Here is a 54,606-nt window from a genome sequence, read left to right as displayed (position 1 = left end):
TGGCACTCACACTTATCGGTAATCTGTTCTGTTAAAGAGCGTTGCTTTCGACTGCGTTCTACTTTAAACTGTGCGTTTGTTTCGTGTCGCGTCATCAGCGAAGAAGGCGAACTATACGCCTCCACTAATCCCCTGTCAACTCCTGCTTGCATTTATTTTTGACTTCCTCCTCATTCAACTGTTTTTACTAAGTTTATTTTTGGCGCCTTTGACTCAGTCTTTGCGGTTTTATTTGACTCCACTATCTGCCGATTGGGATGTTGACTTGTTTATACCCTCTATTCCTTCTACTTGTGACTAGATGACTATCCTTGTATTTGTATTTAGTTTCTTCATATATTCACTTCAAACTATTGTGGACTACTTCGACTCTGGCTTTATTGATTAAACCAAATCTAATTTAGATATATTTAAGGCTATCGTTTCTATATAAAACTCCAGTAAGCTTTTTTGTTGTTAGAATATATCCATCAAATAATTAATTTAACTTTTATCTTGTACTCCATGATCTCTATATTATATAGATGCGTTCTTCTATATTTATTTTTCCAGCTTTAGTCTGCCGCTAATTTTTATGTTGTGATTTTGTCAGGATAGTATTAACCAAACTAGAGATACAGATATATCTATAGTAGTTAAAGCAATTTTTCTATTACCTTTAACTAATAATTATAATTCTGATTAATTCCGATAATCAGATAACTTTCAGCCTTAATTAATCTTATATTTTATTTTGTACTAAATATGAAGTATGGAACAAAGTCATAATCATATTATTTTGATGGTTGTATATACGTATATTAATTAAGCTTTAAATTCGATCTGTTTACGCTTTACCGAGCTTATAAATTGCTCAATCTCACTGATTAACGCAGTCTTATGTTTTAGTGTTAAGTTATATTGCAAATAATAATGGTTTCTATTATCATGAAATGATATGGAAAACCAACGTAAAGTCAATTTTTTTATTGTTATTCTTGTGCTCGGTATGCATGCTGCTCTATTCGGGGCAATAGCACTTCATGCGCAGCAAGTTGAAATTGATAATAATATACAATCACTTAAATTTGTTGATTTAGGTATAAGCTCAGATCAGGCCGGTCCGGTTGCTGATAATGCTTCTCAACAACCTGAATCTCAACAACCTGTTGTGCATAAACAGACGGTAAAAGCGCCGGTTAAAAAAGTGCAACCGGAAAAAGTACAAATAAAACCTGTAGCAACCAACAAAGTACAAAGTAAATTCAAAGTTGCTTCACCCAAAGAGGATGAGCCAAAGCTTATACCTGCAGTAGCAAAATCATCGCCAATAGCGCCTGCACCTAGCAACAATGTTCCAGATGCTATTTCTGCAAATACTGGCGGAAAATCAGATTCCAAATCTGCAAATGGTAAAAACAACAGTGATCAGTCTGGTGGTAGCTTAGTTGTGCCAAAAGAATATCAAGGAGGTTATCTGGCTGCATTAAGACCAACTTATCCCCCAGATTCGTTGAATAACGGGGAAGAAGGTGTAGTGGGTGTAAGTGTTTCAGTAGCTGCAGACGGAAAACCACTTGATGTCACTATAAGTAAAAGTAGTGGTCATAGACGTCTTGACCGGGCTGCTAAACAGGCAATACTGAGGTATCGTTTTAAACCAGCTACGCGTGGTGGTATTCCAATCCCTTATAAATATCATTTTAATATAAATTTCAAACTACCAAATTGATATAAATTAACGATAAAGTAATGTGATTATTGTATTTTAAATGATTTTATTAAATTATTATTAACTTTGAAGGTAATTATTCTTATGGATGGTAATATTGCTTCAATTTATGCTCAAAGTGGTTGGATTTTGCTAACGGTTCTGGCCATTCTTGTTTTGATGAGCATTGTAACCTGGATCATAGCTTTAGTTCGTTGCTGGAGTTTATGGTGTGCTAGGCGGGACAATCGCACAGCTTTAAACTGCTTTGCGACTGCTGAGAATTTGGCTCAGTTGCAACATGAGCTGGCTGACAATCAATCGCCGGTAGCTTTACTGACACGTGATGCATTGCATGCAAGTAAGCTTTATCATGATAAAGCTAATCATTCTTTGGCGGCAGCCATGCCTTTCAACCGCTATCTTACCAGCCAGATTCGTAATAGTATGGAGCAAATTATGCGCCACTATGAGAGTGGGCTGACTGTATTGGCTTCAATTAGCTCAAGTGCTCCATTTATCGGATTATTTGGTACTGTATGGGGTATTTATCATGCTTTGATTAATATTGGGCATAGCGGACAGATGAGTATTGCTGCTGTAGCCGGCCCCATTGGTGAGGCTCTGATTTCTACTGCCATTGGTTTATTTGCAGCTATTCCGGCTTTATTGTTTTACAACGGTCTGGTACGCAGCAAGAAAAATTTAGGTCGTGATCTTGATGGCTTTGCTCATGACTTACATGCACAATTATTAAATAATGGGGATTAAGTAATGGCATTCGGTCATTTCAGTGATGATGAGGTACAGGAATCAGCTGATATTAATGTAACGCCGCTGGTTGATGTAATGTTGGTACTCTTGATTGTATTTATGATTACGATGCCAGTATTAACTCATTCTATTCCATTAACTTTACCTACTACTGCTAATCCTACAGAGCAGACTGAGCCAAAATCTCCGTTACGTTTATCAATAGGTGCTGACGGACAGTATAAATTAGGCGAACAAACACTTTCGCTAACTCAATTGCAAAATGATTTACATCTCAAGGCTCAGGCAGATCCGGATCTGGTGCTGGCTATAGCCGCTGATAAACATGTCGCTTATGATCATGTTGCCCATGCACTGGCTGCTGCGCGAGATGCAGGTCTGGTAAAAGTTGGCTTTGTTACAGAAGATAAATCGTGAATTAATATCACAATATAACTTTGTTAAATGGGCTTTCTTTCTGTCAAGGAAAGCCCTTTTTTAATAGGTTATTGTTATTTTAATACTATTAATTAAAACAAATTTAGTAGATTTTTCTCAGGAATTTATTAAAAATGACCAATAAAATTCAGATAGTATTGAGTTTTAAATTGCATGTAAAATTTTTTTAGAATATTAAATAATCAATCTATTAAATATCTGTATGCGGATTTCTACCTTGCAAAGTAAAACAGGTAGACTAATTGTTGATTATCTACCTGTTGTATTTCGTCTGATTTACCGAATAATACCACGTGTTGATTGTGCAAAAAACTCTTTGAACACTTGTAACTCAGGTGCGGAATCTGCTTCGGCAATAATTCTGGCTTTGGCATCAGCATACCCCAATCCCTGACGATAAAGAATTTTATACAGACGTTTGATATTGGCAATTTGTTCTGATGTAAATTGGTGACGGCGCAAACCTTCTGTGTTTAGCCCGGCTGGCTCAGCGCGATAACCGGCAGCCATAACATACGGCGGTACATCTTTATGCACACCAGCGGCAAAAGCTGTCATGGCATAATCGCCAATTTGACAAAATTGATGCACAAGAGAGAAACCGCCCAGTATCACATAGTCTCCAATAACTACATGTCCGGCAAGCGAAGCATTGTTAGCAAAAACAGTGTGATTACCAACAACACAGTCATGAGCCAGATGAACATAAGCCATTATCCAGTTATCATCACCTATACGAGTTTCACCAATACCGGTAACGGTACCTGTATTGAAGGTGGTAAATTCACGGATGGTGTTATGGTTACCAATAATCAGTCTTGTTGGTTCGCCACGGTATTTTTTATCCTGCGGAATTGCCCCTAATGAAGCAAACTGAAAAATCCGATTACTTTCACCAATGGTAGTATGCCCATCAATAACAACATGCGGTCCGATATCGGTATTGGCTCCAATCTGCACATTTGCACCAATAATGCTATAAGCACCCACAGATACGCTACTATCGAGTTCGGCTTTGGGATCAATAATGGCTGTGGGATGAATCTGCGTCATGTATATTTCCTGCTGTCGTGGTTAGCGACTAGTTTAATCAGCTTTGATTAATGTTTCAGTTCTGTGAATTTCTTTATTTTTCTACCTTGCGTTTGGCACACATGATTTCGGCCTCAGCGGCAATCTGATTGTCAACCAATGCGACGGCCTTAAATTTACCGATATCACGTTTGTTTGCCAATAATTCAACTTCGAATTTCAACTGATCGCCGGGAACAACCTGACGCTTGAAACGGGCATTATCAATGCCAACAAAAAAATAAATCTCATCATTATCACGACCACCATGACTTAAAATGGATAATGTCCCGCATGCCTGTGCCATAGCTTCAATAATCAGCACACCAGGCATAACTGGAAAATCCGGGAAATGCCCCAGAAAGAAAGGTTCATTAGCGGTAACATTTTTAATTGCACTCAGGGTCATGGCTTCACTGTCATAAGCGATAACGCGATCAATCAATAAAAACGGATAACGATGAGGTAATAATTTCTGCAGGGTACGAATATCTAAAGGTAAAGACCAATCCATTGCTTTAATCCTGTTGGTTTGATGAATTGCCGTTCAACTCGGCTAATTGATGTTCCAAAGCTTTTATTTTTTGATTCATTTCATGTAAATGACGGATATGGGCGGCATTTTTTACCCAGTCACTATGTTTTTGTAATGGAAAGATAGAAGCATAGTATCCGCTTTCCTTAATGCTGTGGCTGACAGCTGTAGCGGCACCAATCGTTGTTTTCGGCGGAATGTTTAAATGACCGCCAATCATTGCTGCACCGCCGATAACGGAATAAGCACCAACTTCTGTACTACCGGCAATGCCGGTACAGGCTACAATAGCAACATGAGCACCAATTTTGCCGTTATGACCAATCATCACCTGATTATCAATTTTGGCATCATTTTCTATAATGGTATTTTCAATAGCTCCACGATCGATTGTAGTATTGGCGCCGATTTCAACATCATCGCCAAGAATCACACAGCCGGTCTGAACAATTTTAAACCATTCATTTTTTTGTTTATCCCATGCAAAACCAAACCCATCAGCACCAATCACACAGCCGGAATGCAGTTCTACCCGGTTACCCAGTTTGCAACCGGAATAAATAGTTACATTAGCATGAATAATGCAATCACTACCCACTGTGCAGTCATCTTCTATAACAGCACCAGCGAGGATACGTGTATTTTCATTAATGATGCAGCGTTCACCAATAACAACATGAGCGCCAATTTCACAACTGGCCGCAATTTGTGCGGACGACGCAATTACTGCAGTGGGATGAATAGCTGCTTTGGCCTGAATACGAGGATGAAATAAACGGGCAACACGGGCAAAGTAAAGATAAGGATCATCAGTAATTATCAGTGTACGATCTGTTAAAACTTCAGCAGATTTTTCGGTAACTATCAGTACTCCAGCCTTGCTGGCCAATGCCTCTGCACGCAAGCGGGGATTACTGAGAAAGCTGATATCGTTTGCCTGTGCCTGTTGTAATGAAGTGATTCTGGTAACAATGACATCACTGCCACGCAATTGTCCGCCCAGTTGTTCAACTAGAGCGGCTGCGGTTATTGGGTTTACAGCCATATAATTCTGCCTACTGTTTTTGTGCGTTTAATGCTTTGATAACGGCATCAGTAATGTCAAATTTACTGTTGACAAATATGGCATCCTGAATGATAAGGTCATAACCCTCTTTTCGTGCCATTTCAATGATGACTTTATTCGCATTCTGCTGGAGTGAGGCAAATTCTTCATTACGACGCAGATTGTAATCTTCAGCCAGTTTTACAGCAGCTTCTTTATATTGCTCATCCATTTGCAACATTTGTTTTACTTTTGCTTCACGTTCTGCTGCCGGCACTTTTCCTGACTCAATTGCTTCTTTTAATTTCAGACCTTCTGCCTGCATGGCTTGCAGCTTTCTCTGCATGGGCGCAAATTCTTTATCAAGATCTTTCTGAATAGACTGAGCCTGAACTGATTGCTGATAGACCCGGCCAGTATCAATAAAGCCAAGTTTTTGTATGCTTTCAGCCCAGGAAACAGAACAGGCAAGCACAGTAGCTGCAAATGTTAAAACAATTTTTTTAAGCATAATTTGTCCTTATCTGATAGAGATTAGAACGTAGTACCTAACTGGAACTGGAAGCGTTGTAACTGATCTTCCGGTTTTTTATGAATCGGATAAGCATAACTGAATTTCAGTGGTCCCATGGGCGATAACCAGGTAACGGCTAAACCTACGGAGTAACGTGCTTCATTACCAATACTTGATTTATGTTTTTTGGTGTCTCCATAAGGGTTTTTTTCATTAGTATAATCATAGGTTTTGTTATCCCATACACTACCGGCATCTGCAAACATGCTAAGGCGGACAGTATGCTGATCTTTAACACCCGGAAACGGAAACAACAGCTCTGCGGTGGCGGTAGCAATATAATTACCGCCGTAACTACTGGCATCACTGCTGTAGTCACCGCCACTATACTGGTTAAAGTATTTCGGACCTAATGTGCCGGACTCATAACCACGTACTGATCCCAAACCACCGCCATTAAAAGCATACATAAATGGCAGATCTTTGGTTTTACCATAACCATCTGCATAACCGAGCTGGCCGTACAGCATTAAAGTAATATTTTTACTTAATGGAAAATACCAGCGCTGATCATGACTTAAACTGTAATATTGTAAATCTCCGCCAGGTAACCCACTGTCAATATTAGCATTCATTACGTAACCGCGAGTAGGCCATAATGAACTGTCTGTGGTGTTACGTCCCCAGCCCACGGTACCTTTCAATATCCAGTTATTTTTACCATATTTCTTGACAAATTCGACATAACGCTGTGGCGCATAATCGCCATACAAATTGACACCCAGATGTTCCGCACCCAGGCTGAAGTTAACCCGGTCATATTCAGTAATGGGTACCCCCATGGTCATGGCTGCACCGATGGTCGTGGTTTTATAATCCATTGCATTACTGTCAGATTTACTGGGATTGTAACCACGATAATACATGTTATAGCCCAGACTGATACCATCAGGAGTAAAATACGGATCAGTAAAGGAAAGAGCAGCAACCTGATTAACTTTTGAGCGGGATAATTGCAGACTGGCTGATTTACCGGTACCAAACAAATTATCCTGAGCAATGCCTGCAGACAGCAGCAAACCATCATCCTGTGCCCAGCCGGCACCAACATTTATAGAACCGGTTGATCGCTCTCTGACACTCATATCCAGATCGACCTGATCGGGTGTACCTGCTACCGGTTTCACATCTACCTGAGCATTATCAAAATAGCCTAACTGCTGAATGCGCTCTTTAGAACGATTAATTTTCGATACATCATACGGTGCGCGCTCCATTTGCCGTAACTCACGCCGCAATACTTCATCACGGGTTTTATTGTTACCTGTAATATTAATCTGGTTAACATAAACTTTACGATCCGGAACAACATTCAATACAAAATCGACAACATGAGTATTTTCATTAGGTACGGGGCGGACATCCACCTGACAGAAAGCATAACCAGAGCTACCCATTTTATCCTGTATTGCTCTGATAATATTAATTATCTGCGAGCGGTTATACCATCTTCCCTGTTTGATTTTAACCAGTTGCTGCAACTCTTCTACAGGTATCTCCCGGGTATCACCGCCAACAGTTACTTTACCCCAGCGATAGCGTGCGCCTTCGTCTACCGTGATATTAATCATCTGGGCAGTTTTAGCTTCATTGCTATCTACTTTAACACCGGAAATGCGAAAATTCAGATATCCGTGATCCTGATAAAAATTGTTGATTTTATCCAGATCCTGTTGTAACTGAGTATCTGAATACCGATCATCTCTGGTTAACCAGCTTTTCCAGTTCTTCTGGCTTAATGCCATCTGATTACGCAGAGTACGTGTTGAAAACTGTTTATTACCACTGAAATCAATTGATTTGATGGTTGTAGTCGGACCTTCATCTATTTTCAGTTCAACTGCAACACGGTTACGTTCTAACCGGGTAACTTTGGGTGTGATTTTTACCGCATTTTTACCACGCTGACGATAAGCATCCTGCAAGCCTTGTATTGCCTGCTCTAATGTAGCGGGATTAAATACACGTGACTGCCCTAAACCAAAACCACTCAGGTTTTTCTTAATGTCATTATTATTAATTGATTTACCACCAGTAACATCAAAACTACTGATAATTGGCCGTTCAACTACAGTTAACAATACCTGGTTACCCATGGTTTCAACCCGAATATCATCAAAAAAACCCGTTGCATACAGTTTTTTGATAATCTCTTCACCCTCCGCATCCGTAAAAATATCACCAATTTTCACCGGAATATAACTAAAAACCGTGGTGGGGGCTGTACGCTGTAAACCCTCTACCCGAATGTCTTTTATGGTAAACGGTTCGACAGCAAAAACCAGTGAAGATAAGCCCAGAGCCATTAAACTGACAGTAATCTGCTTTAATTTCATCATTCATCCAAACAAGCGGGTAATATCATTGAAGAAAGCCACCAGCATTAACATTAACATGGCAGCAATACCAAAACGTAACCCCATTTCCTGTATACGTAAACTTAGGGGTCTGCCACGAATCCATTCAATGGCATAATACAGTAAATGCCCACCGTCTAGCACGGGAACAGGTAATAAATTGAGTACGCCAAGACTAACGCTGACCAGTGCCAGAAACTCTGTGTAACTTTGCCAGCCCATAGCGGCAGTTTTGCCAGCCACATCAGCAATAGTCAGCGGACCGGAAAGATAATGCAAAGATGCCTGACCAGTGAGTAATTTTGCAAACATAGAAAGTGTAAGTGTAATGTAATCCCACGTACGTTGCATAGCCAGTCGTACAGATTCAAAAAAACCGGGCTGATAATGCTGACGAATCCGGGCATCCCATGTTTGATCACGCATGGCACCTACTCCAACCTGACCAATTATTGTCCCGTTTTCGAGTACTGAATCCGGTCGCAGACTGGTTTGCTGAATCTGTCCGTTTCGCTGATAACTAATGTCAAGTTTTGCACCGGCACTGGCCCGGATACTGTCTACCCAGTCCTGCCAGCCAGTAAGTTTGCGTCCGTTAATAGCTAATAAGATATCCCCGGTATGCAGACCGGCTTTAGCTGCGACACTATCCGGTATAACCATACCTATCTGATTAACAACTTTGAAAGGTGCAATACCCAGATAACCGGTTTTGGCAACGTTAGAAGCGGCATCAGTACCGGCAACATTCAGTTGCCGCTGCTGCGGTTGTCCGGCTGAATTGATAACATCAACCTGGACTTTGCCGCCATCCAGATTAAGCATGATTTTAGCCTGGGCATCTGTCCAGTCAGTAACAGCCTGTCCGTTAACACTAACGATACGGTCTCCGGGCTGAAAACCAGCATCAGCTGCGACGGTGGCAGGCTCAACCATACCTACCCAGGGACGAATTTGAGTAATTCCACCCAGACTGAAGCTTGCTGCATACAGCAGTACAGCTAATATCAGATTGGTCAGCGGACCGGCAACAACGATTGCAATACGCTTAAGAGGATGCTGCTGATCAAATGCATAAGGTAAATCAGCTTCACTGACATCACCCTCACGGGTATCTACCATTTTGACATAACCACCGAGAGGAATGGGTGCCAGACACCATTCAATATTGCCGCGTTTCACGCAAAAAAATGGTTTACCAAAACCAATACTAAAACGCAGTACTTTAACCCCGCACCAGCGGGCCACAATCAGATGGCCTAATTCATGCAAACTTACCAGCAGTAAAATGGCTACAATAAAAGCAAATATGGTTAATAACATGGTCTATCCTGTTCTCAACCGGCAGCGCGGTCAGCTATCCATGAATTTGCAACACTACGCACCTGCATATCCATCTGCAACAGTTCCTCTATAGAAGAGGCTGATTGTCCGCTAAAATATTGCAGACAGCTATCTACTACTGCTGCCAGATCAATAAAGCGAATACGTTTGTCCAGAAAAGCAGCTACAGCAACTTCATTGGCTGCATTCAGCACACATGAACTGGCGGGATGATTGCTGTGTAATACATCATAAGCCAGTTTCAGGCATGGAAAACGTACAAAATCCGGTGCTAAAAAGTGCAAACCGCTTAAAGCAGTAAAATCCAGCTGTTCAACTCCTGAGTCAATTCTGTCAGGTAATCCCAGACAATGTGCAATCGGAATACGCATATCCGGTTTACCCATTTGAGCCAGTACAGAACCATCCCGGTAACGAACCATGCTGTGTATTACGCTTTGCGGATGAATAATCACTTCCAGCTGTTCAGCAGCAGCATTAAATAACCAGTGCGCCTCAATTAACTCCAGCCCTTTATTCATCATACTGGCTGAATCAACCGAAATTTTGCGGCCCATATGCCAGTTTGGATGACGTATTGCGGCCTCCGGAGTAATAGCAGCAAAATCTGCCAGTGCGGTATGCAGAAAAGGGCCGCCTGATGCAGTTAAAACTAGCGAAGCTACGCCAGCATGTTCCAAATCTCCCTGATAATCATCAGGTAATGCCTGAAAAATGGCATTATGCTCACTATCTACAGGTAACAGCCGTGCACCGTACTGCCGGACAGTCTGCATAAAGAGTGCACCGGCGACTACCAACGTTTCTTTATTTGCCAGATAAATAGTCTTACCAGCTTTCGCTGCTGCTAACGTCGGTCTTAAACCGGCGGCACCGACAATAGCAGCCATGACAGCCTCAGTTCCACTATCCCGCGCAACATCGCACAGAGCCTGCTCTCCAAATAAAACTTCTGTAGTAACAGCAGCAGTCTGTAATTGTGCTCGCAGAACATCCGCCTGCGCAGCGGTAGCAACCACAGCGTAAACTGGACGAAAACGGATACACAGCTCTGCCAGACGATCAATTTTCTGGTGGGCAGTTAACGCAAAAACAGAAAACCGTTCAGGATGGCGGCCAATAACATCCAGAGTACTCTGACCAATACTGCCAGTTGCTCCCAGAATAGTTACAGATACAGGATTATAACCACTCATCACAAAATCACTTTACACCAAAACACGCCATTAAGGCGGCATAAACACTCAGTACTGCAATTAAGGAATCTACCCGATCGAATACCCCGCCATGACCGGGTAAAAGCTGACTACTGTCTTTGACACCACCGGCACGCTTTAACCAGCTCTCCAGCAAATCACCACAGATACTCACTGCAGTCAGAATAAAAGCCAGACAAAGGGTTTGCCACCGAGGCAGAATAACCGGTAACCAGCCTTGTTGTTGCAGAACTGTTGTATAGATAGCAACACAAATAACCGCACCAATAGCTCCTTCCCAGCTTTTATTAGGACTGATGATCGGAGCCAGTTTGTGTTTACCCACAGCTCTTCCGACAAAATAGGCAGCAATATCGGCAATCCACACTAATACCATAATAGATAACAGGGTATCGGTTGCCTGAGAATCCGGACGCAGGTAAATTAATGCCTGCCAGAAAGGCACCATTAATAACCAGCCAATCATGGCACCAAGCAGATTAGCCTTGATTTTCCATTTAAATTTTAACCAGACTGGTACGATAATCAGCCAGAACAGCAAAATTATTATCTGTGCCCAAAGTGGTAATGCTGTTTGCTGATTATAAAAATAAAGACACCCTCCGCCTGCCGCACTGACTAGCAGATAGAGTGCATTCTGTATGGTAGTGAAATGAGCAATACGGGCATATTCCCATAAAGCCAGTAAGGAAATCAGACCGCTAAATGCAGCCCATAAATTGTTGCCAGCCCCAAACAACATACCTATCATTAGGGACAGTAAAACCAGAGCTGTAAGAATACGTTGTTTGAGCATAAATGAAATCAGGGTCGCTGTTGGGTAAGTGGCAACTGCTCTGAGGTTCTGCCAAACCGTCTCTCCCGCTCCTGATAGGAGCGTACAGCATTAGCCAGCTGAGATTCATCAAAATCCGGCCATAGAACCGGTGTAAAATAGAGCTCGGTATAAGCCAGTTGCCATAAAAGAAAATTACTGATACGGGTTTCGCCGCCTGTACGGATAAATAAATCGGGTTCAGGAGCATAACCAAGTGACAGATATGGCAGAATGCTGGTTTCAGTCAGCTTAGTGGCTCCAGCCTGAATAGCCTGATTAACCGCCTGCAAAATATCCCAGCGACCACCATAATCAGCAGCTATAGTCAGGGTCAGCCCTGTATTTTCCGCTGTTAATGCTTCCGCTTCTTCAATCCCGCGTACTATTTCTGCCGCAAAACGGCTGCGATCACCAATGACACGCAGACGCAGATTATTTTTGTGCAATTTTTGTACCCGTTTTTGCAATGACTGCAAAAACAGCCCCATCAGAAAATTAACCTCGTCCATCGGACGACGCCAGTTTTCTGTAGAAAAAGCGAAGACTGTCAGATATTCTACGCCCATACGTGCGCAATTTGCTGTCATTTCTTCCAGCATTTCCAGCCCTTTTTTATGCCCCATAATACGAGGCATCAGGCGTTTTTTAGCCCAGCGTCCATTACCGTCCATAATGACGGCAATATGCCGGGGAATTTCGGTATGTTCAGGTACACTCTGAGTACTACTGGTAGTCAAAATACATCCTTTACTGCAATTATATAGTTCAGATTGCCATTAGATCGGCTTCTTTGGTTGCCAGCATCTTATCAATTTCAGCAATGTATTTATCAGTAAGCTTCTGAACACCTTCTTCACCACGACGTACTTCGTCTTCACTGATTTCTTTGTCTTTATGTAGACGTTTGAGGTCATTATTGGCATCACGACGTATATTACGCACGACTACCCGACCATCTTCTGCTTCGCCGCGGACTACTTTAATTAGATCTTTGCGCCGCTCTTCGGTAAGCATTGGCATGGGTACCCGAATCAGATCGCCCATTGCAGCCGGATTCAGGCCAAGATTTGAGTTACGAATAGCCTTTTCAATAACGGCAGCCATTTTACTTTCATAGGGCTTTACCCCGATAGTACGTGCATCCAGCAAGGTTACACTGGCAACCTGACTTACAGATACCATGCTTCCGTAATATTCCACCTCAACCTGATCAAGTAAACCGGTATGAGCGCGTCCTGTACGAACTTTAGACAGATTATCGCGCAATACATCCAGTGATTTCTGCATTTTGGTTTCAGCAGTACGTTGAATTTCGTTAATCATGAATATTCCTGTCTGACCTGACAGCATTTATTTCAATTTTCTCAAATTTTTGCTGTCAGAAAATGGCAAACGCGCATACTAACGCAGTTATACGCGTCACCACAAGTTTAGTTAAGCAGTCTAATGTTATACATGGACTAATGTACCTTCGTCCTCACCACAGATAACCCGTTTTAGTGCTCCCTGTTTGAAGATACCGAATACTACAATATTCAGTTTCTGTTCACGACATAAAGCAAATGCTGTAGCATCCATCACTTTCAGGTTCTGACTAATCGCATTGTCAAATGTAATTTGCTGATAGCGTTTAGCTTCAGGGTTGGTTTTAGGATCTGCAGTATAAACTCCGTCCACATTGGTTGCTTTTAACATAATATCACAATTCATTTCTACACCACGCAGACTTGCTGCTGTGTCTGTAGTAAAAAATGGGTTGCCGGTTCCTGCTGCAAAAATCACCACTTTTCCTTCTTCCAGATACTGAATGGCTTTTGGGCGGGCATAAGTTTCTGCTACCTGCTGCATACTCAGTGCTGACTGAACCCTGGCTTTAACCTGCTGACTTTCAAATGCTTCTTTCAAAGCCAGTGCATTCATCACTGTAGCCATCATGCCCATATAATCAGCAGTAGCACGCTCCATACCTTTAGCTGATTGAGCCATTCCGCGAAAGATGTTACCGCCTCCAATGACAATAGCCACCTCTACACCCATATCGACCACTTCTTTAACCTGCGCAGTAATTTGCATAATGGTATCGCGGTTGATACCAAAAGCATCTGGCCCCATTAAGGACTCACCGGATAATTTTAATAATACACGTTTGTATTTTGCTGGTTTAGTCATGATCATTCTTTCTATCAGTTTGCCATTAGATGTTTAACAGCGATCAATAAATTTTTCAAAATAAAAAAAGGGAACTTTTATTTCAGCTATCTCAACCTAATTAAACAGATAACTCAAAAAAAAGCACCCTGATTCAGGAGCCTGAATCCAGAGTGCCCGTGGCATAAACAGCCTTATACTTTAGAAGCAGCAGCTACTTCAGCCGCATAATCCACTTCTTTTTTCTCAATACCTTCACCAACATGGAAAGCAACAAAACGGTTTACTTCAGCATTTTGTTCTTTCAGGAATTTTTCCACGGTCTGGTCAGGATTAATAACAAACTGCTGGCCCAGCAGAGTTACTTCAGCCAGGAATTTCTGTATCCGGCCTTCAACCATTTTTTCAACGATATTTGCCGGTTTACCGGAAGCTGCAGCCTGCTCTTCATAAATGTGGCGTTCTTTTGCCACAATTTCCGGATTCACTTCAGCAGCTGAAACGCATTGAGGTCTGGATGCAGCAATATGCATGGCTACCTGACGGATAGCCTGTGTATCGCCACCTTTGTGCTCAACCAGTACCCCGATTTTGGTACCGTGCATATAGGTTACCAGACTATTATCAGTTTCAATCCGTTCAAACCGCCGAACAGTGATGTTTTCACCTAATTTAGCAATAACAGCTTTACGAGCTTCTTCAATAGTTACGCCATCATCGGTTTTGGCTTCTGCCAGGGCTTCAAGACTAGCCGGATTATGTACGGCAACTGCTTTAGCCACTGCCTGAGCAAATGCCATAAAGCTGGCATCTTTGGCAACGAAGTCTGTTTCACAGTTAATTTCGGCAACGGCACCTATTTTACCATCCACATATTCAGCAACCACACCTTCTGCGGCAGTACGGCCGGCCAGCTTACCTGCTTTAGCTCCGGATTTAATGCGCAAAATTTCTTCGGCTTTTTCCATATTACCTTCGGCTTCTACCAAAGCTTTTTTGCATTCCATCATGCCCAAACCGGTAGCAGCACGCAAATCACCTACCATTTTTGCAGTAATTGCAGCCATGTTTTACTCCTTAAACTTGATTATGCTCAACCTGGCGAATATCAGGCTGAAAAATTATTTTAAAAAAAGGGGCACTAATGTCCCCTTCTTTTGCAAAGATGTGAGATAACTGATTATTCAGCAGCTGCAGCCTGTTTCTCTTCGGCAGCCTGAGCAGCCTGAACTACTTCCTGTAAAGACTGAGCTTTACCTTCCAGAATAGCATCAGCAATACCACGGCAATACAGACGAATTGCCTTAGCTGAGTCATCATTACCCGGAATCACATATTTAACATCATCAGGGCTGTTATTGGTATCAACCACAGCAATAACCGGAATACCCAGTTTAGCAGCTTCTACCAGAGTACCTTTCTGATAGCCGGTATCGATAACGAAAATTGCATCCGGCAAGCCTTTCATATCTTTGATACCACCCAGAGAACGTTCCAGCTTAGCGACTTCGCGCTGCATTTCCAGCACTTCTTTTTTACTGTAACCGGCTTCAGTAGCATTTTCCAAAGCAGCAGTTTTTTCTTCCAGACGTTTAATAGACTGTTTTACAGTTTTGTAATTGGTCAGCATACCGCCCAGCCAGCGATGATCAACGTAAGGAGCACCGGCGCGGGTAGCTTCTTCCTTAACGATATCACGTGCCTGCCGTTTAGTACCTACGAACAGTACAGTTCCTTTATTGGCAGCCAGACGGCGTACTACATCCTGCGCTTCTACAAACAACGGCAGGGTTTTTTCCAGATTGATGATATGAATTTTGTTACGTGCACCAAAAATGTACTCAGCCATTTTCGGGTTCCAGTAACGTGTCTGATGACCAAAGTGTACGCCTGCTTCCAGCATCTGGCGCATAGTAATTTGTGACATAATACCTATCCTTAAAAGGGTTAAAGCCTGACACTGCCACGCATAGAACTCTGTAACAGAGCACCCTTTCGCGTACAGTGCGAGCGTTAGTGATTTTTACCGAGGTAAAACATTCAGATGATACAGAAAAAAAGCAGTTACGGCAAGTATGCGCCGTTGCAATATTCTGACCGGATAGCAGTAAGCTAAACTATGCAGATACATACAGACAAAAGACAACTGCGTGGTTATTTGCGCAACCAGCGTAAGCAGTTAAAGCCTGAACAGCGTCAGCCGGCCACTAATCGGATTAACCGTCTGCTCTATCCGCTGATCCGGCGTCAAAAACGGATTGCCGTATACTGGGCAGTAGGCAGTGAATTATCACTGTGGTCGTTAATTACTACTGCTCAAAAACGCGGGGCTACGGTTTATTTGCCTTATATTACAGCCAGACAACGAGAATTATGGTTCACCCCCTGTCCGCACCTGCCCCGGAAACAAACCACAACCCGCTATCTGACTCAGTACGGATTGAAGTATAAACGTGGTTCAATTCCTCAATTTACCGGTCAGCGCATTCGGGCTCGGTATTTACATACTCTGATTGTACCGTTGCTGGGAATTGATCAAAGGGGTAATCGTCTTGGACAGGGCGGGGGTTATTATGATGCAACGCTTTCGGCTTTACATCACTGGCAACCGAAATTAATAGGAGTTGGCTTTGCCTGTCAGCAGTTAGATGAAATTCAAACCGAAAAACATGATATAAGCATATCTTTTTTTGTCTGTGAACAAGGTATTAAACATTTTAAATAAAATGTTTAATAAATAATTTATTTGCATTAGTATTTAAATGAAATTGATTTAGCATTTAAAAGTACCGGTATGAATAAAATAATAAATTTAATTACAAAAACCTTAAGTTCAGATTGTAGTACAGCCAATTTAATACACAATTGTTATACCTAAATAAAAATTTTTGAAGAAAAAGTTATTTTTAAAGATTCATGATATTGGTCAGATTTAATTTTTCAAGATAAGTAATTTTGCTTATTTTAATGGTAATTTTTATCCTTAAGCAGCCGCATATGATAACTGTATTTAAGTATTAGCAGTATTATCACAATTCAAAGAAGATAAATATTAAGGGCAGTAAACCTTTCAAAACTACATTAATAAAAAATGATGCATAGCCATCTGCGAGCATCGGCTGTGCCAATGCATTGAATAATTATATATTCAGCTATTCCTTATACTGATATTTAAAATGAAGAGAAAATATTACATAAACGGTACTAAAATAACAAAGCAGTCAATTTTCCAGAATTAGAAGATAATGGAATAGTTTCAAAATTTATGAATCTATACTTTTATGGGTAAAAAATTTATCAGATGTAATGAAAAAGTTGTAACTAACTATTGTATAAAACACATTAAGAAAGAAAATATTCTAAACTTTGTTAAATAATTTATTTTTATTGATTTTTTAATAAGATAAGCACAAAAATATTTTATCCGAATACAGTAACAGCCAGAATAAGGATTGCTGTATCCTTATTCATTTAACCCTCGGCAACTTTACAGATCTATTTATTCCTATTCTGCTATCTTCATAAAGTTTTCTACTTATTCTTTGGTTTCGTAAATACGGTTTAATTTGAAACTCCATTGACTGAATTAATTTAAGCTCATCTTTCAGGCAGCTTATTGAACTTTGATATCAAACGAGGGTTATCTGTACAGCAGGAAAGTTGCGTTTAAAATAGGGAAATGGCGATAAATAGTCACTTATCTAGAGGTATTTAGGTCTGAATATAAGCCCAAATGCCTCAAAAAAGTGTGGTTAGGAATTTAGTTTGAATGAAGCTTTACCGTACAAAGGCCGCAATAAAAATCAAAGTGTTTTATACATATGGTAATTTATCAGTACCTGATTTTTTCTGTATATTTTGTTAGCCCGCTTTATTATAAAACCCCATTTTTGGAAAATTGGCATGGCCACTTTTGAAGCATCTACACTTAATTGTGAAAAATTTTTCTGGTGTGCCAAGTCAAGCACATGGTCATAAAGTTTTCTAGCTATGCCACGTTTTTGAAAGTCAGGATGCACGTAAAAACAGTCTATGTAACCATCATCTTTAAGTTCAATAAACCCTGCAAGACGTGAGCCAAAGATAGCCATCCAAGGCTGAGTGTTATCTAAACGTTTTAACCACATCTGATAATCTGGTGGTGTTGGGCACCATGCTTCTTGCTCTGCTTTGCTATAAATATCGGTATCAATAGCATGAATAGTCGAATGAAACAAATCGCATATTTCAATAGCATAGAGTGGAGAGTATGGTTTTACTTCGATTTCAGATGCAGCATTACCCAACTTGTTTTCTATTTTCATTATGATTTGTTCCAGCAAGACTTTGCACTTCATTATCACCAACATTGACAAGGCTGACTTTCATTGAGTAAATGCAATTTAATTATAAGGTTAAATAATCAACTTCCATGCAACCTTTATAATAAGCAGACAGATACTTATTTAAATACATAAGCATAGTTAGTCATAAGACAAAACAATAAATACAAATTGCAATTATATTTAATGTTTTGCCATACAAGAATAATAAACCAGTAAAAATGATTACAAACGGGTAAATATCTGCTCTTCAGGTAAACGTGATTTTGGCCGGGTGGCATTACTGTCATTAGCGGCACGATAGCCAAGACTGACTACCAGTACACTCTTCAGTCCCTCTTGTTGCAGACCAAGAATTTCATCCATTTTCTGATCATCAAAGCCTTCAATTGCTGTTGAATCGATACCAATAGCAGCGGCGGCAAATAATAACTGCCCCAGTACAATATATAATTGTCTGCACTCCCACTCAAGCTGGCTATGAGGTGTTACACTATTTTTATTAACAAAAAAACGGCGGCCTTTATCCGTCATTTCCTTAAATTCATTCTCTTCAAAACGGCCATCCTTTTCCTCCTGAGCCAGTACATTTTGTAAATGCTGCTCATTTAAGGGGGTTTTAGCACAGAATATTAAGGTATGTGATGAGTCAGCTACCCGCGGATGATTCATTTCTACAATTGCCGGCATTATTCTGGCACGAGCCTCATCATTATCCACTACAAAAAAATGCCATGGCTGTGAATTTACTGATGAAGGGCTGTTTCTGATAACTTCAAACAGTTGCGCTAACTGCTCTGCCGGAATTTTTTTGGTTTTATCGTAATGTTTAGCGGTATAGCGCTGTCTGGAAATGTCAGTAATATTCATGTGTGGATTCCTATTTATTTTCAATGATTTTTAATAATTCAATTAGCAAAGTTTATTTGGCGATAATACGATAATTGCATAAACCATGAATAAATACTTATGGAATAGTACTTTTACATATTATTTAAAAATTAATTAACTTACTAAAATGTATATTTATAATATAGTGGTTATAAAAAAATTTTCTAGTAGTATTCTGAGTAAAATAATGTTTGGTTAAACCAGAATATTAATGTCTTATAATATATTTGGAGCAATATTCGATGATATACAAAGCTCAGAATGAAAATATGAAAATCATAACCATTTATTGTTGTTTAACTTTTTGCTGACATTGATAGCAATATGTTTTACCTCCGAATATGTTTTTATGATTATGACAATAATAAACCACACTACCAGTAATATTTTTATGACAGCCTGAGCAAAAATAATGAGTTTTTGTACTTAGATTTTCAGTTTGTACTTGTGTCTGCGTGACAATAACAGAATCAGTGAGGTGACTGACTGGTTTATTCAAACCAAAATAACTGGGCCAATCATATCGTGCACGCCGGTGCAACTGTACCAGCTGCCGCGCAAATGTTTGTATACTGATACTTGATACCTTGCGAATAATGCCGAATATGCGTGAATGTTTGCTTAACTGCTGAATTTTTGTTTGCAGTTGCTCATTTTTTATCACGCTGCTTAAACCAGAAACAGGATTTTTTGGTCGCCTGATATAAGTATCATTAGAAATCAGTATCAGGCTATATAGAGACGGCTGTAGTTTCCAACCAAAACGGGCTGGTAACTGAATCAGCTCTGAATGCAACAAACTATTCAACAAACTGATATGACGACGGTTTTGTTCTACTGGAGATGGCATTCCCTGCTCATTGCCTTCATACCTGCGTGAAAATTCACCCTGCTCATTGATAATCAGACTACCAGTTACTCTTTTACTTTCACATACAAATATTTGCAAATAGCGGTTAATCAGTAAATGGTCGATTTGTGCTACTTTTCCCTGATATTTTAATCTTAAATCATGAATAATTACCCAATCAGGATGATTTCCAAAATGAAACTGCAGCTGATATGCAGACTCAGCCTCACCTTTAATACCCGAACGGATTGACCGAAGATGCTGTTCAATATTTTGTCGCTTCTGCGGTAATAAATCAGGCCATTGTAATAGCCGGCATAGTATTTCTAAATCTTTTACTTTACTGTCAGCCTGCTTAATAATCATTTTAGAAATCAATTTCAATAATTAGTACCGGATATTGATCCGGATCTTATACAGAATGTCATACAACTACCGGTAAAAGATAAATACCAACTAAAACAAAGGGGGTATATGTTAAACAATGCCGGATAAGTTATTAAATTTTCGCAAATTTTTGCCTATGCCTCTATACAATATATGTATTGGGAAATGTTTAAGGAGTTGGCATAAACAGAATAAAAAAAACCGCTGTTATCAGCGGTTTTCAAAATCTGGTGCCCAGGGACGGACTCGAACCGTCACACCTTGCGGCGGGGGATTTTGAGTCCCCTGCGTCTACCAATTTCGCCACCTGGGCTAGCGAAGAAGACGCATTATAACGGATTTTCCATGGCTGTAAAGAATTTTTTTATGGTAAAAATATTTTTTATTTTTTGGATTAGAATATTGATTGTAATTTTGGATTTTATATATATTGCCTATTCATTTAAATCTAAAAAAATTCAGATTTATAAATATTTATCTAAAGTCCGATTTTGTATTATTATTAAGTCTATGCGTAAAATACAAATACTTTTAGCTGTAACAACATATGCGACCGTATTAGGCGCTTGCCAGCCTCAGTCAGCTGCAACCAGTACGCAGCCTGCAAATGCTGATTCAGTCCGGTCGCAGCGCCAATACAATTTCGAGGGTAGCGATGTCCGCGATGCCGGTCTCGGCGGCAAAGATTTTTCTTTACTCAGTGCAAATGGTAAAACCGTACATTTGCGTGATTATCAGGGCAAGGTAGTTGCACTGGTATTCGGTTATACTCATTGCCCTGATGTTTGTCCAACCAATCTGCTTGCTTATGCGGATGCAATAAATCAGCTGGGTCAGCAGGGAAAGCAAGTACAGATATTATTCATTACAGTTGATCCTCAACGGGATACACCACAGGTTATGGAGACTTATGCACCAGCATTTAACCCTGATTTCATTGGTCTGACTGCAGACAACCAGCACCAAAAGGAGCTTAATGACGTTCTCAATCAGTATAAAATTGCTGTACATAAAGTAGCAGGTAATAATCCTGATGAATATTTACTGGATCATAGTACAGGTACATATTTAATTGACAAACAGGGATTTACTGTGGTTTACGAGCCACATAGCCAGACAGCGACACAATTGGCTCATGACATAAAACAATTACTGGATTAAAATTATTTAATTATTATTTTTATAATTTCTGCAAACTTATTTTTCTGCAAAAATAATTTATAGCTTAATAAGTTTGCTTTTATGTATACTATACTGACAAAAATGACTTCACAATTAACTATAGCGTTATCCAAAGGTCGTATTTATGAAGAAACACTGCCTTTACTTGCAGCAGCAGGAATTAATGCTATCGAAGATCCGGAACAGTCACGCAAACTGATTATTAATACTAATCACGACAATATCCGATTGATCATTGTTCGCGCAACAGATGTACCCACATATGTGCAATATGGAGCTGCTGATTTTGGAATTGCCGGAAAAGATGTTTTAATTGAACATAATGGCGATGGGTTATATCAGCCACTGGACTTGAATATTGCACGATGCAGAATGATGGTAGCCGTGCGCAACGGGTTTGATTATGCAGCAGCTTCGCAGCCCGGCTGCCGCTTACGTGTAGCCAGTAAATATCCTAATATTGCTGCTGAACACTTTGCCGGTAAGGGAGTACACATTGATTTAATTAAATTGTACGGTTCAATGGAGCTGGCACCATTGGTAGGTCTGGCCGATGCGATCGTTGATCTGGTTTCAACCGGAAATACATTAAAGGCAAACAACCTGCAGGCAGTAGAACATGTTGTGGATATTTCCAGCCGGCTGGTCGTAAATAAGGCGGCCTTAAAGCTGAAATATGCTGCTATACAACCAATTATTGATGTTTTTACCAATGCTAAAAATCATGAAATTTAATTTTTTTTTAATTAACAGGAATTCTATAGATGACTACGGAAAATTCGGCCAAACTGGCAGTACTTATTGATGCTGATAATGCTTCGGCCAGTATTGTTGAATCCTTACTGGAAGAAATTGCTAAATACGGTATTGCCAGTGTTAAACGCATTTACGGGGACTGGAGCAGCGGTCTGTCGAAATGGAAAGATGCACTACTACCGCATGCAATTACTCCCGTACAGCAATTTGCCTATACCAAAGGGAAAAATGCTACTGATATGGCCATGGTAATTGATGCCATGGACTTATTATACAGTAATACTTTTGATGGCTTCTGTATTGTATCCAGTGATAGTGATTTCACCCGTCTGGCTTCGCGTATCCGTGAGAATGGTCTGACTGTTTATGGTTTCGGACAGAAAAAAACGCCTGAATCTTTCCGTAAAGCATGTGACAAATTTATTTATACTGAAAATTTACTTAGCCATACCACTGTAGAAATCGGAGAAGATAAAACCCAGACACCGATTTTCCGCAATAAACGTAAAACACCGGCAGAACTGAAGCAGGATACAGCATTAATAAACCTGTTCCGCAATGCAGTGAAAGAACATGCAGATGATGATGGCTGGACATCATTAGGTGTTGTCGGTCAGTATATTAATAAAGTTAATTCTGATTTTGATGCACGTAATTATGGCTACACCAAGCTTTCTTATCTGATTAGTGCTATTGATATTTTTGAAACTCAGATGCATGGTAATCATTTATGGCTGCGTCTGAAAAAACGCAATAATAATCTTACGCCCAAAACAGAAAGCAAGCCTTATATATCAAATAATGAGCAGACAGCTTTCCAGCAAAATAATGATGCGCCACTGGTTATTACTATTCCCGCCGCGGGCACAGCTATGCCGGCGGAAAAGGTAAGTGTAACCATTGAACCGGAAGAAAAACAGGCAGAACCAGTACTGGTACAAATTGAAACACAAGTTCCGGAATTCACCAGTTATGATAAAAACCGGGAAAATCAGACTAAGCGTGGTCGTGGTCGTCCGCGTAAAGCAGTATTTGAAGCTGCAGTAACACCTGTTGAAAATAACCGTGGCCGTGGCCGCCCAGCCAAATCTGGGTTTAATAACCGCCCAACCAAATCTGGTCGTTCTTCCAATGAAATATCCGGCCAGCACCACTGGAACCGTCTGGTACCGATGGTACAGAAGGCTATTGAAAGAACCTGTGATATTGAAGGCTGGGCTACTGTCAGCTCAGTTGCCCGCGAACTGGTAACCAGTGATGGTGGCTTTAACGCCAAGGACTATGGTTTTGATAATGCCAATAATGCTATTTCAGCCATTAGCAGTGAATGGGTTGACAGCCGTAAAGCCGGTCGTGGCTTACGGGTACGGGTAGTGAAACCTTATGATGTTGAGGTGGATGGCAATACCATTCCGGCTCATGAGCTGGCAGCAAAATCAAAAACACCGGTTATCGATGAGGATGATGATAATTTCGGCAATAACTTTTAATTAATCATATCAGGATCAGGCAGCTCAGGCTGCCTGTAATACATAGGCATGAAATATATTTCTACCCAGGATGCTGACTTTAAAGCCAGGCTAACTGCTCTACAGGCATTTGAAACTGCGCAGGATCCGCAAGTGGATGCTGCAGTAGCTGCTATCTGTGCTGATGTACAGCAACGGGGTGATGCAGCTGTAATCGAATATACCAATCGTTTTGATCACACACAAGTTCAGTCTATGGCTAATCTGACATTAAGTCAGACAGATTTGGCCGCAGCATTTGCCCGTCTGCCGGCAGATGTGCAAAAAGCTTTACAAACAGCTGCCAAACGGATTGAAAGTTATCATCAGCATCAAAAGCAGCAGTCATGGCAATATGAAGATGAAAATGGCACCTTACTAGGACAACAAATCACCGCTCTGGATCGCGTTGGTATTTATGTACCTGGTGGTAAAGCTGCTTATCCAAGCTCAGTGATGATGAATGCTATACCGGCTCATGTAGCCGGTGTCGCTGAAATTGTCATGGTTGTACCAATGCCTTTCGGAGAGAGAAATGATATTGTTCTGGCAGCAGCTTATGTAGCCGGAGTAACTCAAGTCTTTACTATTGGTGGTGCACAGGCTATAGCAGCTTTAGCTTATGGAACACAAAGTATTGCTCAGGTTGATAAAATTACTGGGCCCGGCAATGCTTATGTTGCAGCAGCCAAAAGGCGGGTATTTGGTGTAGTCGGTATTGATATGGTTGCCGGTCCCAGTGAAATTCTGGTGATTGCAGACGGCACTACTCCGGCCAAATGGGTTGCTATGGATTTATTCAGTCAGGCTGAGCATGATGAAATTGCACAGGCTATACTGATCACAACCAATGCAGACTATGCTCATGAAGTGGAAGCCTGGATGGAGGAGTTACTGGCACAGATGCCGCGTAAAGATATCATTGAAGCTTCTCTGACTAATCGCGGAGCTATTATTCAGGCACAGAATCTGGATGAGGCCTGTGATATTGCCAATTATCTGGCACCTGAGCATCTGGAGCTTTCGGTAGCAGATCCGCAAAAATGGGCACCAAAAATCCGGCATGCCGGAGCTATTTTTATGGGGCAATATACTAGTGAAAGTCTGGGAGATTATTGTGCCGGCCCCAATCATGTATTACCTACCAGCCGTACTGCACGCTTTGCCTCTCCGCTGGGTGTATACGATTTCCAAAAACGCAGTAGTCTGATTCAGGTTTCTGCTGAGGGTGCTCGACAATTAGGACAAATTGCCAGTATTCTGGCTCATGGTGAAGGCCTGACTGCACACGCAAGGTCTGCAGAAATGCGTATGGAATAAAATTTTTATTCACAGGTGCCAATGTATCAATAGGATTGGCACTTTTATTTATGTTTGTGGCTGACTATTTCATACAGATTTTAATCTATTTCTGGAATCTGTATTTAATCTGAACACAGACGAAATGAAAATACAAATTTTATTAATAATACAATAATAATTTCTATCAACTGTTACAACAGTAAACAATCTTCTAATAAAAACACCAGCATATTTTGTATTTTTATATGCTAAATGTCTTCAGATTTCAAAATCATAATACTAAAAATTCAAACAATTCTTTGTAAGTGTTATTTTTTTTCTCTATTGACAAACTCAGGTGAACTGGATTTATACTGAATTATCAATTCACTGCTATTCCAGTTTTATTTTATAGTAAGGAGTTAATAATGCAGATTAAAAGACTGGATCATCTGGTATTAACTGTTAAAGATATTCAAGCCTCCTGCACTTTTTATGCTGATGTACTTGAAATGCAGGTAAGTACATTTGCAGATAATCGTACTGCTTTGCATTTTGGTCAGATGAAGATTAATTTACATCAGCAAGGCCATGAATTTGAACCTAAAGCACAACACCCTACTCCCGGTTCAGCCGACTTGTGCTTTATTGTAGAACAGACACTGGATGAAGTAATGGCTATTTTACATCAGCATAATATTCCATTAGAACTAGAACCAACTTCCCGTACCGGAGCTTGTGGAAAAATTACTTCGATTTATATTCGTGATCCGGATAATAACTTGATTGAGTTATCAAATTATCCAAATCAATAATCCTATTCTGATAATCTGAGACAGATTAAAAATAATATATCAGTTAAATGATGGATTTATTTTATTACAGTTAAAATAAATCTGCCGAAAATAACAAAAAGCTTTAAACAGATTTCTGGCAGCTATATATCATTAATATTTTTATATTACTATTATTTAATATAATCAATCATATAAAACCAAATTTTATAAACTGCTTAGTAATATTGATTATTTGTCAAAATAAAATAAATTTTCAATCTGAATAAAAAATAAGTCATTTTTGTTATGTTAATCTATTACTGGTAGTTATACAGTTTAATTTAGTCAGTAACTAACCATTTACATAGATAAATGAAAAAGCCAACAATTAATCAGGTTGTTATAAAATAAACAACCTGATTAATTTGATAAAGCAGGCTTAATTTGTCTGAATATCAAGAGAGATATTACCCGCTGAATCATTTGAGCAACGACCAGAGCTATCAGGATAAGACCCGTCTGTACATTTTACACGATACCTAACTGACTCATTATAATGATCGTGATCATCAAACAGACAACCGGTTAAAGCAAACGTGCTGAATAAAAATGTTACTGTTAATAATTTTTTCATGATGTTTCCTTTTATAAAATATATCTTTTTATTTAATTAATTGCCATGCAAGCCAATTATAATTCAACTGATTAAATTTTATTTATATTATTTTATATATTTTATCACAAATATACAAAATTATTTTTTTTGATCTATCCATAGTCTATCTGCACATGAACAGCACTATCTAAAATATCTGCTGGCTACATTAGTTATTTTGCATATAATTTTTGAATTCATTTAATCAATTAATTACGAATATAACCTGATATTTAATTATGTTCAAACAAAGAGAAAGAAAATAGCTATTTTCTCTTTGTTGATAATTGTATTCAGATTCGTTCTGCAAGCTCCTGAGCCTTGCCTACATATAATGCAGGAGTAAGCGCCAGTAACTGTGCTTTTGCTGTGTCAGGAATAGCCAGCTGATTAATAAATGCTTGCAGACTTTCTGGGGTAATTCCATGCTTACCACGGGTAAGTTCTTTAAGTTGCTCATACGGGTTAGCTATCCCATAGCGGCGCATTACTGTCTGAATCGGCTCAGCCAGCAGCTCCCATGTTACATCCAGATCTGCGGCAAATGCAGCAGAATTGATTTCCAGTTTATTCAGACCACGCAAATGCGCTGTCAGTCCCAATATAGTGTAACCGAAGCCTGTCCCCATATTACGCAATACAGTACTATCAGTTAAATCGCGCTGCCAGCGGGATACTGGCAGTTTTTCAGCAAGGAAACCCAGCACAGCATTGGCCATACCCAGATTACCTTCTGAATTTTCAAAATCAATCGGATTGACTTTGTGTGGCATAGTAGAAGAACCAACTTCTCCGGCTTTAACTTTCTGCCGAAAATAACCAATAGAGATATAACCCCAGATATCACGGTTAAAGTCAATCAGAATGGTGTTTATACGACTAATCGTCTGGAAAAATTCCGCCATATAATCATGTGGTTCAATCTGAATAGTATAGGGGTTAAAGGTCAGCCCCAGATTATATTCGACAAAACGACGGCAATGTCCTTCCCAGTCTATATCGGGATAGGCAACCAGATGCGCGTTGTAATTACCCACAGCTCCATTGATTTTGCCCAAAAACTGCTGTTGCCGGACTGATTCCATTTGTCTTTGCAGACGAGCCACGACATTGGCGATTTCTTTACCCAATGTACTGGGAGTCGCAGGCTGTCCGTGGGTGCGGCACATCATAGGCAAAGCAGCATGAGTATGCGCCAGATTGCGCAATACGGTTATCAGCTCAGTAAGCTTAGGCAGCAGTACTTCATCACGTGCCTGTTTCAGCATCAGAGCATGTGAAAGATTATTGATATCCTCACTGGTACAGGAAAAATGAATGAATTCACTGACTGCCATAACTTCAGGCACATTGGCAAAACGCTGTTTCAGCCAGTATTCAATAGCTTTCACATCATGATTAGTTGTGGCTTCTATGGCTTTAACTGCTTCCGCATCTGCTATTGAAAATTCAGCAATAACACGATCAATTTCTGCAATGGTGGCCGGACTGAATGGCGGAACTTCACTAATTCCAGCTTCGGCTGCCAGTGCTTTCAGCCAGCCAAGCTCAACCTGTACACGAGCATGCATCAGACCATATTCAGAAAAAATCGGGCGCAAATCAGCCACAGACGATGCATAGCGCCCATCCAACGGAGACAGGGCATATAACGGATTTATCATGTTTCTTCTACTTCCAGAGTTATCAAAAGACAATTTTCAGTTAATCCAAAGTTTCAGTATTAACCGGTTCATCAGTAAAAAACTGTAGTGCCTGCTTTCCCGGTTTCGGATAATTCAGTATCTGACGCAAATCATGCAAACGGTGCACAATAGTCTGAGTAACAGCATTGGCTTGCTGCAACGCAGACTCATCACAATCAGAATGTATCTGTCCGAACAGCATCGAATCCAGCAGTTTACATACATACTGTCATGACCATAAAAATTGACACCGATGTCGGTCATGCCGGCTTTATCAAAAAGGGTAGCGACCATGCAGCTTTCTATTGTCGCCAGACCAAGTGCACCATCTTCCCCGCCCAGCTGCCGAAACAACGAGTCAGCCGGAAAACCACCACAGGCAAGAAAATAGGCACGGTTAAAAACAGTATTGGTAGCGGTAATCATTTCAAATGTGCGCCAGGCCAGATTAAACTGTTCATGCTTACAGTATTTTTCCGGAATATTGTATCCGGTTACCGGCAGGCGCAATAAACCACTGTTCGGGAGAAAGTGAAATACAGCACATGCTGCCTGTAAGGCATAAGGCTGATAGGCATCATCGGCATCCAGAAAAGCAATGTGACTGCTGACAGACAGTAATGCCCCCCAGTTACGCGCTAGCGCAGGTCCGCGGTTAGAAGCTAGATATTCTGCACGAATTTTTTGCGGATAATGCTGTTGCCACTGTTGGATCAGGGTGGCGGTATTATCGGTGGAAGCGTCATCAACCAGCCACAGACAACCGAGCTCCGGCTGCACCAGCACACTTTCTACAGCCCGTCCCAGTGTATTTTCTGCGTTGTAGCAGGGAATAATGACATCAATACAATTCATGCTGCTACACACCTTAAAAAACCAAGGCTGTCTGAATGCATCAGACAGCCGCGTGACTTTTACTTAAACACCCTGTTTCAGACTGGCTTCAATAAAACCATCAAGGTCGCCATCCATAACTGCCTTGATATTGCCGACTTCATAGCCGGTACGCAAATCTTTAATGCGCGATGAATCGAATACATAAGAGCGTATCTGATGCCCCCAGCCCACATCATCTTTACTGGCTTCCAGATTCTGCTTTTCTTCATTACGCCGGCGCATTTCCAGCTCAAACAATTTTGCCTTAAGCATATTCATTGCTTCTTCGCGGTTACGGTGCTGAGAACGGTCATTCTGGCACTGCACCACAATACCGGTCGGTTCATGGGTAATACGTACAGCTGAGTCAGTTTTATTAATGTGCTGACCACCTGCTCCAGAAGCACGATAGGTATCAATACGCAAATCAGCCGGATTGATTTCAATTTCAAAGCTGTCATCGACTTCAGGATAGACAAATACCGATGCAAATGAAGTATGCCGTTTGTTATTTGAATCAAAAGGTGAATACCGTACCAGACGGTGAATACCGGTTTCAGTACGCAGCAATCCGTAGGCGTACTCTCCGTCCAGTTTAATGGTAGCACGATTCACACCGGCAATTTCGCCTTCATCTTCTTCAAGTATTTCTACTTTAAAGCCTTTGCGTTCACCATAACGCACGTACATGCGCAACAGCATCCCAGCCCAGTCTTCCGCCTCTGTACCGCCGGCACCGGCAACAATATCTATGAAGCAGTTATTGACATCGGCAGGCTGATTAAACATACGTTTGAATTCAAGCTGTGCCAGTTCATCCTGTAAAGCGGTAATATCTGCCTGAACGGCTTCAAAACCGTCTGTATCATTTTCCTCCACAGCCATCTGCAGCAGCATCCGGTTATCTTCGATACCGCTGTGCAGATGATCCAGTGTGAGTACGATGCCCTCCAGCACTTTGCGTTCTTTACCGACTTCCTGAGCTTTTTTCGGATCGTTCCACAACTCAGGATCTTCTGACAGACCAATTACTTCTTCGAGGCGGTCTTTTTTGCCAGCGTAGTCAAAGATACCTCCGTAAATCGTGACTACGGGATGCCATATCATCCAGAATATTATTTAATTGATTAATCTGCTCCGCTTCCATGATGTTCTCTTAGCCATGTATTTGAAAATAGGCGCGTATTATAACAGAAGCCGGTGTGTCAATCAGGCCGCTTTTAAGCGGCCTGATGATAAAGAATAAATTGTAATCAGATGTTGATTGATAATTCTTTTTACCCGTTTACGGTACGTGGTGCCAAAGCAGTTAGTTTGTATAATAAATAGCGCAGTACGATGCCATAAGTAGGCAGGAAAAACAGAGCGGCAACGCTGATTTTGAACGCATAATCGGTCAGGGAAATCTGTAACCAGTTCTCGGCCATAAATGCATCCGGCGAATGGTAAAACGCAACAGCAAAAAACAGCAATGTATCTACAGCACTGCCTAAAACAGCAGAAGCACTGGGAGCAGGCCACCAGCGCCGGCACTGCCGCAGCCGGTTAAATACCAGAATATCCATCAGTTGACCGACCACATAGGCTGTAAAACTGGCCAGGGCAATGCGGGCAACAAATAAATCAAAATGGCTTAATGCCGCCCAGCCCATCCAGTGCCCGTCCTGAAACAGGACAGAAATGGCATAAGAAAACAGTAATGATGGCAGCATTACCCAGAAAATGATTCGGCGCGCCAGACCTGAACCAAAAATTCTTACCGTTAAATCAGTGGTAAGAAAAATAAACGGAAAGGTAAAAGCACCCCAGGTATTGTGTAATCCAAATAAAGTAAAGGGAAACTGTACCAGATAATTACTGGCTACGATTACCAGCATGTGCCAGAACGTCAGCCAGCGCAATGCCTTATAGCGTTGCGCATCAGAAAATTCATACATATTTATTCCTATCAGTTGTATCGGTAACTGCGCCAGGCAGTAAAACTGCCCGGATGATGTAAACCGGCAGTCTGAGATACTTGTGTCATTTTAAGAAGACTTATTTCACCTGAAACTGAAGTAATCGCTGTGCAGCCATATCGCTATAGCGTGTATCAGGCTCACCATAATTGGCATATGGATGGATGGCGATGCCGCCACGCGGTGTAAATTCACCATATACCTCAATGTATTTAGGCTGCATCAAGGCAATCAGATCTTTCATGATGATATTGACACAATCTTCATGAAAATCACCATGATTGCGGAAACTAAACAGATACAGTTTTAACGATTTACTTTCTACCATACGCAAACGCGGTAAATAATTGATATAAATGGTAGCAAAGTCCGGCTGGCCGGTTTTCGGGCACAGGCTGGTGAATTCAGGACAGATAAATTTAACGAAATAATCGTTATCAGGGTGTTGATTGTCGAAGGCTTCCAGCAGCTCCGGGGCATAATCACTACGGTATTCCGTATGCTGATTACCCAGCAGGCTCACCGTGCCCAGATTATTTTGCGCACGCATATATTTGATTTCCTAGTTTTTTTATGTGGGAGGTTTACGAACCACAGGGTGGGCGATTGTACCTGAAATTTGTCTGAAATCAAAACTATATCAGTAAAATCCTCTCTATTCCGTAAAGACAATATAATGGTTATTATTAGTATATTATTCCGAGAATTTATAAAAAATCATCATAAAAAATAATTAAATGTTATTTAAATCCGAATTTAAGCAAGAATATATCTTTGCCAAAGTTTTGTCCTTGCTTTTTAAGCATATTCATTATAGCCTGATGGATAAATCACGAAAAATTTAAAATAATAGAGTCAGACAGGAATTACTATGAATCAGGTAGCATCCCGCCCAATTGATGATGTCAGAATTAAAGAAATTAAGGAACTGTTGCCACCCATTGCTCATTTATACGAATTGCCCATTACAGAGCAGGCCTCTGAGGTAGTACACAATACACGCCATGCTATTGCGGATCTGGTACATGGCAAGGATAAACGTCTACTGGTGATTATCGGTCCGTGTTCTATCCATGATCCGGCAGCTGCTATTGAATACGCTAAGCGTCTGAATGTATTACGTGAAAAATATGCACAAGAATTATTGATTGTTATGCGGGTTTACTTTGAAAAACCGCGTACTACGGTAGGCTGGAAAGGATTTATTAACGATCCGCATATTGATGGTTCCTATGATATTAACTATGGTTTGCGTCTGGCACGTAAACTGCTGCTGGAATTAAACAATATGGGGATGCCGGCAGCCACCGAATTTCTGGACATGATTACTCCGCAGTATTTTGCCGACCTAATTTCATGGGGAGCAATCGGTGCCCGTACAACCGAAAGTCAGGTACACCGCGAGCTGGCCTCAGGTTTAAGCTGTCCGGTAGGTTTCAAAAATGGTACTGACGGCAATCTGAAAATTGCTATTGATGCCATTGGTGCTTCCAGCCATCCGCATCATTTTCTTTCAGTAACCAAGGCTGGCCATTCGGCCATTGTACGCACCAGCGGTAATCCTGACTGCCACATCATTCTGCGTGGTGGTAAAGAACCTAATTACAGCCATGAATATGTACAGGCAGCGGTAAATGAACTGAACAAAAATCAGGTTACTCCTAATCTGATGATCGATTGCAGCCATGCCAACAGCCGCAAGGATTACCGCCGGCAAATGGAAGTAGCACAGGATATTGCCGCACAGATTCAGGCAGGTGAACAGCACATTATGGGTGTAATGGTAGAAAGTAATTTGATGGCCGGACGACAGGATAACCCAGAAAATTACGGTCAGAGTATTACCGATGCCTGTATTGGCTGGGAAGAAACAGAAACTATGCTTGCCTTACTGGCACAGGCTGCACAGGCACGTCAGCAAAAGTAAACAGTATCGACACTAATATATGATACCTTAAAATTATCCCCGCTATTTGGGGGGATAATTTTTACCGTACTGATTTAAAGCTAAGTAAATGCTGACGTGTAGCCAGCCATGCGCCCAGCATACCCAATCCGCAGACCATTAGCAAAATAGCCAGCACTTCCCATAGGTTGAAAAAACGCCAGACAACATGCACACCATATGGCTGTAAAATCGCACTGAGTAAAGGCTGAGTCTGATAGTTAAGCCAATAACACAAACCAATGCTGATTGCCGCAGCCAGCAGACTCTGCCAGATAGCCAGATACAGGAACGGCCGGCGGATAAATGATGCCGGAGCGCCCAGCAGTTTGGTAATTTCGATTTCTTCCCGATGACTGAGAATCTGTAACCGGATAGTATTGTAAGCAACCAGGGCGAAAGCCAGCCCCAGTGTAATAGCCAGAAACCACAACAATTTATGGACAAACTGATTAATCTGATACAGCGTCTGCATCCACTCAGCGTCCATTTTCACGCTTTCAACCATGGGTAATTGTTCAAACTGAGTCTGTAATGCAGCCAGCTCGTCCGGCGAATCTGCCTGTGGCGTAACCGTAAATGCATCCGGCAGAGGGTTACTGTCAAGCATTGAAACCAAATCCTGATTACCCATGCTGCGCTGCAACTCTTCCAGCCCTTGCTGTTTACTCACAAATACTACTTTTTGAAGTTGTTTATTGGCCTTTAAGGCTTCTTCAACGGTGTGATTATCACTGGCAGTGGCATTAATCTGCATATAAAGTGTCATGGTAGGCACTTCATTCATCTGTCCCAGTACCTGCTGACCGCTCTGTACTCCTAGATACAGAGCCAGCGGTAAAGTCATGGCAATGGCCAGCATGCATAAAATCAGCAGGGTAGCCACTGGCTGACGCAATAGCTGGCGTAAGGCCTTACCTGCCGCTTCTTTATGCAGTGAAATAAACTGGTTCATGCGTATAACCTGCCTTCCTGCAAACGGATAATACGATGCCCGTAGTCTGCCATTAGTGTTTCATCATGTGCTGCTACCATAACTGTCGTACCGGCCTCATGAAATGTTTTAAACAGCTCCATAATATCCAGTGCATAGGCTCTGTCCAGATTGGCAGACGGTTCATCTGCAATCAGCAGTCCCGGCTGATGTACCACAGCCCGCGCAATACACAACCGCTGCTGCTCACCACCGGACAAAGTAATCGGATCGGCCAGTTCGCGCCCGCTCAGACCAACTTTTTCAATCGCTATCCGCGCCCTCCGTTCAGCCTGTTTACGTTCATAACCGGTGATACGCAGAGGTAACATCACATTTTGCAACACATTGCGGTCAAATAATAATTTATGATCCTGAAAAACGATACCGATATGCTGACGCAAATAACCGAGCTGGTTATCATTTAGCCGCCCCAAATCCTGATTATTCAGCCAGACCTTGCCCTTAGTAGGTTTAACAATACCGCTTATCAGTTTAAGAATTGTTGACTTACCTGCACCGGAATGGCCTGCAATAAAAATCATTTCACCTTTGTTGATAGAAAAACTTAAGTTTTTCAGCGCAGTAAAACCGCCCGGATACGTTTTCGAAACCTGTTCAAAACGAATCATCTTTATATGTCCGTTTGTTATATAAGTATTGTTCGATTATACCGCAGCATACGCTCAAAGAAAGCCTGCACCTATCCAGTATCGCAAGTTCGCGGTATGCTTATACCTGTCCGTAAATAAGGAAACTGCAATGCAACCGATTACCATGTATACCACTGGGGTATGCCCTTATTGCCAGATGGCCAAAGCATTACTCAAACAAAAAGGTGTAACCGATATCAATGAAATCCGCGTTGATACCGATGCGCAAATCCGAGAGCAGATGATGCAGCGTACCGGTCGCAGGACTGTTCCGCAGATTTATATCGGAGAGGTACATGTCGGCGGCTTTGATGATTTGAATGCTTTGAATCAAGCAGGTAAACTAGACGCTCTGCTCGCAGGTTAAGCACGTACTATCTTTTTTCACTTTTCATCCGGTACAACCAGATGAAATCTGCAATATTAATTATATTCCTTCGTTGAAAGAACAACATGAACAAAAATGAAAAAGCATCAGAACAAACCTCACAACAACCGGTATTCAGCATTGAAAAAATTTATCTGAAAGATTTGTCACTGGAAGTACCGCATGCACCACAGATATTTCTGGAAAGCGGAGAGCCACAAATTGAATTGCGTGTTACTTCTAATTCTGAAAAACTGGAAGATGAATTTTATAATGTGACAGTAACCGTTACCGTTACTGCAAAAATGACTGAAGAACGTGTACTGTTCCTGAATGAAGTAGCACAAAGCGGTATCTTCCGCATTGCCAACATTCCAGAAAAAGATGTAGAACTGTTGCTGGCTGTAGCTGCTCCGAATATTCTGTTTCCTTATGCACGCGAAACAGTATCTAATACCATTACACGTTCCGGCTTCCCGCCGGTAATGCTGGCTCCGATCAATTTCGAAGCCATGTATCAGGCTGAACAGGCTAACGCCGGCAACGCCTGATATAGAATCATAGATAAAAAGCTGCTTTATCCGGATGCAATATATACTTGCGGATAAAGCAGCTTTTTTATATCTGTTACTATGCAGCTACAGCATTACCGGTAACGGTGTTGAAATACTCCGGCAGCCAGTATACCTACTACACATAAAGGCAGAATATAATACATTGCACCAATCGGACTAAAACGACTTAACCACTGCACCAGAGGTAAGGTTAAACCGCCGACAATAGCGTAAGCCACATTGTAGGAAAAAGAAATCCCTGTAAACCGTATAGCCGGCGGAAACATTCGTATCATGGCTGCTGAAACAATACCGGCCACACCAGCCGCCAGCCCCAGCAATAAATACAGAACAAAAATCAGGCTATCACTGTATTTGCCCAATGCCGGATAAAATAACGCTGTCATTACACCTGTAAACACAATTCCGCCTATTAGTACCCGTCCGGTACCCAGCCGATCAGCCAGCAAACCATAAATCACACAGCCAAGCATTTGCATCACAATAGCCATACTCTGCATTTCAAATGCCTGCGTACTGGAAAATCCGAAACTGCCGGTTAATAACTGCGGCATAGCCAGCAAAATCACCACAATACAGCCAGTCAGAAACCAGGTAAGCAGCATGCCGACAGATACAGCAGTTTTATGTTTAGAAACCAGAACTTTAACCGGCATTTCCGTTACCAGCTCCTTGCGTTGCTGCATTGCTTTGAAAACCGGCGTTTCATGCAGATAGCTGCGTAAATACAGAGTCAGCAGCCCAAACAGCCCGCCAATAATAAAAGGTATGCGCCATGCTCCGTTCAGAATAGCTTCACTACTGAAAAGTTTTGCCATACCCAGCGCAATCAGAGAGCCCAGTAATATTCCCAGCGACAACCCGCCTGTGAGAAAACCATTTGCCATACCAATACGTTTTTCAGGTACATGTTCAGACACAAAAGTCCAGGCTGCCGGAATTTCTCCGCCAATAGCCACACCCTGTATCATGCGTAATACTAATAGCAGTATAGGGGCTGCATAGCCGATATTAGCAAAAGTAGGCATCAGCCCCAGACACAACGTAGGTAAAGCCATCATCATAATAGACAACGCAAACAAACGTTTGCGTCCAAATAAATCACCAAAATGCGCCATCACAATACCGCCCAACGGACGAAACAGATAACCGGCAGCAAAAATTCCGTAAGTATTTAGCAGCGCCCAGAATGGATTTAAACCTGCCGGAAAAAACAGTTCAGACAGCACTTTGGCATAAAAAACATAAATGACAAAATCATAAAATTCCAGTGCCCCGCCAAAGGATGACAGCATCAGCGTACGCACATCTTCCCGTGTTAACAGTTTTTTTTCAGCTGCAACATCTGCATTCCGGCTCTTCATGTAACTTTCTCAATTAAACAGATAAAAAAATTAAAAGCGGTTTATAACAGCCTAAGCCAACTTTTTCAAATTCACAGCTCTTACTACTTCCATTCCATCTGATTATCAGACTGCTATCTTGCTTTTGGTTATAAAGAAACAAAAAAACAGTATTTCCGTACCCGAACCAGCATTGCTACATTAAAACATCGTCTAAAACCTATTTTCCGGCATGAATATATTCTGGCGCTACGGTCTGCTGGCAGCAATAATTGCAGGTCTGACATCTTGCGATAACAACTCCGGCAGCAGAGCAACTCTGCTGAACGCTTCTTACGATGCTACACGTGAATTGTATCAGCACTACAATACTGATTTTGAAAACTACTGGTATCAGCAAACCGGTCAGAAAGTGCACATCCGCCAGTCCAACGGAGGTTCCGGCAAACAAGCCATTGCCGTGCAAAATGGTCTTAAAGCCGATGTGGTGACACTGGCGCTGGCCGGAGACATCAATGCTCTGAACCGTGGCAAAAAAACATTACTGCAACCGGACTGGCAGCAGCGTTTACCCCATAACAGTACCCCCTATACCTCTACCATTGTTTTTCTGGTGCGTAAGGGCAATCCCAAACATATCCGTGACTGGGGAGATCTGATTCATAACAATGTTCAGATTATCACACCTAATCCTAAAACATCCGGTGGTGCACGCTGGAATTTTCTGGCTGCATGGGCTTGGGCGAAGCATCAGCCAAACGGTAGTGATGCCAGTGCTCAGGCATATCTGCAAGCTTTACTCCGGCATGTACCCATGATGGATACCGGAGCACGTGCCGCTACCATCACCTTTACCCACCGCCAGCTCGGCGATGTATTACTGGCATGGGAAAATGAGGCCAGATTGGCACTTAAACAGTCTCCTGACGAATTCGAAATCGTCACGCCGTCACTTTCAATTTTATGTGAACCGCCGGTAGCCGTTGTTGACAGTAATGTTCTTACCCCGGATAAACGCCGGCTGGCCACTGCCTATCTGCAATATTTGTATAGCGACAGTGCCCAACGTCTGATAGCACAAAGTTATTTCAGACCGGTGAATCCAAAAATCATGGCAGAATACCGGCACCAGTTTCCCAGCCTGCAACTGGTGACCATTGATAAAGAATTTGGTGGCTGGAAAGAAGCTCAACAACGCTTTTTCAGTGATGGCGGTATATTTGATCAGATTTATGCCAATCAGCAGCCGTAATCTGACACCATAGATACAAAATAGTCCGAACCTGTTATCAGGTATCCGGACTATTTAATTAAATCACAGAAATTTCTCTTTTCTGATTAATCATTTACGCTGAAACTTTATCTGCATCCCAGAAATCTACTGCGGCATCTACTACCGGTTTAACAATACCGGTACGAATAGCAAAATCACCAAAATCCTCAGCATTATTACGCTCCTGTGCCCAGCGCGCAATCCAATCCTGCAAGATAGCCAGCACTTCATCAACTGTAATATTCTCGCTGAACAAACGCGGAATACGCGTGCCAGCCCGGTTACCGCCAACGTACAGATTATAACGGCCGACTGCTTTGCCAATCAGCCCGATTTCGGCCAGTAACGCACGGCCGCAGTTATTCGGACAACCGGTTACCCGCAGAATAATATGCTCCTTAGACAAACCATATTGCGCCATAAGCGCATCGACCTGATCAATGAAACCGGATAAAAACCGTTCAGATTCAGCCATCGCCAGCGGACAGGTTGGAAAAGCCACACAGGCCATACTGTTTTTACGCTGTTCCGTGATTTCATCGTCAATGAGTTTATATTTACGGGCAATCCGTTCAATTTCATCCTTATCTTCAGCATGCACACCGGCAATAATCACATTCTGATTGGCTGTCAGGCGGAAATCGCCTTTATGAATTCTGGCTAATTCACGCATACCGGTTTTCAGCGGCCGGTCAGGATAGTCAAGTAAACGGCCGTTTTCAATAAATAAGGTCAGATGCCAGCGTTCGTCTTCCCCTTGTACCCAACCAATGCGATCACCGCGTTCAGTGAGTTCATAAGGGCGACTGGCAGCAAATTTAAAACCCTGCCGGCGCTCAACCTCCTCTTTAAATACTTCTGCGCCTACACGCTGCAAAGTGTAACGTGTACGTGCATTTTTGCGATCACTGCGATTACCCCAGTCGCGCTGGGTAGTAACCACAGCCTCAGCACACCGCACTGCCTGCTCTACCGGAATAAAACCAAAATCCTTAGCAGTATTCGGGAACGTACGCTGATTACCATGATCAATAGACAGCCCGCCGCCTACCAGTACATTAAAACCAACAAGATGACCGCCCTCACCAATAGCGACAAAATTCAAATCATTAGCATGTAAATCCACATCATTCAGTGGGGGAATAACCAGTGCAGTTTTAAATTTACGTGGCAAATAAGTCTTACCGTTGATCGGTTCGACCACATCATTACTCACACCATCTGACAATGGTGCAGCCGGTTCTGAACTAAGCACCTTTTCACCATCCAGCCAGATATCAGCATAAGCATGTGTTCGCGGCAGTAAATGCTCAGAAATCTTACACGCCCACTCATAGGCTTCACGATGCAAGCTACTTTCAATCGGGTTACTGGTGCACAACACATTACGATTAATATCACCGGCGGTAGCAATTGAATCCAGACCGAGCTGATGCAGCCACTGATGCATCGGTTTAATATCAGGTTTCAGCACACCATGAAACTGAAAGGTCTGGCGTGTAGTCAGACGAATACTGCCATAAAGTGTATGTGCAGTAGCAAATTCATCAATTCCCAGCCATTGTTTCGGGGTAATAATTCCGCCGGGCAGACGGCAGCGCATCATTACATTTTTCAACGGTTCCAGTCTGGCTGCCTGTCGCTGAGCACGGACATCACGGTCATCCTGCTCATACATACCATGAAAACGAATCAGCTGAAAATCATCACCATTAAACCCGCCGGTAATCCCGTCATGTAAATCGGCAGCAATCTGCCCGTATAAATAATTACTTTCACCTTTCAGCCGTTCATTATCGGCCAATGGTGCATCTGGCATTTTGGCTCGCGGGTCATTATTCATTTACAGTATTCCTTAATATGGCATCTTGTTATAATTCATTCAAACCATTGTATAATTAATCGGCTTTCAGCCAAAAGAATACCGAGTTGTAATTAAAGAGATTTTAGTTATAACACCTCTGACAGCCGGCGCTCTCCGGCTGTATCTGACTATGCAGGAAATATCTATGCAACGAGGCATTTATCAGCACTATAAAGGCAGGCTTTATCAGGTTACCGGTACAGCGCGCCACAGTGAAACCGAAGAAGAACTGGTTATTTACCAGTGCCTGTACGGTGATTATTCAACCTGGGTGCGTCCCAAAAGCATGTTTAATGAAACCATAAGCGTTGACGGACAACCAGTGCCAAGATTTGCTTTAATACAGCCTCTTTAACCACTAAAACAAAAAAGCACTAACTATCCGTTAAAAGTGATAGTTAGTGCTTTCATTTAGTAGTAATAACTGTGTAAAATTTATTTACCGATACAAAAACGGCTGAATATAACGCCCAGCAAATCATCGGCACTGAATTCACCAGTAATCTCATTCAATGCATTCTGCGCCAGACGCAAATGCTCTGCAAACAATTCAATCTGATTTTCCTGACACATACTGGCATTTAACAGCTCCTCTTTGGCCTGTTCAAGTGCCTGAATGTGGCGTGTTCGTGCCAGAAAAAGCCCTTCACTTTCACCCTGCCAGCCTACCTGCTGCAATAAAGCCTGACGCAATAAGTCCAGCCCTTCACCGGTTCTGGCCGACAAAGCAATGACCTGACCGGCATCCGTGAATGCCCGCAATTTTCCCGTTTCACGTGAAACACAGCTGGCTGCTTCTCCTGTTAAATCAATCTTGTTGTGTACTTCGATTTTGTGCAAACTGGCCGGTAACTGCGCCAGAATTGCCGCAGTAGTGGCATTGAGTCCTTCACGCTGGTCAATCAATATCAGCGCTACATCTGCCTGCTGTACAGCCTGCTGACTGCGCTCAATACCAATACGTTCAACCACATCTTCTGTTTCACGCAGACCGGCTGTATCAATAATATGGACAGGTACCCCGTCCAGAGTAATCTGTTCCCTTACTGTATCCCTGGTTGTACCGGCGATATCAGTAACAATGGCTATATCGTCGCCAGCCAGTGCATTAAGCAGGCTTGATTTACCCACATTAGGTGCGCCTACCAGCACCACATTCATTCCTTCACGCAGTAGTGCGCCTTGCTGTGCATGCTGTAATACCTTGTCCAGACAGTCACGTAACTGCTTAAGCTTGCCACTTGCATCTGCGGCCTGAAGAAAATCGATGTCCTCCTCCGGAAAATCCAGAGTTGCCTCTACCAGCATACGCAAAGTAATCAGATCATCAACCAGCCGGTGAATTTCTTCAGAAAAAGCACCCTTCAAACTGCGTACCGCCATCCGTGCGGCAGACTGACTGGAAGCATCAATCAAATCAGCCACACTTTCAGCCTGCGCCAGATCCAGCTTATTATTTAAAAAGGCACGTTTAGTAAATTCACCTGGCTCTGCCAGCCGCGCACCCAATTGCAAACAGCGCTGCAATAGCATCTGCAACACCACTGGTCCGCCATGCCCCTGCAACTCAATTACATCTTCACCGGTAAAGCTGGCCGGCTCTGCAAAATACAACAACAGACCATTATCAATAACCGCATCCTGCGCATCAACAAAATCGGTATACATCACTTTGCGCGGCACCGGTGTTTTTCCACCACTTAATTTTTGTGCCAGAGACAACAGATTTTTACCGGATAAACGTACTACGCCTACGCCACCACGTCCCGGAGCAGTCGCAATAGCAGCAATAGTCGGATTAGTTTCCATCATCAGAATCCCTGCTTATTAAAACAGTTCAGGCAGCCTGAAACAGCTGCCTGAGCAAAATCAGCGTGCAACAGCTTAATCATCAACCTGCAACAATTCCACATCAAAAATCAGAGTGGCATTAGGCGGAATCACACCACCCGCACCCCGGCTGCCATAAGCCATATGCGGCGGAATAGTCAGCTTGCGTTTGCCGCCTACCTTCATACCATTAAATCCTTCATCCCAGCCGGCAATAACCATACCCGCACCCAGAGTAAATGTTAACGGCTGCTGACGGGTAACACTGGAATCAAACACCGTACCGTCTTCCAGCATACCAGTATAATGTACCGTAATTTCCTTACCCTTTTGAGCTTCCGTACCCGTACCCTGCTGCAAATCTTCAATCACCAGATCCATATTCATTCATCCTTGATTAATAAATTAGCGTACACTGTAACACAGACATTCAACCCATGCATGTTATTGTCCATAGCAGGCTTTTCAATTAACAGGAGATAATATGACTACCAGCGAAATCGTTTTTCTGGACCGTGCAACCCTGCCTGAATATCCGTTTAACTTCAAATTTCCTCATCACATTACCAGCTATAGCCATACCAACCCGGATGAAGTAGCCGGCCGGATTGCTCAGGCAAATATTGTTATATCCAATAAAGTGCGAATTAATGCTGAAGCTATTCGCAATAGTCCACAATTACAATTAATTGCAGTTCCGGCTACCGGTCTGGATCACATTGACCGGCAGACAGCACAACAACACAATGTCGGTATTCGTAATGTTCGCGGTTATGGAAACGATACGGTTGCCGAACATGCCATGATGCTGATTCTGGCACTGATGCGTCAGTTACCTGCTTATCAGCGCGATGTCGCTGCCGGCTTATGGGAAAACAGCCCTTTTTTCTGCCATTTCGGTGCACCTATACATGATTTGAACGGCAAAACTCTGGGAATTTTCGGGAAGGGCGGTATCGGACAGGCTTTAGCTGCACGGGCGCAGGCATTCGGAATGCATGTTCTCTGGGGAGAACACAAAAACGCCAGCAGTTGCCGGGATGGCTATACCCCATTTACCCAGCTATTACAACAAGCTGATGTGGTTTCCCTGCATTGCCCGCTGAATGAACAAACCCGCAATATGATTGATGAAGCGGAATTAAAAATGATGAAGCCACAAGCCGTACTGATTAATGTCGGACGAGGTGGTCTGGTTGCAGAACAGCCACTGGTTGCGGCTTTGAAATATGGTCAGTTAGGAGGAGCAGGCGTAGATGTACTTAGCGAGGAACCACCGGTACATGGCAATCCGTTACTGCGAGCTCACCTGCCTAACCTGATTATTACCCCGCATATAGCATGGGGCAGCGAAGAAGCCATACAGCGTATCTGCACCATGCTGGAGGATAATATCAATACCTTTATGCAGGAAAATAAATAGCAATTAGCGTAGTGGTCTGGCTTTCAGTTCTGTCAGTAACGCAGAATAGCTGGCCACTAAATCAGTATTATCCGGCAGAAAGCGGGCAATCTGCCGCCGCTGCTCATCTATATAATGAGCTGAGTTATCAGCATGCTCATTCATCGCGGATAGCAACTGTTTAGCACCCGCTTGCACATCATTACCCTGATAATAATAGCCAAGATCAGAAATCAGTTCAGCATTATGAATCAAAGGATATCCCTGCCAGCACACTTCCAGATAGAAATAATTTAGCGGATTTTCCCATTGATGCGATATTACCGCATCTGTATTGGTTGCCAGAAATGTCGGTGTATCATAACGCCCCAGAAATACTGATTTGTGCTTTTTCACAATATCCAGCTGATTCATTAGCGCAATGAATTCCATGGATTTCTGCGCCATCGGCAAAGCATTACAAACCTGCAGAATATCAATAGATTCCGGTTTGTCACGATAGACTATTTCAGCAATCAGAATCGGATACAGACAGAATTTAACTACATCGATATTCGGCTCCATAACCGATAAACGCCAGCCTTTACCGGATACCGGAACCTGCCATAAACCCTGAAAAGGCATAGCTGCGGTTTTCTGATTCAGGAAGACCGGACTCCACACAAACGGTACGACACGTGCTTCGTGGCGGCGGAATATTTCAAAATAAGCCCGACTGCAATTGGCTACCTGCGGAATCATCCAGATATCATCATAACGCTGATTAATAAACAGGTTGGCCCCGCCCATATTGCGGGCAAACAAAACCGACTCCATCATATGGATATATTCAAAACCGCAGCAGTAAGAAATCAGGTGTACACCCCGGTCTTTAATATAAGCTGTTTGTTCAGCACTAATCTGCCCGCCCAGTTCAATCAATACATCTATCTGATCCTTGACCTCGATAAAACTTTTGGTCGGCCATCTCTCCAAATCCCATGGTAAGCGTGAAGTAACCGGCACATCTGTTGTATTAGCCAGAACCACAGAATCTACATTAGGACAGTTTTTTAATGCTTCAGCAAGAAAAACAGCATTCTGTTTAATACCATTATTCCAAAGCGTTTCTTCAGGGTGACTCAGACCAATAGTAATTCCTATACGCAGGCGCGCAGCTCCGGTATCCTGAACATGGCCGGAACTCAAATTTGATGTATTAGATAAATTCATATTTTTTATGGAAATATTTCACTACCAACCGGTTTTATGTGTTTTATCAGCAGCAGCTTTTATGCAGGGACACATTAGACTAAAATATCGATCAATTTAAAATAATCTATACTTTAAACAGAGATTTCAGTGCTTCAGTATAACAGCGCACATTACTTTCTGCCTCCGGATCCAGAGTTGCCAGAAAAGCTGCTGCTTTTTCGCGATAACCGGCAAGATTTTCATCGTGCATCTTATACGCATCTGCCAGTTCCTGCCCGCCTTCTTCGCAATCAAAATCATGGTAGCGATACCCGCAATCACCAATCAGATGCGAATTATGAATCAGCGGATAACCGCCATATAAAGCTTCATAATAAAGATAATTCTGCGCATTTTCCCACTGATGACAAACAATAGCTTCACAGTAGCGTGATACAACCTGCCAGATAGGATAACGGCCTTCAAACGATGCCAGACCATGACGAATAATATTTAGACTCTGGGCAAATAGATTAAAAGCATTCTGCTCTTTCAGATTCAGAGTATTACAAACATAGATATGTTCAATAAAATCCGGATTCAGACGATGCGCATTTTCACAGACCAGCATAGGTATATAACTGGTTTTTACCATACACATATTCGGCTCAAACATACCAATACGCCAGCGTCTGCGGCCAGGCTGATATCCGAACTTCTCATTTTCCGGCAGTCTTTCACAAGCCTTATTCAGAATAACCGGACTCCACAAATGCGGCATAATTCTGACCGGAGTACGAAAAGTACTGGCAAAATAGGGCATACAGCTTTTCTCGTACTCAGGTAATGTCCATACCTCATCATATGGTGCACCTGTAATCAGTAATGCAGAAGGTTTATTGAACAGCATGCGTTCAATATCAATCACATAATCATTACCTACCCGCATACTGACTACTTTACCACCCTGTGCCTTGAAACTTATCATCCACTCTTTGGACAGCTGAGCACTCATTTCAATCATGACATCCAGTTGATCCATAGCACTGGCCATGTCAATTACAGGTACTGGTGAATCCTTCAGAAAATTCATTGCGTCCTGCATGTCACCGTCACCGGAACCGGCAACCAACACAGTATTACTGACAACCGGTGATTTTTGTAACAGCATCGCCAGAAACAGACAATTCTGAAAAATACCGTTTTCCCACAGCGACTGTGCTCCTTTACGCACATAAATTGAAACACCGATACGAAGTGAAGACACCGACGACATGAGTTAATTCCTTAATAATTCCGGACGATCAGCACACAGATTAGTTAATAATTGTGCATGAGCAGCGATATTGGCTTCTGTCAGAGGTGAAGTGGCCTTAAACAAAGCCTGAGAAGCCTGCCGCTGACTGCCCAGATTTTCCTCATGATGCTGCCAGGCATGAATAAGCAGTCTGCCTGCCTCTGCAGCATTAAAATCCGGATAATAATAGCCAGCACCAAACTCTTTTAACCAAGGTGAATTATGAATCAGTGGATAATCACCATACAGTGCATCCAGATACAAATAATTCTGATCATTGCACCATTGATGCGAAACCACCGCATTGGCATGCTGCGCCATAAATCCGGCAATATCATGGCGGCCGTAAAAACACGCTTTATGATCTTTTACCAGATTCAGTGAATTGGCCAGATACAGCATTGTCAGATGATCTTTCATATGCAGCGTATTGAGCACATGCATCATACCTATTGACTGCGGCTCTGCCCGATAGGCTTCATCACAGGCCAGCATCGGAATGGATGAAGTCTTCACCACTGAAATATTAGGCTCGAAAATAGCCACATTCAACGGTGTTTTAACACCATCCTGCAGATTATCGCGCCAGCCAAAATAGAAACCATGCTCAGCAATTTCCTGCTTACGTCTGGATACAAACAACGGATCCCACAAATAGGGCGTAACATGTACCGGACAACGGTACATTGTCCGCAACATCGGAATATAGCCCTTATCTTTAGGCAAAACCCATACTTCATCAGAACGGTCTACCGGCGGAAAACTGGTCGGTTTTTCAAAGACATTGTATTCTGCCAGACCAACATAAGGCTGACCAACACAATAAAATACCACTTTTTTCCCGCGGGCCCGCTGCAACGCCAGCCAGTGCGGACTTAATGCACCGGCCAGTTCAATAATGACATCAAAAGCATCTGTGGCTTCCTGTTCCGACATCAGATGCAAATCAAACAGACTTAAATCAATTTGCTCTGCCATTCCCGGCTGCCCGCCCACATTGATCAGATCAACTGCTTTAACAAACGGAATAGCCTTCAGGCTCTGAACCAAAAATATAATATTCTGACTCATGCCATTTTCCCAGATATTCTGATTGGCATGAGTAATAACAGAAATACCGATACGCATGTTAATCCGTATTCTTAGTAAAAATACAATTAGTGATCAATAAATAAGATTTACAGACTTCACAGGAAAAACCCGGAAGTCTGTTTTTAATCAGGTTTTCTTACCATTTAAAGCCAAGTACTGAATTAACAGCTGTCTCTTTGCCCGTAGTAGAAACACCTGCACCCCATGTCACTTTGCCGTTTTTACTTGCTGCCTTATAGTTAAGGCCGACAGCACCATAGCCACGATATGCACCGACACCAACACCAACGGTCTGTTCACCACCATTCAGGGAGGGCAGATAAGCACCGGACAGAGCCATGGCCAGTGCCGTACCGGAATAGGCACGACGCTCAACATGATGAATATTGTCATTCAGCTGGTTAACATATTCATTTATCATGCTAACCTGATTATTCACACCCTTAAGCTGAGCCACATTGACTGCATCAGTATCAGCTGTACCAGCGGCAACCCCGGTTATCTGACGGTATACACCTTTCGATGCATCTCCTACAGATACGGCTCCTTCTGTACTCTTCGTTGCCCGGATTGCTTCTGCCTGCTGCTGTGTTGCCGTTACCGGTATATAGCCCTCTTTACCGGCTGCTGTATTTGCCACCGATCCGGATCCAAGTGCTACGCCTCCGCTCTGAGTTACTTTCGCCTGACTGCCCAGAGCAACACCATTGGCTGACGATGCGCTGGCAGAATCACCTATGGCAACTGCTGAGGTGCCGCTGGCCATTGATGCACCGCCTATTGCAACTGAATCAATTCCCTGTGCAACTGAGGCTGCTTTTGCTGAGTTACTCTTTGCATATTTAGTACCGTAATTTTCCAGATTTTCCAGTGCATCTTTTACATTATTGGCTGACACCACACTACCCGACGGCGTAGTAATATCGTATTTAGGCGGCTTAATACTGTTTGTGTCCGGTTGGGAGGCAGTACCCAGATAAGATGCTACAGAGGAAATCTGACTGTCTATGTTTTTACTGATTGCAGTTGACAGACTCGACAGTGCATCATCAGAAATAGTGCCTGCAGGCAGACCACTTACTACTGTTGACACGCTTGACAAACCAGTTGACACGCTTGATGATAGGGCACTGATACTTTGTTTTACATCCCACAACTGACCAGCATTCACTGCATCAAGAGAACCGGCTGCTATATTACCGCCTTTAACACCGGTAATTATCTGTCCTTCAATACTTCCGCGGGCAGCATCATAAACTGTACCATTCCACTGTAACGCATTCGCATTCAGATTAGCGATACTGGTGCTCATACTACCTGGGGCTGTGCCAATCAATAAATCTGATATCGCTGTTGAAGTGGATGTTGACAAAGAACTCAGATCGGTAGACAGCGAAGTTTTTACTTCGTATAACTGGCCGCCATTTACCGCATCATGCGAACCTGGAGCAAGCTCACCTTCTGCCAGATTCACAATTTTGCGATAAGTAGGAATAGAATCACGAGTCATACCGTTGTTGATTTGGCCTGCATCAAATCCGCCTTGTTCCTCATTCCATTGGATCGCATTCTTTTCGAGATAAGATATAACTTTCTGCATACTTTCGGAAGTAGTTGACACACTGCTTACTGTGCTTGACAGACTTTCATAATTACTGAACAGAGAACTGCCTATAGAATTGATTTGACTAGTAACAGCCGATGAAATAGTTGTTGACAGACTGCTCAGACTGGTTGAAACAGAGATGTAACTGGAGAGACTAAAGAACTGACCTCCGTTAATTGCATCAGTTGAATCTGCTGATACATCACCGGCAGCTACATGGGTAATTCTTTGTGCACTTCCGCTTCCATGACTGGCATCATATGCACTTATATTGCTATTCCATTGCAAGGCATCCTGATTTAATGAAGATACCTGGTTATTGATATTAACATATCCGCTTGACAGGCTGGCTATATCGCTATTTGCTGTGTTCAGACCTGTTGACAGGCTGGATACGTTTTGATTTACCTCTTTCAGGTTATCAGCAATGATTGTGGATATGCTACCCTGCTGAATGTCTGCCATGTTGCTCATGCTGGTTGATAAACTGTTCAGACCGGTTGATGCTGAGCTGGACAGAGCAAAGAACTGACCTCCGTTAATTGCATCGGTTGAATCTGCTGATACATCACCGGCAGCTACATGGGTAATTCTTTGTGCACTTCCGCTTCCATGGCTGGCATTATATGCACTAATACCGCTATTCCATTGCAGGGCATCCTGATTTAATGAAGATACCTGTTTATTGATATTAACATATCCGCTTGACAGGCTGGCTATATCGCTATTTGCTGTGTTCAGACCTGTTGACAGGCTGGATACGTTTTGATTTACCTCTTTCAGGTTATCAGCAATGATTGTGGATATGCTACCCTGCTGAATGTCTGCCATGTTGCTCATGCTGGTTGATAAACTGTTCAGACCGGTTGATGCTGAGCTGGACAGAGCAAAGAGCTGACCTCCGTTAATTGCATCAGTTGAATGTGCTGATACATTACCGGCAGCTACATGGGTAATTCTTTGTGCATTACCGCTTCCATGACTGGCATCATATGCACTTATACTGCTATTCCATTGCAGGGCATCCTGATTTAATGAAGATACCTGTTTATTGATATTAACATATCCGCTTGACAGGCTGGCTATATCGCTGTTAGCTGTGTTCAGACCGGTTGACAGGCTGGATACGTTTTGATTTACATCTTTCAGGTTATCAGCAATGATTGTGGATATGCTACCCTGCTGAATGTCTGCCATGTTGCTCATGCTGGTTGATAAACTGTTCAGACCGGTTGATGCTGAGCTGGACAGAGCAAAGAGCTGACCTCCGTTAATTGCATCGGTTGAATCTGCTGATACATCACCGGCAGCTACATGGGTAATTCTTTGTGCACTTCCGCTTCCATGACTGGCATCATATGCACTTATACCGCTATTCCATTGCAGGGCATCCTGATTTAATGAAGATACCTGTTTATTAATATTAACATATCCACTTGACAGGCTGGTTATATCGCTATTAGCTGTGTTCAGACCTGTTGACAGGCTGGATACGTTTTGATTTACCTCTTTCAGGTTATCAGCAATGATTGTGGATATGCTACTCTGCTGAATGTCTACCATGTTGCTCATGCTGGTTGATAAACTGTTCAGACCGGTTGATGCTGAGCTGGACAGAGCAAAGAGCTGACCTCCGTTAATTGCATCAGTTGAATGTGCTGATACATTACCGGCAGCTACATGGGTAATTCTTTGTGCATTACCGCTTCCATGACTGGCATCATATGCACTTATACTGCTATTCCATTGCAGTGCATCCTGATTAAGCGTACTTATATGGTTATTAACGGTATTTAAAGACTCTGTTAATATACTTGCTGAGCTGTCAATACGCGAAGAAAGCGTGTTGATACCAGTATCCGTACTGGTCGACAGATCGGTTAAACTCTCACCTATACCATCAGACAGCCGGCTCAGATGCTCATGTATAGCAGATGACAAACCGGTAACGATCTCTGAAGTGCTAACAAACGAACTGCTCACACCACTTGAAACACTGCCAGAAAATTCTTGGAAATTGTTGGAGATATTTTCTGATAGCGTATCGAATTGCTGAGAAAGTGAACCAGATGCCGTAGTTGCTGAATCTTCTATTGTACTTAAGCTGGAGAGTATTGAACTGCGCCAGGCAGACAAATGACCATCAGACACAGTTGACAGACTGTGTAACTGAGCACCAGTAACGGCATCAGATGAATCTGATGCTATCAGACCGGCAGCTACATTGGTAATTCTTGCCGGATTTTTGGTTGCTCGACTGGCATCATAAGCAGCAATATCGCTGTTCCATTGTAATGCATTCTGCTCTAATCCGCTCACCCGGGTATCCAGACCGGTAATACTGGAAGAAAGCGTACTTACATTAGTATTAATCAAACTGCTTAATGTCGTTGACAAACTACTAAAACGCCCGCTGATATTATCATTCAGTGCATTAAATGTGCTATTGGTGGTATACAGCTGACCTGCAGTAATGGCATCAGCCGAACCGAGACGCAGATCACCTTCAGCTGCGTTCTTAATCAGATGTTTTTCATCTTTCTGACCATGACTGGCATCAAATGCACTCAGTGAGCTGTTCCACTGTAATGCATTTTGATTAAGACTAGCTATTTTATTGTCAGCGGAAATAAATGCAGAGGATACACTTGATGACAAGTGTGTAATATTATTTTCAATATTTTCCCTGTTTTGTACCAACTGCGATAGCTTCGAATCAGCATTATCAGATAAAGCTGTGGATAAACTGCTGATACCCCTGCTAAAGCTATTGGATACGTCTGTCAGTTTATTTCCCAGATCAGTAATACTGCTGTTAGTACTGTACAGCTGTGCACCAATTACTGCATCTGACGAACCTTCATTCAGACTACCAGCTAATACATGAGTAATGATGCCAGGCTTACCACGATGGCTGGCATCATAGTTTTTGCCATCCCATTGCACAGCATCATCCTGCAGAGCGGAAATACCGGTATTGATATGAGTCAGATCGGCTGCTGTAGTAGTCTCCAGACTGGTCAGCTGACTCTTAGTTTGCTGCACTTTTTCGGATAAATCAGTTATCGTTTCATCATTTTTTTGAGCGATACTCTGTATGGAGCTGCTAATATTATTTATACCGGTACTTAAACTTGTTCCCAGATTACTGATGGCGGCATCAGTGTTATACAACTGATTACCTGTTACCGCATCTTTTGATCCTTCTGTCAGCCGGCCATCAGCAACATGAGTAATTTTTTGCATTCCGTTTTTACCAAAACTGGCATCATAAGCACCATCATTCCATTGCAGTGCCTGCTGTAACCCAGAAATTTGGTTATTTATCTCACCCAGACGTGACTGAGTTCCGGTAGACAGGCTTTCCAGTCCGGGAAAAGATGAATTCTGCATGGCAGCTGACAAGCTGCTCAAATTACTGTCCGTAGTACTGATAAACTTAGATGCATTGCTGTCAAACGCAGTAGAAAGTGAATCTATACTACTATTGGTAGCGAATAACTGCGCACCGGTAACAGCATCGGATGATGTATCATGTAAAATGTCCCCTTTAGCCACATTAGTGATTTTGTTTTTTCCATTATCACCCTGATTATGGCTGGCATCATAAGCTTTTCCATTCCACAATAAACTATCCTGCTGCAGAGTAGCAATATGCGAGTTAGCTGTCTGTACACCGGAATCCATATTACCATGCACACTATTGATATCTGTAGCAATAGAATTACTCAGACTCGTTTGCGCAGCAGTTAGACTGCTATCAATCTTACCGGAATAAATATTAAACTGATTATCAGATTCTGCTTTCAGATCACTGATTCTGGTATTGGTCCGGTATAACTGCCCTCCGGTTACGGCATCCGTTGAATCGGACTGCAAACTGCCCTCTGCTACATGGGTAATTTTCTCCGTACTATCAGGATTACCGTGACTGGCATCATAAGCGTTCCCGTTCCACAACAACAGATTTTTCTTTAAACCCGCTATTTGATTACCTGCCGTACTCAGACTGCTACTAATGGTATCAGCCAGGCGATTAATTTCAGTATCAGATAAACCATTTAATGAATTTATTGCCTGGTTTACAGCAGCGATACTTGTAGACGTAGATACCGAGAATACATGAATCTGACCCATATTAATCAGATCAGTTGAATTTTCTTTTACCTCGCCGGCCGCTATATTGGTAATGTTCTGGTTTCCCTGCGTACCGTGAGCAGCACTGTATGCCTTATCTTCACTATTCCACAGTAAAGCATTACTTTGTAAGGCACTGAGACTCGTATTGGAACCGTTCACAAGTTCCATACCGCTTTGCAGCGTATTTTCAGAATATCTGCTCAGTTGTGTCGACAAGCTGCTCAATCCGGTAGCAGTTGAAGCCGTTAAATTATTCAGAGATGTGTTTGTTGAATCTAACTGTGCTCCGGTAACAGCATCAGCTGATGAATCAGTTAAATCAGCCCCGGCTACTCCGGTAATAGCCTGATTTTTTCCAGCACGCTGTGCATTAAAGCTCTTTCCGTCAAACAACAGTACTTGTTGCTGCAATGCCGAAATGTTGCTATTAATCTGACCGACAGAGCGCAAAGCACTTGCTGTCAGTGTACTTACGCTAGTATCTATCTCGGTATTCAGATCATAATACTGACCACCAGTTACCGCATCAGTTGAAGCGAAATCAACAACACCGGCAGAGACATGAGTGATTTTCTGATTTTCATCATTATCACCGTGTCTGGCACGATACACCTTATGAATATCATCCCATTGCAGTGCATCATTTTGTAAAGCAGCGACTTGATTACCTGTATCACTCAGACTTGTTGATAGTTTTTCCAGACCGGAAGATTCATACAGTGAGCTGGATAAACTACTGAAACTTGTGCTGACGCTATTGGACAGACTGCTAATATTGGTATTAGTGGCATGCAACTGACCGCCGGTTACGGCATCGGTTGAATCAGCTGCTAACGAACCTTCTGCCACACCTGTTATCTTGTGGTCAGTATTATCATTATCAGCCCTGAATTCGCCTTCAGGCAGACCATTCCATTTTAATATGCCTGTTTGCAGATTATGGATACCGGTAAAAACCGATGTAGAATAACTATCTATACTAGTATTGATTTGGCTGGTTGAAGTATCAACTATATTTTTAGCCTCAGTTGTACCGCTATTAAGCGTACTCAGACCACTATCTATACTGGATGATAAAGAGCTCAGCGACGAATTGGTCGCATAAAGCAGTCTGCCATTAACCAGATCGGTTGAACCGGCGTTACTGATATCTGCATCAGCTACGTGAATGATTTTACGCGGTGTTTTACCATCATAAATTTTAGCGTCATAGAATCCGCCCTGATCCAGCAGGAGCTTTTTCTGTATAGAAGTAATATTATCTGCTAAAGATGTACTCAGCCGGGAAATATTTTCTCCAACCTCACCAGAAGTATTCTGATCACCAAACTTCTGCTTTATCTGCGATGAAACAGTACTGATGCTGCTATTAAACGAATCAAATTTTGCAGGTATTGCAGCAGAACTACTGATGATAGTCTTATCTGCTGCAATCAGATTAGTATCAATACTGGTTGACGCAGACGAAAAAATACCCGGAACTGAAAAGCTCAGATTTTTTAACTGAGCAACATTAACTGCATCCGTATCCTCGGTACCCGCCGCAACATCTGTAATCTGCCGGGTAATATTTTGTTTTGGGTCAGTATTGCCTATGGCAACAGCACCATTGGTACTTTTCCAGGCAGCTGTACTAACCGGATCGCTGTAGGTTGCATGATTATTTGGATTATAGCCAGCAACATCCTGAGCTGTATTCGCCAGAGAACCGGAACCCAGAGCAACACCGCCAGACACCGTAGCCTCCGCACCAGTACCTATTGCCATAGCATCAGCACCGCTAACAGAGGTTTGATTACCTAGAGCAAGAGCATTATCTGCACTAATGCTGGCGTGATTACCAATTACCGTTGCTCCGGTACCTGCAATACCTGTTGAGGTACCTACTGTATTATCGCTACCGATTATATGAGCACCGTCAACGGCATTATTGATC

General features: G+C 42.3%; 47 protein-coding genes, 1 tRNA gene and 1 riboswitch (1 of these 49 running past the window's edge). Of the genes, 15 read left to right on the top strand and 33 right to left on the bottom strand.

From position 1 onward, the window contains the following. The first annotated feature begins 937 nt into the window (after positions 1-937). The 3 genes from H3T84_RS08640 to H3T84_RS08630 all read left to right on the top strand — a co-directional run bounded on the left by H3T84_RS08640 (position 938) and on the right by H3T84_RS08630 (position 2,881). Positions 938-1,711 (top strand): energy transducer TonB, encoded by a 774-nt coding sequence (locus tag H3T84_RS08640; protein ID WP_198218867.1) that lies wholly within the window; start codon positions 938-940, stop codon positions 1,709-1,711. Positions 1,712-1,795: 84 nt separating this feature from the next. Continuing rightward, the gene (locus H3T84_RS08635) at positions 1,796-2,461 is read left to right on the top strand and encodes a MotA/TolQ/ExbB proton channel family protein (protein WP_100117278.1); all 666 of its coding nucleotides are present in this window, start codon (positions 1,796-1,798) and stop codon (positions 2,459-2,461) included. A gap of 3 nt (positions 2,462-2,464) precedes the next feature. After that, positions 2,465-2,881: a biopolymer transporter ExbD gene (locus H3T84_RS08630; protein WP_198218866.1), complete on the top strand. Its 417-nt coding sequence runs from the start codon at positions 2,465-2,467 to the stop codon at positions 2,879-2,881. A 297-nt stretch (positions 2,882-3,178) separates the two neighbouring features. Here H3T84_RS08630 and lpxA read toward each other — a convergent pair whose 3' ends face one another. From lpxA to rpsB, 13 genes are all read right to left on the bottom strand, one after another. Further along, complete coding sequence (gene lpxA / locus H3T84_RS08625; protein WP_198218865.1) at positions 3,179-3,955, bottom strand: acyl-ACP--UDP-N-acetylglucosamine O-acyltransferase; 777 nt, start codon at positions 3,953-3,955, stop codon at positions 3,179-3,181. A 73-nt stretch (positions 3,956-4,028) separates the two neighbouring features. Next, complete coding sequence (fabZ, locus tag H3T84_RS08620; RefSeq protein WP_174832554.1) at positions 4,029-4,487, bottom strand: 3-hydroxyacyl-ACP dehydratase FabZ; 459 nt, start codon at positions 4,485-4,487, stop codon at positions 4,029-4,031. Between the two features lie 4 nt (positions 4,488-4,491). Continuing rightward, on the bottom strand, positions 4,492-5,553 hold the full coding sequence (lpxD, locus tag H3T84_RS08615; RefSeq protein WP_174832553.1) for a UDP-3-O-(3-hydroxymyristoyl)glucosamine N-acyltransferase: 1,062 nt from the start codon (positions 5,551-5,553) through the stop codon (positions 4,492-4,494). 10 nt (positions 5,554-5,563) lie between these two features. Beyond that, positions 5,564-6,064 (bottom strand): OmpH family outer membrane protein, encoded by a 501-nt coding sequence (locus H3T84_RS08610; protein WP_198218864.1) that lies wholly within the window; start codon positions 6,062-6,064, stop codon positions 5,564-5,566. Positions 6,065-6,087: 23 nt separating this feature from the next. Then, positions 6,088-8,463: an outer membrane protein assembly factor BamA gene (gene bamA / locus H3T84_RS08605; RefSeq protein ID WP_198218863.1), complete on the bottom strand. Its 2,376-nt coding sequence runs from the start codon at positions 8,461-8,463 to the stop codon at positions 6,088-6,090. 3 nt (positions 8,464-8,466) lie between these two features. Next, positions 8,467-9,807 carry an RIP metalloprotease RseP gene (gene rseP / locus H3T84_RS08600; RefSeq protein WP_198218862.1) on the bottom strand — a complete coding sequence of 447 codons (1,341 nt, stop codon included), beginning with the start codon at positions 9,805-9,807 and terminating at the stop codon, positions 8,467-8,469. A 14-nt stretch (positions 9,808-9,821) separates the two neighbouring features. Then, positions 9,822-11,024 (bottom strand): 1-deoxy-D-xylulose-5-phosphate reductoisomerase, encoded by a 1,203-nt coding sequence (ispC, locus tag H3T84_RS08595; RefSeq protein WP_198218861.1) that lies wholly within the window; start codon positions 11,022-11,024, stop codon positions 9,822-9,824. Between the two features lie 7 nt (positions 11,025-11,031). Next, a complete protein-coding gene (locus H3T84_RS08590) occupies positions 11,032-11,841 on the bottom strand; it encodes a phosphatidate cytidylyltransferase (RefSeq protein WP_198218860.1) in 810 nt (269 codons plus the stop codon). 8 nt (positions 11,842-11,849) lie between these two features. Beyond that, entirely contained in the window at positions 11,850-12,599 is a 750-nt protein-coding gene (locus tag H3T84_RS08585; protein WP_174832548.1) for an isoprenyl transferase, read from the bottom strand. Positions 12,600-12,627: 28 nt separating this feature from the next. Next, positions 12,628-13,185 carry a ribosome recycling factor gene (gene frr, locus H3T84_RS08580; RefSeq protein WP_100117267.1) on the bottom strand — a complete coding sequence of 186 codons (558 nt, stop codon included), beginning with the start codon at positions 13,183-13,185 and terminating at the stop codon, positions 12,628-12,630. A gap of 126 nt (positions 13,186-13,311) precedes the next feature. Beyond that, positions 13,312-14,031 carry a UMP kinase gene (gene pyrH, locus H3T84_RS08575; protein ID WP_174832547.1) on the bottom strand — a complete coding sequence of 240 codons (720 nt, stop codon included), beginning with the start codon at positions 14,029-14,031 and terminating at the stop codon, positions 13,312-13,314. Between the two features lie 173 nt (positions 14,032-14,204). After that, positions 14,205-15,077 (bottom strand): translation elongation factor Ts, encoded by an 873-nt coding sequence (gene tsf / locus H3T84_RS08570; protein ID WP_174832546.1) that lies wholly within the window; start codon positions 15,075-15,077, stop codon positions 14,205-14,207. 113 nt (positions 15,078-15,190) lie between these two features. After that, on the bottom strand, positions 15,191-15,937 hold the full coding sequence (gene rpsB / locus H3T84_RS08565) for a 30S ribosomal protein S2 (RefSeq protein WP_198218859.1): 747 nt from the start codon (positions 15,935-15,937) through the stop codon (positions 15,191-15,193). 192 nt (positions 15,938-16,129) lie between these two features. On the opposite strand from rpsB, the gene H3T84_RS08560 reads away from it, so the two are divergent. Next, entirely contained in the window at positions 16,130-16,735 is a 606-nt protein-coding gene (locus H3T84_RS08560; protein WP_198218858.1) for a 5-formyltetrahydrofolate cyclo-ligase, read from the top strand. Positions 16,736-17,813: 1,078 nt separating this feature from the next. Here H3T84_RS08560 and H3T84_RS08555 read toward each other — a convergent pair. The 4 genes from H3T84_RS08555 to H3T84_RS08540 all read right to left on the bottom strand — a co-directional run bounded on the left by H3T84_RS08555 (position 17,814) and on the right by H3T84_RS08540 (position 20,773). After that, complete coding sequence (locus H3T84_RS08555; protein WP_198218857.1) at positions 17,814-18,314, bottom strand: GNAT family N-acetyltransferase; 501 nt, start codon at positions 18,312-18,314, stop codon at positions 17,814-17,816. A 243-nt stretch (positions 18,315-18,557) separates the two neighbouring features. Next, entirely contained in the window at positions 18,558-19,202 is a 645-nt protein-coding gene (gene nfsB / locus H3T84_RS08550) for an oxygen-insensitive NAD(P)H nitroreductase (protein WP_198218856.1), read from the bottom strand. Between the two features lie 307 nt (positions 19,203-19,509). Further along, a complete protein-coding gene (locus H3T84_RS08545) occupies positions 19,510-20,457 on the bottom strand; it encodes a nuclease-related domain-containing protein (protein WP_198218855.1) in 948 nt (315 codons plus the stop codon). A gap of 231 nt (positions 20,458-20,688) precedes the next feature. After that, positions 20,689-20,773, bottom strand: a tRNA-Leu gene (locus tag H3T84_RS08540). A gap of 197 nt (positions 20,774-20,970) precedes the next feature. Here H3T84_RS08540 and H3T84_RS08535 point away from each other — a divergent pair. The 5 genes from H3T84_RS08535 to H3T84_RS08515 all read left to right on the top strand — a co-directional run bounded on the left by H3T84_RS08535 (position 20,971) and on the right by H3T84_RS08515 (position 26,002). Next, positions 20,971-21,621: an SCO family protein gene (locus H3T84_RS08535; RefSeq protein ID WP_198218854.1), complete on the top strand. Its 651-nt coding sequence runs from the start codon at positions 20,971-20,973 to the stop codon at positions 21,619-21,621. A gap of 102 nt (positions 21,622-21,723) precedes the next feature. Continuing rightward, positions 21,724-22,377, top strand: coding sequence for an ATP phosphoribosyltransferase (hisG, locus tag H3T84_RS08530; RefSeq protein ID WP_198218853.1), 654 nt, complete (start codon positions 21,724-21,726; stop codon positions 22,375-22,377). Positions 22,378-22,406: 29 nt separating this feature from the next. Beyond that, on the top strand, positions 22,407-23,888 hold the full coding sequence (locus H3T84_RS12505) for an NYN domain-containing protein (RefSeq protein WP_198218852.1): 1,482 nt from the start codon (positions 22,407-22,409) through the stop codon (positions 23,886-23,888). A gap of 48 nt (positions 23,889-23,936) precedes the next feature. Beyond that, positions 23,937-25,226 carry a histidinol dehydrogenase gene (hisD, locus tag H3T84_RS08520; protein WP_198218851.1) on the top strand — a complete coding sequence of 430 codons (1,290 nt, stop codon included), beginning with the start codon at positions 23,937-23,939 and terminating at the stop codon, positions 25,224-25,226. Positions 25,227-25,615: 389 nt separating this feature from the next. Beyond that, positions 25,616-26,002 (top strand): VOC family protein, encoded by a 387-nt coding sequence (locus H3T84_RS08515; protein ID WP_198218850.1) that lies wholly within the window; start codon positions 25,616-25,618, stop codon positions 26,000-26,002. Between the two features lie 400 nt (positions 26,003-26,402). On the opposite strand, the gene H3T84_RS08510 is transcribed toward H3T84_RS08515, so the two are convergent. The 6 genes from H3T84_RS08510 to queF all read right to left on the bottom strand — a co-directional run bounded on the left by H3T84_RS08510 (position 26,403) and on the right by queF (position 31,687). Further along, entirely contained in the window at positions 26,403-26,597 is a 195-nt protein-coding gene (locus H3T84_RS08510) for a hypothetical protein (RefSeq protein WP_198218849.1), read from the bottom strand. Between the two features lie 314 nt (positions 26,598-26,911). Continuing rightward, positions 26,912-28,282, bottom strand: a complete 1,371-nt coding sequence (purB, locus tag H3T84_RS08505; protein ID WP_198218848.1) for an adenylosuccinate lyase — start codon at positions 28,280-28,282, stop codon at positions 26,912-26,914. A gap of 114 nt (positions 28,283-28,396) precedes the next feature. Then, positions 28,397-29,158, bottom strand: a complete 762-nt coding sequence (locus H3T84_RS08500) for a glycosyltransferase family 2 protein (RefSeq protein WP_100117254.1) — start codon at positions 29,156-29,158, stop codon at positions 28,397-28,399. Between the two features lie 63 nt (positions 29,159-29,221). Beyond that, a protein-coding gene (gene prfB / locus H3T84_RS08495) for a peptide chain release factor 2 (RefSeq protein WP_096766013.1) occupies positions 29,222-30,326 on the bottom strand; the annotation gives its coding sequence in 2 pieces (ribosomal slippage) (positions 29,222-30,244 and positions 30,246-30,326; 1,104 coding nt in all). 130 nt (positions 30,327-30,456) lie between these two features. Then, positions 30,457-31,116, bottom strand: coding sequence for a 7-cyano-7-deazaguanine/7-aminomethyl-7-deazaguanine transporter (locus H3T84_RS08490; RefSeq protein ID WP_025329683.1), 660 nt, complete (start codon positions 31,114-31,116; stop codon positions 30,457-30,459). 100 nt (positions 31,117-31,216) lie between these two features. Then, on the bottom strand, positions 31,217-31,687 hold the full coding sequence (queF, locus tag H3T84_RS08485) for a preQ(1) synthase (protein WP_025329682.1): 471 nt from the start codon (positions 31,685-31,687) through the stop codon (positions 31,217-31,219). A gap of 6 nt (positions 31,688-31,693) precedes the next feature. Further along, a riboswitch (PreQ1 riboswitch) is annotated at positions 31,694-31,738 on the bottom strand. Between the two features lie 270 nt (positions 31,739-32,008). On the opposite strand from queF, the gene aroG reads away from it, so the two are divergent. Beyond that, positions 32,009-33,064, top strand: a complete 1,056-nt coding sequence (gene aroG / locus H3T84_RS08480; RefSeq protein WP_174829654.1) for a 3-deoxy-7-phosphoheptulonate synthase AroG — start codon at positions 32,009-32,011, stop codon at positions 33,062-33,064. A 61-nt stretch (positions 33,065-33,125) separates the two neighbouring features. On the opposite strand, the gene ftsX is transcribed toward aroG, so the two are convergent. Continuing rightward, complete coding sequence (gene ftsX / locus H3T84_RS08475) at positions 33,126-34,043, bottom strand: permease-like cell division protein FtsX (protein ID WP_174829662.1); 918 nt, start codon at positions 34,041-34,043, stop codon at positions 33,126-33,128. After that, entirely contained in the window at positions 34,034-34,687 is a 654-nt protein-coding gene (ftsE, locus tag H3T84_RS08470; RefSeq protein WP_084585172.1) for a cell division ATP-binding protein FtsE, read from the bottom strand. Before ftsE ends, ftsX begins: the two co-directional genes overlap by 10 nt. Positions 34,688-34,817: 130 nt before the next feature. On the opposite strand from ftsE, the gene grxC reads away from it, so the two are divergent. Continuing rightward, positions 34,818-35,075, top strand: a complete 258-nt coding sequence (grxC, locus tag H3T84_RS08465) for a glutaredoxin 3 (RefSeq protein WP_174832536.1) — start codon at positions 34,818-34,820, stop codon at positions 35,073-35,075. A gap of 86 nt (positions 35,076-35,161) precedes the next feature. Beyond that, entirely contained in the window at positions 35,162-35,626 is a 465-nt protein-coding gene (gene secB, locus H3T84_RS08460) for a protein-export chaperone SecB (RefSeq protein ID WP_198218847.1), read from the top strand. Positions 35,627-35,721: 95 nt separating this feature from the next. Here the strand turns inward: secB and H3T84_RS08455 are convergent, their stop codons facing one another. Next, positions 35,722-37,014, bottom strand: a complete 1,293-nt coding sequence (locus H3T84_RS08455) for an MFS transporter (RefSeq protein WP_198218846.1) — start codon at positions 37,012-37,014, stop codon at positions 35,722-35,724. Positions 37,015-37,225: 211 nt separating this feature from the next. On the opposite strand from H3T84_RS08455, the gene H3T84_RS08450 reads away from it, so the two are divergent. Then, positions 37,226-38,245, top strand: a complete 1,020-nt coding sequence (locus H3T84_RS08450; protein ID WP_037392416.1) for a sulfate ABC transporter substrate-binding protein — start codon at positions 37,226-37,228, stop codon at positions 38,243-38,245. Positions 38,246-38,339: 94 nt separating this feature from the next. Here the strand turns inward: H3T84_RS08450 and cysI are convergent, their stop codons facing one another. Further along, a complete protein-coding gene (cysI, locus tag H3T84_RS08445; protein WP_198218845.1) occupies positions 38,340-40,109 on the bottom strand; it encodes an assimilatory sulfite reductase (NADPH) hemoprotein subunit in 1,770 nt (589 codons plus the stop codon). A gap of 166 nt (positions 40,110-40,275) precedes the next feature. Here cysI and H3T84_RS08440 point away from each other — a divergent pair, with 166 nt between their 5' ends. Further along, positions 40,276-40,485, top strand: coding sequence for a DUF1653 domain-containing protein (locus H3T84_RS08440; protein ID WP_232346154.1), 210 nt, complete (start codon positions 40,276-40,278; stop codon positions 40,483-40,485). An 80-nt stretch (positions 40,486-40,565) separates the two neighbouring features. Here H3T84_RS08440 and mnmE read toward each other — a convergent pair whose 3' ends face one another. Both mnmE and H3T84_RS08430 read right to left on the bottom strand, forming a co-directional pair. Beyond that, entirely contained in the window at positions 40,566-41,942 is a 1,377-nt protein-coding gene (mnmE, locus tag H3T84_RS08435) for a tRNA uridine-5-carboxymethylaminomethyl(34) synthesis GTPase MnmE (protein ID WP_198218844.1), read from the bottom strand. 72 nt (positions 41,943-42,014) lie between these two features. Further along, entirely contained in the window at positions 42,015-42,341 is a 327-nt protein-coding gene (locus H3T84_RS08430) for an FKBP-type peptidyl-prolyl cis-trans isomerase (RefSeq protein WP_025329671.1), read from the bottom strand. 103 nt (positions 42,342-42,444) lie between these two features. Between H3T84_RS08430 and H3T84_RS08425 the strand changes: the two genes are divergently transcribed. Then, on the top strand, positions 42,445-43,383 hold the full coding sequence (locus H3T84_RS08425) for a D-2-hydroxyacid dehydrogenase (RefSeq protein WP_174832531.1): 939 nt from the start codon (positions 42,445-42,447) through the stop codon (positions 43,381-43,383). Positions 43,384-43,386: 3 nt separating this feature from the next. Here H3T84_RS08425 and H3T84_RS08420 read toward each other — a convergent pair whose 3' ends face one another. The 4 genes from H3T84_RS08420 to H3T84_RS08405 form a co-directional block, all read right to left on the bottom strand. Continuing rightward, positions 43,387-44,574, bottom strand: a complete 1,188-nt coding sequence (locus tag H3T84_RS08420; RefSeq protein ID WP_198218843.1) for a DUF2827 domain-containing protein — start codon at positions 44,572-44,574, stop codon at positions 43,387-43,389. Positions 44,575-44,680: 106 nt separating this feature from the next. Then, entirely contained in the window at positions 44,681-45,811 is a 1,131-nt protein-coding gene (locus H3T84_RS08415; protein WP_174832529.1) for a DUF2827 domain-containing protein, read from the bottom strand. Between the two features lie 3 nt (positions 45,812-45,814). Beyond that, positions 45,815-46,960 (bottom strand): DUF2827 domain-containing protein, encoded by a 1,146-nt coding sequence (locus tag H3T84_RS08410; protein ID WP_100117242.1) that lies wholly within the window; start codon positions 46,958-46,960, stop codon positions 45,815-45,817. A 100-nt stretch (positions 46,961-47,060) separates the two neighbouring features. Beyond that, positions 47,061-54,606, bottom strand: the 3' portion of a protein-coding gene (locus H3T84_RS08405; RefSeq protein WP_198218842.1) for an ESPR-type extended signal peptide-containing protein. The gene runs 1,169 nt beyond the window's last position; 7,546 of the gene's 8,715 nt are visible here — the last part of the coding sequence; its start codon lies off the right edge, out of view; the stop codon is at positions 47,061-47,063.

The organism is Snodgrassella sp. M0110 (genome assembly GCF_016101465.1).
GTDB classification, from domain to species: Bacteria; Pseudomonadota; Gammaproteobacteria; order Burkholderiales; family Neisseriaceae; genus Snodgrassella; species Snodgrassella alvi.
The sequence above is the reverse complement of the archived record's forward strand: the minus strand, read 5'-3'. Positions and strand labels throughout refer to the sequence as shown.

Bases quoted from the DNA above. Each gene is read 5' to 3' on its own strand.
- H3T84_RS08535 (WP_198218854.1), top strand. From the start codon at position 20,971: ATGCGTAAAATACAAATACTTTTAGCTGTAACAACATATGCGACCGTA.
- H3T84_RS08515 (WP_198218850.1), top strand. From the start codon at position 25,616: ATGCAGATTAAAAGACTGGATCATCTGGTATTAACTGTTAAAGATATT.
- H3T84_RS08430 (WP_025329671.1), bottom strand. From the start codon at position 42,341: ATGGATCTGGTGATTGAAGATTTGCAGCAGGGTACGGGTACGGAAGCT.
- rpsB (WP_198218859.1), bottom strand. From the start codon at position 15,937: ATGTCACAAATTACTATGCGCCAGATGCTGGAAGCAGGCGTACACTTT.
- H3T84_RS08450 (WP_037392416.1), top strand. From the start codon at position 37,226: ATGAATATATTCTGGCGCTACGGTCTGCTGGCAGCAATAATTGCAGGT.
- H3T84_RS12505 (WP_198218852.1), top strand. From the start codon at position 22,407: ATGACTACGGAAAATTCGGCCAAACTGGCAGTACTTATTGATGCTGAT.
- H3T84_RS08415 (WP_174832529.1), bottom strand. From the start codon at position 45,811: ATGTCGTCGGTGTCTTCACTTCGTATCGGTGTTTCAATTTATGTGCGT.
- hisG (WP_198218853.1), top strand. From the start codon at position 21,724: ATGACTTCACAATTAACTATAGCGTTATCCAAAGGTCGTATTTATGAA.
- H3T84_RS08510 (WP_198218849.1), bottom strand. From the start codon at position 26,597: ATGAAAAAATTATTAACAGTAACATTTTTATTCAGCACGTTTGCTTTA.
- secB (WP_198218847.1), top strand. From the start codon at position 35,162: ATGAACAAAAATGAAAAAGCATCAGAACAAACCTCACAACAACCGGTA.
- H3T84_RS08560 (WP_198218858.1), top strand. From the start codon at position 16,130: ATGCAGATACATACAGACAAAAGACAACTGCGTGGTTATTTGCGCAAC.
- H3T84_RS08635 (WP_100117278.1), top strand. From the start codon at position 1,796: ATGGATGGTAATATTGCTTCAATTTATGCTCAAAGTGGTTGGATTTTG.
- aroG (WP_174829654.1), top strand. From the start codon at position 32,009: ATGAATCAGGTAGCATCCCGCCCAATTGATGATGTCAGAATTAAAGAA.
- bamA (WP_198218863.1), bottom strand. From the start codon at position 8,463: ATGAAATTAAAGCAGATTACTGTCAGTTTAATGGCTCTGGGCTTATCT.
- pyrH (WP_174832547.1), bottom strand. From the start codon at position 14,031: ATGACTAAACCAGCAAAATACAAACGTGTATTATTAAAATTATCCGGT.
- H3T84_RS08500 (WP_100117254.1), bottom strand. From the start codon at position 29,158: ATGAATTGTATTGATGTCATTATTCCCTGCTACAACGCAGAAAATACA.
- grxC (WP_174832536.1), top strand. From the start codon at position 34,818: ATGCAACCGATTACCATGTATACCACTGGGGTATGCCCTTATTGCCAG.
- H3T84_RS08555 (WP_198218857.1), bottom strand. From the start codon at position 18,314: ATGAAAATAGAAAACAAGTTGGGTAATGCTGCATCTGAAATCGAAGTA.
- H3T84_RS08425 (WP_174832531.1), top strand. From the start codon at position 42,445: ATGACTACCAGCGAAATCGTTTTTCTGGACCGTGCAACCCTGCCTGAA.
- H3T84_RS08490 (WP_025329683.1), bottom strand. From the start codon at position 31,116: ATGTATGAATTTTCTGATGCGCAACGCTATAAGGCATTGCGCTGGCTG.
- ftsE (WP_084585172.1), bottom strand. From the start codon at position 34,687: ATGATTCGTTTTGAACAGGTTTCGAAAACGTATCCGGGCGGTTTTACT.
- fabZ (WP_174832554.1), bottom strand. From the start codon at position 4,487: ATGGATTGGTCTTTACCTTTAGATATTCGTACCCTGCAGAAATTATTA.
- H3T84_RS08440 (WP_232346154.1), top strand. From the start codon at position 40,276: ATGCAACGAGGCATTTATCAGCACTATAAAGGCAGGCTTTATCAGGTT.
- H3T84_RS08410 (WP_100117242.1), bottom strand. From the start codon at position 46,960: ATGCGTATCGGTATTTCTGTTATTACTCATGCCAATCAGAATATCTGG.
- nfsB (WP_198218856.1), bottom strand. From the start codon at position 19,202: ATGAATATTACTGACATTTCCAGACAGCGCTATACCGCTAAACATTAC.
- H3T84_RS08455 (WP_198218846.1), bottom strand. From the start codon at position 37,014: ATGAAGAGCCGGAATGCAGATGTTGCAGCTGAAAAAAAACTGTTAACA.
- lpxA (WP_198218865.1), bottom strand. From the start codon at position 3,955: ATGACGCAGATTCATCCCACAGCCATTATTGATCCCAAAGCCGAACTC.
- H3T84_RS08590 (WP_198218860.1), bottom strand. From the start codon at position 11,841: ATGCTCAAACAACGTATTCTTACAGCTCTGGTTTTACTGTCCCTAATG.
- cysI (WP_198218845.1), bottom strand. From the start codon at position 40,109: ATGAATAATGACCCGCGAGCCAAAATGCCAGATGCACCATTGGCCGAT.
- H3T84_RS08630 (WP_198218866.1), top strand. From the start codon at position 2,465: ATGGCATTCGGTCATTTCAGTGATGATGAGGTACAGGAATCAGCTGAT.
- H3T84_RS08640 (WP_198218867.1), top strand. From the start codon at position 938: ATGGAAAACCAACGTAAAGTCAATTTTTTTATTGTTATTCTTGTGCTC.
- hisD (WP_198218851.1), top strand. From the start codon at position 23,937: ATGAAATATATTTCTACCCAGGATGCTGACTTTAAAGCCAGGCTAACT.
- purB (WP_198218848.1), bottom strand. From the start codon at position 28,282: ATGATAAATCCGTTATATGCCCTGTCTCCGTTGGATGGGCGCTATGCA.
- frr (WP_100117267.1), bottom strand. From the start codon at position 13,185: ATGATTAACGAAATTCAACGTACTGCTGAAACCAAAATGCAGAAATCA.
- rseP (WP_198218862.1), bottom strand. From the start codon at position 9,807: ATGTTATTAACCATATTTGCTTTTATTGTAGCCATTTTACTGCTGGTA.
- H3T84_RS08420 (WP_198218843.1), bottom strand. From the start codon at position 44,574: ATGAATTTATCTAATACATCAAATTTGAGTTCCGGCCATGTTCAGGAT.
- tsf (WP_174832546.1), bottom strand. From the start codon at position 15,077: ATGGCTGCAATTACTGCAAAAATGGTAGGTGATTTGCGTGCTGCTACC.
- H3T84_RS08610 (WP_198218864.1), bottom strand. From the start codon at position 6,064: ATGCTTAAAAAAATTGTTTTAACATTTGCAGCTACTGTGCTTGCCTGT.
- mnmE (WP_198218844.1), bottom strand. From the start codon at position 41,942: ATGATGGAAACTAATCCGACTATTGCTGCTATTGCGACTGCTCCGGGA.
- lpxD (WP_174832553.1), bottom strand. From the start codon at position 5,553: ATGGCTGTAAACCCAATAACCGCAGCCGCTCTAGTTGAACAACTGGGC.
- ispC (WP_198218861.1), bottom strand. From the start codon at position 11,024: ATGAGTGGTTATAATCCTGTATCTGTAACTATTCTGGGAGCAACTGGC.
- queF (WP_025329682.1), bottom strand. From the start codon at position 31,687: ATGCGTGCGCAAAATAATCTGGGCACGGTGAGCCTGCTGGGTAATCAG.